A 57671-nucleotide genomic window follows, 5' to 3' on the forward strand; every position below is an offset into this window, starting at 1 on the left:
CCTCGCGCCACCGCCCGTACGCCCGGCACCCCAGCCCAGCCGATGACCGCCCCGACGGCGCGCCCCCGCTCACACTGACCAGCCCCACTCCAGGAGACCGATCTGTCCACCCGTGCGGTCATCGCCCGCCCCACCTCCACCGGCTACGCCGGCATGTACGTCCACTTCGACGGCTACCCCGACAGCAAACTCCCGCTGCTGCTGGCCGCCTTCCGATACCGGTTCGCCGGTGACCTGGAGGCGATGGCCCGGCACCTGATCGACAAGGTCCACATCGGCTGGGAGGAGCTGGGCACGGATCTCCTCGACGGCGCACCCGACGCGCTACGCCGCTCGCTGACCGGGGGCGATGAGTTCCCCAGCCGTCAGCTCACCAACGTGTACAACACCGACGGCATTCCGGCCGAGCGTGAACTGATCACCCAGGACGGCACCGGCGACCTGGAGTGGGCCTACGTCCTGCACGAGACCGGCATCGAAGTGATCGGCCTGCTGGCGTACGACCGCGGACCCGTCGTCGGGTGGGACACCGACCCGCGCAGCCGTATCCGCACCGCCCCCGGCGCATGGAACCCGGGTTCCCAGGCTCCGGTCGTGCCGCTGCGCGTCGCCCCGCGCCTGTCCGCCACCGCTCCCTCGTCAGCCCCTGCGTCCCGCAAGTCCGCCCGCCGGTAGCCCCCGGAAGACCGCACCGTCCCGATCCACGCCTGTCCGGAGAAGCCCTCTGTCCCCGCACTCCCACCCGAAGATCACCGTGGTCATAGCGACCCAACTCCGCCCAGAACGACTGGCGTTCCTCACTGCCATGCACGCCAGTCTGTGCCGCCAGAGCGTCCCGTGGGAGGCCATCGTCGCCCTTGATGGGGCCGACCCCACCCGGCTGCCCGCAGCCCTCGCCGCCGACCCGCGCGTCCGCATCCTCGCCCTGCCCCGCCCGGTCGGCGCCGCATGCGCCCGCAACCTGGCTCTGAACGACGTCCGGACCAAGTACGTGAACTGGGCGGATGACGACGATGAGTTCACCGACTGGGCCATGGCGCTGCGGCTGCGCACCTTGGAGGAGACCGGGGTGGGCTGGTGTGCCGGATACAGCGAGGACCTGCACGACGGTTCCACGACATTGTGGCGGTGTCCGACACCGCCCGGCCGGCATGAGGCCGGAGACGTATGGCGGTACTGGAAGGACCCGGCCGACACCATCCCGCTCGGCCCGACCACCCTCCTGGCCCGAACCGACCTGGTGCGCGCGGCACCCATGGGCGGCCTCGTGCAGGGAGAGGACTACTGCGCCCTCGCCGTCACCTGCCTCGCCCCGGGGATCCTGCTGCCCGTTCCGGTCTACCGGTACCGCAAGCACCCCGCGCAAATGACGGCGCAGGACTCCTACGCCGAGCTGGAAGAAAGGGCGCGAGTCTTCGCCCACGGTTTTGGTGCCAGCCTGCACGCCGCAGCGCACCCTCGCCGCGATGCCGCCTCCTTCCTCGCGTAGTTGAGGCCCCCGTTTCGCCACCCGCTCCCCGATCCCACCGGAAGAACCATGCCTAACGACCCCGACCAGGTCAGGCCCGGGGAGAAGATCCTCATCTCTCCCCGCTATCTGGCCGCCAGCCTCCCCACCGACCACCAGCAGCTCCTCGACATCTTTGCCGAGGAAACCGCGTGGAGCGCACACACCGACGCGTCGTCGTTGACCGTCACCAGCCCCTGCCGGCGCATCACGATCCGCCACGACGAAGCAGCCGTGGGCCGAGGCCCTCACATGGTGATCACGGCACGTACCGAAGAAGAAGCGGCTGAGCGCTGGCGTGCGGAGATCGGGGGTTTCGTGCCGATCGAATGTGTCGCCAGGCTCCTCGGCACCCTGGCCGGCGAACTGGCCACCGATCCGGATCACGTCGTCTACGGCATCGGCGCCGAGCCCGGCCTGCTGGAGCTCTACGTCGACGCCGACTCCTGGACCCACTTCGACGACTTCGGACTCTCCGGATTCATCTCGCACGACGGGCACGCTGCCGTGGTCAGCCGCCCCGTGGACTCATCGGCGCCGCCCATCCACGGAGACACATCCGTCACCTGGCACCTGGCCGCCTCCCCAGAAGGCGTCGGTCACCTGTGGGACATCTCGTTCACGGACAAGACGCCGGCCTTGCTCCTGCACGCCGTCGCCGCCGAAACGCTCGATCCCCGGCCCACTCTGCGCTCCACGTCCTTCCCGTTCCCCGCCGCCGTCGCCCCGCTGGTGACCATCGAACGCCTCTCATCGCCATCCCGGCGTCCCACGGCGCAGCCTCCCCACGGCGGGCCGCCACGCAGCACCGAGCCCAAGCGCGCCCCGAAGACCCGCTGAGCCCTGTCCCTCTGGACGAACACGCTCCTGCGGACTCGACCCACCAGGACCTTGATGCCCAACCCCACCGCCGAGATCACCCTCACCACCAGCCGCCACCTGGGCCTGGTCGCCATCACGCACGGCGGGAAGTACCAGCAGGCCAACCGGGCACTGGAAGAAGCCGGATTCGCGCGCCTGCCCAACGGTGCGTCCATCGCCCCGCTGACCGATCCGCAGGCCGCGCGACGCACCGCCAGCGCTCTGGTGCATCACGCCCACGCACATGGCGCCACCATCACCACCAGCACCCGGCCCTACCTCGGCGACTTCGGCGCCGAGATCGCCGCACAACTGCCCGGCACCTGGAGTGCCGAACTGGAGATCTACTCCCACCCGCTGTGGCAGGAAGACCTCTGGCCCATGCTGTGGGAGGCCGGCGAGATGTACCGGGCCCTCGAAAACCGCCGCATCCCGTTCGCGTCCGTCCTGAAGAACGGTTCGGGCACCGAGCTGCTGCTGATCGAGCGCCCCGGCCACCGCAGCGGCTACCTCCTGGGCGCGCTCACCGACCGGGAGCAGGAGGACCCGCACGATGACCCGACCACGCCGCACAGCATCGTGCTGCCCGCCGATCCAGGTCTCGCCGCCCGCGCCATCGCGGACACGTTCCTGCCCGCCCGCCGGCGCGCCCTGCACCATCAGGACCTGAACAACGTCCTGCGTGCCCTGGAGCGCATCCGGGAAGAACACCAGACCCTCCAGGTGATCAAGGAATCCGGCCGGTACAGCGATGGCATCCCGCTCCGCGACTCCCGCCTGATCGGGGGCATGGAAAGGGACTTCGCCGACCACGCCTGGCTGTCCTACCGCGCCGTGCTCGAACACGCGCCGCTCCTCCTCACCCGCTGCCGTCCAGCCGCCACCCCCTGGCCCGAAGACGCCGCGGCACTGACCCGTCTGCGCGAGGCTCTCGCCTTCAGCCAGGACGCCTGGGACGAATGGAACGACCTGCGTCAGGAGTTGTACTCGATTCCCCGCGCGCTGCCGGCCCATGAATGGAGTCAGGTCCGCGGGCAACTCGGCCTCGCCGTCCTGCCCGCGATCGAGACGTGGCTCGCCGACAGCGAAGCGTTCGAGCGCCAGGCCCGTGCCGCCGTACCGGGTGGGCCGGCCGCGCTGTCCGCGCCCACCCCGCGACTCCTTACCGCCCGCCCCGCGCCGCTGCCCGCCCCGCGATCCGCGCCGGCGCACCGCTGACCGCTCACAGAAAGGATTTCGCCCCTGCCTGACCACTTCCGCTTCGGCGCCCATCCCGACCACGGCTTCGTGGCCGCCGCGACCGCGAACATCCCCGCGCACCTCGCCGACTGGTTCCTGGTCCGTGAACAGTTCGAGCCCGTCCCCGACACCCCGGGCCTGTACCGGCTCACCCACCCCGAGCAGGACGGCATCCGCCGTACCCGCCAGGCCGTGCACGACCTTCGTCGGCACGGCTACGAGGTCCAGGCCGACTACTCCCTCGACCCGGGCCGCAGCGCCAGCCCACCGCAGCCCGCTGTACGCAACGGGCTGATGGAGCGCCGCAACCGCATCGCGAAGGCCGCAGCCACCCCGTCCCCGCAGCGGCTCACCGCCCCGACCACCACGGCCCCCGGGGCTGCGCCGCAACCCGCGACCGTCCCCATCAACGGCCACGCCCAGACGGCCGGGAAGGGGCGAGGCCGATGAACGGCGAACCGATCCGCATCATCCGCGGCCGGGGCGGCCAAGTCGAAGTCGAAGGTGCGGTCGACGCCTTGGCCGCGAGCGTCCTGGCCCGCGCCGGGTTCGACACCTACCCCACGCTGCGGGGCGTGTGGATCCGGTTGCCCTTCGACCTGGGCCGTACCTGGGAGAACGAGCACGCCAGCTGGGCGGCCGAGATGCTCACCGCCGCCCGCTACCACGTCGACCTCGACCAAGACCTGCGCGTCGCCCCGCCCTCGGCGAGCGCACCGTCGGCGCAGCGCCGCACGAAGGCCGCCATGACCGTGCAGACCGCACCCCCGGGCACCTCGCGGCGGCAGCGCCGCTGATCCGACGCCCCCGACACGAAAGCCCGCCGTCCTGACTTCCTCCGCCGCCATCACCCTCCACCTCGCCGCAGGCAACACCATCGTCGCTCCCCAGCGGCGAGCGGCACCGGTGGGCCACCACCGCCCTGGAACTGGCCGGGTTCACCCGGCACCAGGACGAGGCCCATCGGCTGCCCCTCGGCGACCATGCACAAGCACGTGCAGCGCTCACCCAGCTCCACGAGACGGCCCGGGACTGCCAGGCCAAGGTCATCACCAGTGAGCGTCCCTATCTCGGCGACATCGCGCACGTCGTCGCCGAGGGCCTGCCCGGCCCGTGGGAGGTGGACATCGAGCGCTACCCGGACGGATCCATCCCGGCGCACCTGCTGGACTGGGTGTGGGAGGCCAGCCCCGTGCTGTCCGCGCTGTCGAAGTACCGCACCTCCTGTGCGGCGATCCTGCGCGACGGCGGCGGCACCGAACTCCTCCTGACCGAACGTCCCTGGGACGAAAGCTACTTGGTCGGCACCCTGCTGCCCTCCCCGGACCACGTCCACGTAGTCGGAACCGGCGCGCCACGCACCATCATCGCCACCACCGCCCACGGTGCCGCTGCCGACGCGCGCTCACGCCTCCTGCCGGAATTCGAGCAACTGGTGCTCCTGGCACGGCTGCGCGAAGTACAGGAGGACCTGCACTGGGTGCGAGATGCCGAGCCGGGGACCTTGCCCACCGTGGACCTGGACGCCGCGCTGGACCGATTCCTCACCCACGCGCCCTACCTGATCGAGGCAGCTCGCCGGGGCGACGGCAAGCCCCTGGCCGTACCGGAGACGGGTGTCCTCGTCCGCTTCGAAATCCTCCTTGCCCGGGTTCAGGCCGACGCCGGCGCCCGAGACAACGGGGAGCCGGGCGGCATGGACGAAGCGATGGCCCTGTGGCTCGAGTCCGGCGAAGACCTGGTCGACGTGGTCTGGGCCACCACCGTCGGTCCGGCCGAGGAGCCCTCCCGCCCGGCCGTCGCCACCGCCACGCCGCCCAAGCCTCCGACAGCGGTCGCTGCTTCCGGACGGACCCGCTGACCTTCCACTGCCGCCGCCCAGCCCAGACCAATCACGGAAAGCACCCGCGTTGAATTCCTGTACCGGCCGCCCGCCGGCCCGCTCCGCCTCCCGGCCGCTGCTCGCCGAGCGCCACGTCGCCCGGCTACTGGTGGGCACCCTGGCCGGGCGGCTGCCCAACGGCATGGCCCCCGTCACAATCCTCCTTCTGATCGCCGAGCAGGGCGGATCCCTCGCGGCCGGCGGGCTGCTGTGCGCGCTGTACGGGCTGGCCAGCGCCATCGGACAGCCGGCCCTGGGACGGATGGTCGACCGTCGCGGGCAGACCCGGGTCACGGCCGCCGCCGTCCTGATCACCACGGTCTGTCTCCTGCTGCTGCCGTACATCGACGCCGTCCTCCAGCCGGCGCTCGCGGCCGGCCTCGTGGTCCTCGCGGGTCTGAGCACGCCCCCGCTGGAGGCGAACCTGCGCGCGCTGTGGGGCGCCGTGCTGCCGGATCCCGAGCGCCGGCGTGCCGCGCTCGCGCTCGACACCGGAGCCCAAGGGCTGATCTACGTCGCCGGGCCGCCGCTGGTCGCCCTGCTGTCCGCCGTGCACGGTCCCGGCGTGGCCATGACGGTCACCGCGGCGCTGGGACTGCTTGGCGCAACCACGGTGCTCAGTGCCGCGCCGTCCAGGGCGTGGCTTCCCGCCGTCGCACGTGCCGGGGGATTCCTCGGGCCCCTGCAGCACGGCGGGCTGCGGCTGCTGTTCCTCGCCGTCGGCGGTGTCGGCTTCGCCTTGGGTTCGATGAACGTGTGGGCGGTGGCGATGGCCGACCGGCACGGCATGACTCTGCTGTCCGGACTGATCCCCGCAGCACTGTCCATCGGCAGCCTCGTCGGCGGCATCCTGTACGGCCGACGCCGCTGGCCGGGCCGTCTGAGCAGTCAACTCGTCACCGCAGCGCTTCTGTTCGCCGCCGCCTGGGTGCCGCTCGCCTTGGGCCCCGGCCCGCTCGCCGCGACCGCGTTCACGGCGCTGCCGGGCCTCTTCCTCACCGCGCTGATCACCAGCGCGTTCCTGACCGTGGACGCGCTCGCCCCCGCCGGCACCCGCACCGAGGCGTACGCCTGGCTGATCGCCGCGGTCGGCACCGGGCAGGCCGCGGGCACGGCCCTCGCGGGCGTCCTGTCCACCGGCCCGTCCGCCGCCGCGCTCCCGGCCGCCGGAGCCGTCGCCTGCCTGGGAGTACTGCTCGGCACCCGCCGTCGCCTCGCCACCCCGGGCAAACCGCGTCCCCGTGGACGGCACCGCCGCGCCCCGGCCCACGCCGCGCATCGCTGACCCTCGCGGGAATGGAAGCTCCGGGCCCGCCTCGCCTTCGCCCAACACCCCACCGCTTTCCCGCCACCACCGATAGGAGATCCGCCTTGCCCGAAGCACCAACAGAGCCGTTCATGACGATCCGGCACACCACCACCGGCGAGATCACCACCACCGGCTACAACGCCGCCGCCCGGCGGATCCTGCTCCAGGACGGCTTCGAAGAGACGCCAGGCTGCGCCTGCCGAGCGACGGAACCCGGTACGGAGCGGACGCACGGGCCTGCTCGGCAGCCAGCGAGCTGCTCGTCGCCGGCCATCCCCTGCACCTGGACCGAGCCCTCGGCCGGCCGGTGAGCGCCGACGGTACGCCCCGGTTGGCCCGGTCGCCGATGTCGGCACAGTCCGTGATCCGCTCCGAGAGCGGCCAGCCTCTCCAGCGCATCGCCAACCCCGCCCGCACCCGCACCTGTTGAAGAGGCCCTCGTTTTGACCACACCCGGAACGCCTACCAGTCCAGCGCGCACCAAGGGCGGCGAACTACGGGCCAAGGTGGCCCGACTGCTGGCCGACCGGCCGGCGGACACGCTCACCATCGGGGACATGGCCAGGCAGCTGGGCCACTCCCACGGCGCCGTCCGCAACGCCGCCCTCACCCTGGTGCGACGCGGCGAGGCCGACCAAAGCGGAACCGGACAACCGGAGTTCCGCGCGAACGCGAAAACCACCGCAGCCGCGCAGACCGCTGTGATCAGCCCACCGGGCACCCACTCTCCCCTCACCCAGCCGGCCACGGCCCGCACGACCATTCCCGCAGCAGCCACGCCCAGGCAGACCGGCCCGATCCGCCGCGCGGGGGGCCAGCTCTACCACCCCCGGGAGCTGGCCGATCTGCCCGACGTCGAGGCGTTGAATCGCCTGCGCGACGCCGACGTGCCGGTGCTGCTCTACGGCCCTCCGGGCACCGGCAAGACGAGTCTGGTCGAGGCGGCGTTCCCGGACCTGCTCACCGTCGCCGGTGACGGCGACACCACGGTCGGCGACTTGATCGGCGAGTACACACAGGACGACGCGGGAGCCTACGTCTTCCAGTACGGTCCGCTGGTCACCGCGATGACCGAAGGCCGCGCCCTGCTGATCGACGATGCCACCTTGATCTCACCGAAGGTCCTGGCGGCGCTGTATCCCGCGATGGACGGGCGCAGGCAGATCCAGGTCAAGGCCCACAAGGGCGAGACCATCAAGGCCGAGCCGGGCTTCTACGTGGTGGCGGGCCACAATCCCGGCGTCCACGGAGCGGTTTTGACGGAGGCGCTCGCGAGCCGGTTCAGCGTGCAAATCCAGATCGGCACGGACTACGACCTCGCCCTCGCCTTGAGGATCGATGCCCGGGTGGTCCGGGTCGCCCGGAACCTCGCCCGCCAGGTCGAACTCGGCGAGTTGGGCTGGGCCCCCCAATTGCGAGAGCTGCTGAGCTACCAGAAAACCGAGGCCGTCCTCGGCACCAATGCCGCGCTGGCGAACCTGGTCGGCATCGCTCCTGTGGAGGATCGCGACATCGTCGCCGACGCCGTCATCAAGGCTGTCGGCGTCAAGAAGATCGCGCCCCTCACCCTCGGCAAGCAGCTCCCGGCTTCGGCTGCCCGGCAGCCCCCGGGCAGCACCGGCTTCGTGCACCGGGGCCGCTCGCGATGAGCGCCCACCACCACGTCCAGTCACCCGCCACCACCCGGGACGACGACGCCGACCTCGCGCGCTGGGACGACGACGGCGCCCCGCCCGCGCAACCCCGTTCCTCCCCGGCCGCGTGGCTGCGCGTGGGAGCCGAACTCGGCGACCGGCTGGTCGCCCTCTCCGGCCGCCAGGACCTCCTCGTCACCTGCCGCCCCGGCACGCGCAGCGGCGCACCGGCCGCGTTCTTCCCCACCCTGGGTGAGGTCGAGTTCGACGCCGGCCTGTTCGCCCCGCTCCAGCCCCACGAGATCAATCCGCGGATCGTGGGCGACGAGGAGCGGTATCCCGCCGCCTGGGGAGTGTTCGTCCACGAGGCCGCGCACGCGGCCCACTCCGTCTGGACGCAGCCTGCCGGAGCGGACCCCCGCGTCGTGGAGGCCGCGCTCCTGCTGGAGGAGAGCCGTGTCGAAGGGCAACACCTGATCACGCGGCCCACGGACCGCACGTACCTGCGCACCAGTGCCCGAACCCTGGTCATGCCCGACATCGCCCACCCCACCCTCCAGGGCATCGAGCACGCCGCCGCCGTGGCGGCCCTGATCCTCGGCCGCCGTGACGTCGGCATCCTGGACGCCGGCGAGACCCGGGCCGTCGCCGACCTGTGCGAAAAGGTGCTGGGCGCAGACCTGCTGGACAACCTCACCCGCATCTGGACCGCAGCCCACCAGTGCGCCGACCACGACGCCACGACCATGCTCACGCACGGTCAAGAATGGTGCGACGCTCTGGACGCCGCTGCCCCCGCCCTGCCCGTGCCGGAGAACCTCACCGATCTGCTGTCCGGCGCCGTGGGGGTCGTCATGGACAGCACGGCAGCCACCGACGCCGCCGACCTCGCGGCACAGGCCGCAGCGACCAACGCCATGGCCGCGCAGTCCAAGGCGCAGACCCAGGACCGCGCCCAGCGGACCGGCCAGCGACGCAAAGCCGCCGCCACCGCCAAGTCGGTCTTCAACACCCGTGGCACCACCGTCAACCCCGACGGCACACCGGCGCCCTACGGCAACCCGGTCACCGGCACCCGCAGGCCCACCGCCGCCGAACAGAGTGCCGCCGCGCGCCTGAGCCGCGCCCTGCGTGCCGCCGCCTACCGCGAGCGGACCGAGGAGCGGACCACCAGCCCCACCCCGCCCGGCCGCCTCAACATGCGCGCGGCCCTCGCCCGCGACGCCCAGCGCGCGGCCGGGTCGATCCCCACCGCGGAACCGTTCACCCACACCCGCCGCCGGAACTCCCCCACCCCACCGCTGCGTGTGGGTATCGCCGTCGACGTCTCCCGCTCCATGCGCGCCGCCTGCGCACCCGTCGCGTCCGCCGCCTGGATCGTGGCACGCGCAGCAGCCCTGACCGACCCCGACTCCCTCACCGCCACCATCGCCTACGACACGCACCTGACCGCATTGACCCGACCCACCCACCGAGCACCAGAGCGCGTGACGACGTTCGATGCCAACGGCGGCCACCACAACCTCGGCGACGCCATCGACGCACTCGACCACGGCCTCGAACTCAGCCGCCCAGGCGCCGGCCGCCTCCTCGTGATCGTCACCGACGCCCGGTACGGCAGCGACGAAACCGCTCAAGCCGTCACCCGCGTCAAGCAGCTCACGACCGCCGGCTGCGCCGTAATCCAGCTCACCCTCACCGCCAAGTCCCAGCACCTGCCGGGGACCACCTTGCTCCACCTGCCCCAGCCCTCCAACGCTCCCGTCGCCATCGCCAAGGCGGCCACAGACGCCATCCGCAGGACACGCTGAGACGACGCAGAAGACAGAAAGCAGAAACAACCACGTGGCAGTCCGTACGACCTGGAAGATCGTCCACAGCTGTGGACACGAAGTGACGCACAACCTGTCCGACCGGGCCGCTGACCGGCGCGCCGGATACGCCCGCTGGCTCGAAGGCCGCGACTGCACCGACTGCTGGAAGGCCGCCCGCGACTCCGACACGGAATCCAAGGAAGCCTGGCTCGCCGCCAAGCGCGCCGAGGAGCAGCAGGCTGCCCGCGAGTGGGCCGAGCAGTTCGACATGCCGCCGCTCGAAGGGCCCGAGCGGGCCCTCGACTGGGGCGAGCGCTCCCGTCACCAGCTCGTCACCGCCGCGTACAGCGCGCTGGTGAGCGAGGGCACCTGGGACGAGGCCGACTGGGCCGTCCTGGAAGACAAGATCCGCACCGTCGACCGCGCTGGATGGTGGATCGACCAGCGGGACGCTGAGGGCTCTGACCTGCCCGAACTCCTTGACGCTGCCACGTCCGACGACATCGGTACCGAGAACCCGTTCCGGTAGAACGTGGGGGCATATACCCGACGATCCCCGGTTACCGAAACCGGGGATCGTCCGGATCCTTGTTCCTCCCACCGCCTCCCCGCGCACCTCGTGGAAGGAACCTCCTGCTGTGCCCGTCTCCCGCCACCCGCATGCCCCAGGTGACATCGTCACCCCCGAACGCGACATCACCCACGCCCACTTCCGGCCCGGCGACCAGGTCGTGATCCTCAAGGGCGTCGCCGGAAGCGAACTGTGGGGCGATGCCTACAAGGTCGTCACCCCCTCGTGGCACACCCCGACCGACGAGGACGGCTGGCGCCTGTTCGACCCGTCCGGAGGCGAGCGCACCTACATCACCGCGCACCCGCGCTACCTCGTCCACCTCTCCAGCCGGTGCCCCGACTGCCTCATCTACCAGCAAGCCCTGCGCACGTACCTGGTACCGCGCCTGGCCGGCGCCGACGAGGACATCGACTGCGGCTGGTACTCGGTCACCCACCTCAACCAGGTGGTGCACGTCGCCGACGCCCGGGGCGGTAAGTGACACACGCACTCGACTCGGAGCGCACCGCAGCCCTGACTGGTGCGGCTTCAGTGGCCATCGAGGCGATCACCGGGAGCGAGTGGCCGACGCTGCTCGCCGAGGCTCTGCGCGAGATAGAGGCGACGTGGCAGGAGTCGGCCGAAGTGTGCGCCGACATCGCCTGGCAGGCCCGCGCAGCCCAAAACAGCGCGCTGGTCGTACTCAACCCCGAGCACGTCACCGCCGCCGGCCCGGACCCGGTGATTCGGCGGACGTACCGGCACCTCTACCTCAGCACTTTGCGCTACGACTTCCGCTGCCGCGACATCGAGGACCTCATGAACAAGGTGCCGGTGAGCGTGCTGAACGAAGACCCGTACAGCGAAGCCCTCTACGGCTTCTCACGGTTGGGGCAGTCACGCTCCGACGGCCTCGCCGTCATGCACCGGGTCCTCGTTGCCGCACCCGGCCACCCCAAGACCCTGCACGTTCTGCTGCACGGTGTGTGGCTGGGCACCTTCCTTCCCGGCCGAGCGCCCATGCTGCTGATGCTGGTGGGGCTACTCCCCAAGGGCGGACTCAACGATCCGATCGCACTGTTCCGCATGGCCTCGGCCCGGCGCGCCCTGGGCCACTATCCCGAGGCCCTCACCGCCATCGACCACGCCCTGGAGTTGCTGGCGCCCGGCGAATTGGCAGTTCACGCCGACCTGGTACGCGAACGCCTCCTCATCACCGCCGCACACGACCTGACCCGCCTCATCCACAACCGTCCGGACCCCACCCCGTGATCATCCGCGTCAACCCGCGCGACCTCAGCCCCAACGAGCCGCTCGCCGAAGCCCTCGGCCGCCCAGTCAGCGGCCAGGAGGGCCTGACCGACCACACGGTGGTCGCCCACTGGCCGGGGCTGGACTACTACACCCCCTTCGACGAACAGCAGATCTGGACGTCCGTCGAGTGGGCCGAGCACCTGGACGACCCCACCTGGGAGCACCCCTTCACCGCCAGCCCGCACGGTGACCGCCGCACCATCTGGCACGCGGACGTGCGCCTGGCCCCCGACGACCGCGACCTCACCGGACCTGAGTGGTCCGAGATCGCCCACCGGATCGCCCGTACCGCCGGCATCCAGCGCCCCGGCGACGATCAGGGCTGCCGTTGGATCGCCGTTCAGGCACAGCCCGGACGCCTCGATCTGCTCGCCAACCTCATACGGCCGGACGGCACATGGACAGCGCAGCCACATCGGCTTCTCGCGCTCCTGGCCGCCGAGAGCCGGCGCATCGAGACCGAGCTGGACCTCATCTCGCCCCGGACCGGAGGCCCTGACCCGGATTCGGCCGCCCGGTTCGCCCGGCGCGCCACCCCGCAGGCCAACGTGGCTGACGCCGCCACGCAACTCGCCGGGCTGCTGGGGCAACTCTCCGACGAGAACACCGGGCCGCTGTCCACCGTCCGCGGTCTCGTCGAGCACGCGGCTCATCGCCTCGGCCGCCTCCCGCACGCTCACGCCCAAGGCAGCGGGCACCAGCTGGAGTTGATCGCACGCCGCCTGCACGGCATCCAGCAGGATCTCGACGCCACCGTCGCCGCCCTGCCCACCGCCCCAGCGACCCCGGCGCGACCGACACCCCCGCCGTGCCGGGCAGCGGCAGCCCCCGTCCCGCCCGGCGCCCGCCTTGCCCGCTGACCCGTCAGAAAGGACCCCCACTTGGCCCTTGCCGATCGTTGCCTGACCCTGGGGCGCGACGAGCACTCCGGGGAAGTCCTCGCCCGCGGCGGCGATCCCGAAGCCCACAGCATTCTGCAACGCACCGGCTTCGTCCCCGTCGTCCGCCTCCACGAGACCTATCACCGCCTGCCCGTGGCCCTCGACGCAGCGGAGGAGAGACGTCTCGCCATCCGCGCCGTCGCCCGGCTCCGCGCCGTCAAATACCACGTTGAGGCCGACGAAGCCTTCGACACCGAAACGCGCGAGCCTCACTATCTGCCGCTCGGATCACAGGTCGCGCACCTCGTCGAGCAGATCCACGAAGCCACTACCAGCGACGAGGTCTCCGACGTACTGACCGAACTGACGGCCTCCCACGACGGCGTGCTCATCGCCCTCGGCGAGGTCCTCACCGCGGCTGCCGCGTTCTATTCCGACCTCGGCCAGGCCCCGGATCCGCACACCGCCAAGCGGCTCCAGTACCTCGTCGAGCACCGGCTCGGCGTCATCTGGTCCGACCTCACCCACATGCGCAACGACCTCGCCGACCGGCACCAGGACCATCCCCAGCGCCGCGCCTGCGCCGCCGAGGTCGGACCGGACGAACGCGAAGCATCCGCCGTCTGCGCCTGCCCGCCTCCTCCACCGCGCCTGGCCACCAGCCCTGTCGCACCGCCGACCGCACCTGCCCCCGCGGCACGCCCCCGGCACTGACCCCGCTCCCCTTCCTTGTCTGAGGAGACCATGCACGACCCCACCCCCGACACCGGCCTCGGCTCGTTCGCAGCCGTCCTGGCCGGCGAACTGCCCGGCGACTGGACCAGCACGTACCACCCGGACCGTGGCGGCCTCAGCGTCCACCACGTCCTCACCGACCGCGTGTGGGACATGAATGACGTCGCCGACGCCCTGGCCCAACGCAATGTGGACCACTGCGCCGTGCTGCACCGACATGACGGCACCCGCCTCTTCGTCGCCGAGCAGCCGGGCCGCGGCGAGGGATACCTCATCGCCGCCATGGCCCCCGCCGACGCACCGGAGGAGGCGTTCCGCGGCGTACGCGAGCCCGACGGTCTCGCGGTCGACGCCGATCCGTTCGGCGCCGCCGAGGACGTCACCGTCGACCTGCTGCCCCGGTACTACGTGGCGCTCGCCCAGGTGCGCGGCAACGCCGACCGGCTGGCGCTGCCGCCGGCCGACCCGCAGCGCGTCGTCATGACCTGGTCTGACGGCTCGCTCGTCGTCGACAAGCCCGACCGCGCCGACATCGCTCGGGCCCTGACGGACAACGGCTTCACCTTCGACCCGGACCGCGACGTCCTGGTCCTGTCCGGTGACGACACCGCCCACCAGGCCGCCTCCGCACGAGCCGCTGGGGCCCGCCTGGACGAACTGGGCATCGGCGTCGTCCTGCGTCACCCGCAGGCCCGGCCGGCACTGGGCACCGCCTCGGTCGCGCCGCCGGCCCCGACGGTCGCCGCCCCGCACCGAAGCCGATGACGCGCCGCGACGACGAACCGACCTTCTTCGCCCTGGACTACGTCACCATCACCCGCGACCCGCGTACCCAGCTGGCGTCGCGATCGGCGGCGACCCCCGTGCGGCGGGCATCCTGCAGACCGCCGGCGGCTTCCACTGAGCCCCGAGCGCCGGCCGCGACTACCACCGCCTCCCGCACCACATGCCGGTCGAGCACCAGCGCCATGGCGCCACAGCCGCAGCCCACGCCCTGCTTCTCGCCGGGTACAGCGTCCATGTCGCCCCCTCCCTGAACACCCTGGCCGCTCCCGACGGCGACCGGCAGGCCGCCCGCCGCTACCTCGACCGACTCACCGAGCGCGCCCGTGCCGCCGAGACCGACCAAGACATCGCCGCCGTCCTGGCCGAGATCGCCGCCCCGGAGGAGGGGCTGCTCCCGCAGTTCTTGCAGTCCCTGATCTCCACGTGGGCGACGTGGGGCGAGCGCCGCCGCAAAGACGGCCTCGACGACCATGCCCGGCGGATCACGCAGATCCGCAACCAGGCCGCCCGGCACACCCCGCCGGCCGCCGCTCCCGGAATGAGCGTCCCGCCTCCAGCCCCCTCGGCCGCGCCGTCTGCGCGACGGCGATAGGCCCGACCCGTAGGAGCCACCCTCACGTGGGAAACCGTGCCGACGACGAAGGCACCGACGTCACGATCTACCGCAAGGCCCTGACCGACACCGTCCACGCCGACACCCCAACCGGCGCGCCCGAACAGCTCCTGGCCCTGCTCGACCGCCTCGGTTTCGAGCGCCAGACTCTGGCCGCCGCCGGGCCGGTCTACATCTGGCACGAAGCGCCCGGCCACCTCGACGAGGCCGCGAAGAAGCAGCTCGCCACCCATGCGGTGCCCTGGCTGCACAAGGCCGGATACATGGTCCACATCACCGATGACGTCTGGGACTCCGCCGCCTACACCGACGCCGCCACGGCGATGCGCAACCAGAACGTCCCGGCACCGCCGCCGGCCGTGGCCGCAGTCCGGACCACCGAGCCTCCGCCAGGCACCCGCCGCCGGTGAGACGACCAGCAGCAGGAGCATGCCCCGGCCTCCGCACCGCGCTCTGCGCGTGCGCGCCGTACCCGCTGGCCACCCGACCACGCCGGCCCCGCACCACCGGGGCCGGCACCCACCCTCACCAGGAGCCCCCCGTCACCGACGAACCCGACCGCACACCACCGCCCATCAGCACCAGCCGCAGACCCCGCCTGGCCACCGCCCTGTTCCGCCGATACCTGCGCGCCGTGACCGTCGGCAGCGGTGAACGCACCATCCCGCTGGCCGGCGGACGCCCCGAGGCAGCACTCGACGAAGCCCGCCGCCGCGACGCCCTCCTCGTCGACAGCTACCGCCTCCGCCACCACGACTAACACCCCCGAACCGCCCTGTTCAGGAGGCCCATGACCGACTCGAACCTCCCTTCCGTACAACTGGCTGAAGCCATCGCCGGGCAGCTCGGCCAGCTCCGTCGCCTCCTCGCCCTGGCGCCGCCGCACGAGGCGGCCCAGATCCTGGCAGGCGTCCTCGACTACGACACCGGCATCCTCGGCGAGGTCACCCAACTCGTCGAAACCGGATCGCGTTTCGCGAAGGTCCACTCCGAGCACGGCGTCCTGCCCCCCGAGGTCTGGCTGGCCCTCGGCCGCGCCGCCAACGAACTCGACAGCGTGGGCGGCGACCTCGCCGAACACACCGGCACGATCAAGCAGGTGGCCAAGCCCACCGCCCCCTCCAGCAGGCCGACCTCTGCGCCGGTCGCGTCCGCGATGGTCATCAGGCGGCGCCGGTGAAGAAGAACCAGCAGTGGGCCGGCTGGGGCCCCACCAGTCAGCAGCCCCAGCAGCACTACCTCGTCGAGCCCCGCCACCTCGCCGGCGGCGGCGACGTGCGCTACGTCACCGAGTTCCTGCGCGCCTCCGGGTGGAAGGACAGGTCCAAGAACGGCGGACCGGCCGTCTTCGACAGCCCCGACAAGTCCGTGCGCATCGGATACGACCCGTTCACCCAGCCCGGCGGCTGGACCATCAGCGGGAAGCAGACCGCGACGCAGGAGGCATGGCACGCCACCCTCGGCCGCCAGGTACCCGTCGAGATCGTGGCCGGAGTAACCGACGCGCTCACCCGGCCCCGATCCGCGCACGCCCCCAACGTGTGGGAACCCCTCCAGCAACAGGGCTGGGAAACCGAGCGAGGACAGCACTTCACCGCGCGCAGCCCCGACGGAGACGCGTTCGTCCGCTTTCACCAATCCGCTCCCGGACAGGCGCACTGGTGGGCCGGCGCCCGCAATGAACACGGCCGGGTGTGGGAGGCCGTGTTCACGCCGACCACACCAATGCACCTCGTACAGGCGTTCAGCACCGCGCTCGCCGATCCGCAGCCGGTGATGCGGCCCCTCGGCCACGTGCCGCCCTCCCAGAAGATCCGCACCACCTCGGTGTCCGTGCTGCCCTCGCAACTCAGCGCCTGGCAACAGGCCCGGATCACCGCGGCCCGCGCCGCCACCTGGGCCAGCAACGCCTTCGCCACCAACAAGGCGCGCCCCCAAGGCCCCGGAGCACGCCCGTACGCCAAGGCCGGACGGACGCGGTGAGCCACGAACGCTTCTACTCCCGCGCCAACGGCCCCACCCTGCATCGCGTCAACACCGTCCGCTGGCTGGACGAGGTCTCGCCGCGGCACCTGGCCGGCGGGGGCGACCCCCGGCATGTGACCGAGCACCTGCTCGCGTCCGGCTGGAGCAACCACTCGGTGCCCGGCTTCCCGCACGTCCTGCTGGAGAGCCCCGACCACCGCCTGCACCTCACGCTGGAGCCCCAACCCGACGCACACAGCACCTGGTGGCGGATCCACCCGGCCGAGAACCGCACGTGGTCCGCCCAGTTCGGCGGCCATGCGCCCGTCGAGATGATCGCGGGGTTCACCGACGCCCTCGACAGCCCAGCCCCGCACCCGGACACGGACCTGTGGCACCTCCCTGCCAGCCGGGGCTGGTCCCGGCTGGCAGGCAGAGAGCAGGCCGCCCTGTCCCCGGACGAAACCGCCCTCCTGTCCCGGGTCTCCGCCATCTCGGAAACACCCCGCTGGCGCTGGACCGTCCAGGTCTCCGTCCCCCTCTCCGACGGGCAGCATCGGTGGATCTGGAACGCCTCCATCGACGAAACCGCTCCGGCCGCCGCACTCGCCGGATTCGTCACCGCGCTCACCGAGCCCGGCCCGCTGCTGCGCGACGAGGGCCAGACCACGGCCCTCACGTTCGGATACCTCGACTCCCACCGGAGCGTCGTCACCCCGGAACAGCACCGTCGCCAGCATCTGCAGCGTCTCGAAGCCGCTGCGCGTACCGGCCCGCCCCATCCATCACCGTCAGCACCGGCCCCGCCCCCTCCCCAGAGGCAGCCCCGCCACAAGAAGCACCGCTGACCAGGCGCGCCCGTACGCCCTCCTCTTTCCCCCTTCACGAAGGACGTTGATGCCCAACCCCTCTGTGCCCAGCACTGACCAGGTCGCGCAGGCGACCGCCACCCTGGCCCAGGCCAAGGACTACCTGCGTACCCATCCGCCGGTATCCGACGTACTGCCGCTTCTCGCCGGGCTCCTCGACGAGGACACCGGCGTGCCCATCCTGCTCGGCGATGTCCTGCGCAGCGCCGCGCGCCTCATCGCCCAGCAGACCAGCGCCGAGACCGACGAGATCCGCCTGATCATCACCGGACTCCGGGAGGCCGCCCAGGAGGCCACCGACTGGCATGTCCTGCACTGGGACGTGCAGCGCCTGCGCGGCTACACGTCCGAGACAGCCGGACCGCCGCCGACCACGTGACGCGCCCCTACATCGCCAGCAAGGCCGACGACCCCTGGTCCCGAATCTGGTTCGACACCACACCCCGCCACCTCGCCGGACCCGGCGACCCGCGCCATGTCACTCAGGCGCTACGAGCCGGCGGATGGAAGAACTTCGGCGACCCCGACTTCCCCCACGTCGTTCTCGCCAGCCCCGATTACCGACACACGCTGGTCCTGGAACCCACACCGGAGACGTACGGCTCCTGGTGGCGCATCTCCTCAACGCCGTGGGGCGGATGGCACGCATCCTTCGGCGGCAACACGCCCGCCGAGATCATCGCCGGATTCACCGACGCGCTCCTGCACCCCCCGCCCGAGACCGAGCCGGACATCTGGCCCGTGCTGCAGGCAGCTGGCTGGACCTACGAACGCGACGAACGAGGCAACGAGCACGCACGTCACCCGGACGGCATCACCACCATGGAGCGGTCGGCCACGCTGACCAGCGACCACTTCGCCTGGACTGCCGAAGTCGCTCTGCCCACCGGGCTCGGCGGCCACAACCGGCTGTGGCACGCGTACTTCGACGACCGCACCCCTCGCCACCTGCTCGCAGGCTTCGCCGCCGCCCTCACCGATCCGGCCCCCGTCTCCCGTGGCCACTACGACGTCCCCCACTCCCACCTGGTCACGCAGGTGGAACGCGGAGCCCAGGGTGATCAGCTCGCTGCCGCCCACGACGCGCGGCTGAAGGCCATCCGGACCGCCGCCCGCAAGACCCGCCGCACTTCAGCACCCACCACACGTCCGGCCTCGGCGCCCGGCGCCGAGGCGACCGCGCCTGCGGCCCGAAGCCGCTGAACGGTGCGGAGCGGCCCCAACCGCTGCGCACCCCGCCCCGACCACAACCGCACGCCCGAAGGCCCTTCTTGACGATCTCACTCGAACCCGGGAGCCAGGAGCACCGGCTCTACCTGAGCCAGCTCGCGCTCTACCTGCGGCACAGCCGGCAGATCCTCGCCGCCTGGGACCACTACTCCGCCCGGCACTCCGACCCCGAAACGTTCCAGCCCCACGACGAAGACGCCTACGGCCTGCGCCAGCAGCAACGCGACGCCCACACACTGGCCGCTTTCGGCCACGTCTACTACCACGCCGACGAACTGGTGTACGTCGCCGAACAGCAGCTCGCCCAGCTGTCGGTATCCGACCGTACGCGGCGCTTCGCCTGGCAGGTACGGGAATTGCATGAGGCCACGGAATGCCTGTACGCCGTCTACGACGACTGGCTTACCGTACGCGCCGCGCTGCCCGAGAGCGCCCGGCCCGGCACGGCGGCGTACGAGGAACCGCTCGCCGAGAGCTACGCGGAAGCATGGCACTACCTGGACCAGTGGGCGATCCACGGCCAGGCCCTCTTCGCCGTCAACGCGTTGGCCGAACGGCAGTCGAGGGCAGCCGCACCCACGGCGGTCGCCGCCCCTCCGGCACCCGCCGCTGCTGCCGCGGTACGGCGCTGAGCGCCGTGACCGAGTTCATCGAGCAGACCCTCATCTCGCCCCGCTATCTGGCCGGTAGCGGCGACCCGGCCTGGGTCACTGTTCCCCTCCGTCGCGCCTGCGGCTGGAGCACCGCCGGGGATCCGCTGGTGCCGCGGGTCATCCTCACCAGCCCCGACCAGCTCGCCCAGCTGCGGATCGCGCCGGACCCGGACCCGGCCGAGCCGTGGTGGACCCTGCGTCATGCGCATCACGGTGATCAACGCGCCTGGGAGATCACCTTCGACGCCCAGACTCCGGTCGAGATCATCGCCGCGGTCACCGACACGCTCACCGCGTCCGCCCCACCGCCGACGGCGTCGGTCGACCCGTACGATCCGCTGCGCGCGGCGAGCTGGCATGCTCCCCGCCACCACGACGGTCTCACCTCGCCCAAGGGGATGAGTTCCCCCGACGGCCTGGCACGGGTCGACCGGATCGTCGACGAGAGCGGGCGCAGCACCGGCTGGATCGTCGAAACGTCCGTCCATCACCTCCCCGCCATCTGGCGCGCGTATGCAGTCGTCAACACCCCGTCCCACGTGGTCTCCGCGTTCTTCGGTGCGCTGGCCGACACGACGCCCCTCATCCGGCATCCACACCGTGTTCCCTCTCTGGCCGTCACTCACGGCAGCGCCAGCACCCGGCAGGTCAGCGCAGAGTCCGTCGCCTTCGCGCTCAGGAACCGCACCACCGCCCTCGCCCAGCGGAACTCCGCATCGCCGCCGTCGGCGCCTCCCGCTCCGCCGCACGCCCCCACGGCGCGTCGCGCCCGCTGAACGGCGCCACCGCGCCCCACCTCCACGCTCCCTGGAACAGCCCCTTGCCCCAGCCCAACTCCACGTCCACCGATGGATACGACATAGCCTTCCGCGTCCTGGGCGTCGCCCTTGCCATCGCGGTCCCCCTGGCCAACCTGGCCTGGGTGGGCGGCACTATCACCGCCCGAGTCACCGACGCCGACACCGGTGCCCCGTACCAGCCCGTCGCAGCCCTGCTCCATCCCGAGCAGCTGTGGCCCCACCTCGGTGAAACGTCCCTGCTGATCGGGACGCGCATCGTCCCCGGCGCCCTGCTGCTGTCCCTCGCCGTCACCGCGGCCGTGCTCTACAAGCGGCACAAGGACGGCGGAAGCGGACGCAGGAAGCGCGTCGTGGGCATGGCCAAGCACAAGGACATCGAACCCCTGATGTCCAAGGCCATCACCGCCAAGGCCCGCTCTCTGCGACCGAGTTTGAAGGACGCCAAGCGCATCGACGCAGCCGATTCCGGCATCCTGCTCGGCAACCTTCAGGGCACCAAGTACGAGGTGCGGATGGGATACGAGGACGTGGCCGTCGCGATCATGGCGCCCCGCTCCGGAAAGACCACCAGCCTGGCGATCCCCTCCATTCTGGCGGCGCCCGGCCCGGTCCTGCTCACCTCCAACAAGGCCGCCGGGGATGCCTACACCACGACGATTGACGCGCGGGCAGCCGTCGGCCGGACCTGGTCGATGGACCCGCAGCAGATCGCCCACGCCGAGCGGGCCATGTGGTGGAATCCCCTGGCCGACGCCAAGACCCTCGACGGCGCCGGACGCCTTGCCGGTCACTTCCTCGCCGCCAGCGTCGACGCCAGTCAGCAAGGTGACTTCTGGTCCAAGGCCGGGTCGAACATCCTGAGCCAGCTGTTCTTGGCCGCCGCGCTCGCCAAACGGCCGATCACCGACGTGATGGCCTGGCTCGCCTTCCCCGCCGACCGGACCCCGCTCGACATCCTGCGTGACCACGGCTTCGCCGCGGTCGCCGCGCAGCTCAAGGGAACGGTGGAGGGACCGCCGGAAACGAGGGATGGGATCTATGAGACGGCCCGCCAGTACGCCGCAGCCCTCCTGAACACTGAGATCGCCACCTGGGTGACACCGCAGAAGAACGTGCCGGAGTTCACTCCGTCCGCGTTCGTCACCTCGAAGGACACGCTCTACCTGCTGTCGAAGGACGGCGGAGGCGGTGCCAGCGCGCTGATCGCCGCGTGCGCGGACAGCGTGATGCGGGCCGCGACCGCTCAGGCCGAACGTGCTGGTGGACGCCTCGATCCGCCGATGCTCGCGATCCTCGACGAGGCAGCGAACGTCTGCAAGATCAGCGACTTGCCCGATCTGTACTCCCACCTCGGCTCGCGGGGCATCATCCCGATGACGATCCTGCAGTCCTACCGTCAGGGCCAGAAAGTGTGGGGGGACGCGGGCATGGACGCGATGTGGTCCGCCTCCACCATCAAGGTCATCGGCTCCGGCATCGACGACCCGGACTTCGCGGACAAGCTGTCCCGCCTGATCGGCGACCACGATGTCGAGACGACCTCGACCTCGACCTCGGATTCGGGGAAGTCCACCTCCGTGTCGATGCGGCAGGAACGAATCCTGGCCGCCGACGCCATCCGTGCCCTGCCCAAGGGCACCGCGCTCGCGTTCGCCACCGGAATGCGCGCGGCCATGCTCGACCTGCGCCCTTGGTATCTCGAGCCCGGCGCCGGCGAACTCTCCGCCGCCTCCGCCCGCGCGTCTAAGGGCATCACCGAACGCGCCGTCGCCAAGGCGGCACCGAAGCAGAGCGACTTCGGCCCGGCCGCTTAACCCTCACCGCGCCGGCGGTCCCGCCCCACTCAACTGGAGAAGAGACTCATCGCCCCCTGCCCGCCCGTACGGCGGCGCTCATGACCGAGCCACCCGCCGAAGCCCTGCTGTTCGACGTCCCGCCGCCACCTACCCCCGTCGAGCGGCTGCTCCATCTGGCCGACCAGTACACCCAGCACAACGACGCACTCGATCTCCTCCTGCGCACCACCGCCCCGTCCGGGCCGGACACCCACGCCGAGTCGGCGTTGCGCCTGGCAGCCGACACCCAGTCCGCGATCAAGGCGGTCCAGGGCGAACGGCTCTACGAGAGCGTGGAGCTGGCCGAGACGGTCATGCGTCTGCAGCAGCTCGCCTTCCTCGCCACCGCCTCCGCCTCCGCCTCCGGGGACCTTCATGCCAGGACGGCTCGCGGGCTGACCGCCCTGGCCCCGGAAGCCGCCGTCAGCTGCGCGGTGACCTTGGCCGCCGAGACGCGCCGGCGCCGCTGGGCCTCCGCCCCGGTCGCCGATCAACGGCTGACTGCCGTTCAGTGCGACGCCCTGACCGAGATCGCCCGCGGGCACGTCGTGGCCGGCAGTTCTCTGGAGCGCGAGTTCACACGCTCCCGCGAGCCCAAGGTACTGATGAGCACCCTGCGTGCCCTGGAGGCGAAGGGCCTGGTCGAGAGAACCGCGAACTCGGCGCACGCCGCCTACGTCGGCGGCCCGCCCCAGGATCGCGTGCGCCTCACTGCGGCAGGCATCACCTCCCTCGCCTCGGTCATCGAACTGCCGCCGGCAAGGCCGAGCGCCGCGCCCGGGACGACGCCCCGCCCCCTCCCCGCTACCGCGCAGGCCACCGCCCGAAGCCGCTGAACCATCCCAGGAGCCACCCATTCCCACGCCCCCGACCGATCTCCACGAACAAGCCCGCCAACTCCGCCAATTGGCCCGTGACTTCGAAGCTCTCAAGGCGCGCGTGCACGACGTTTCGTACACGCCCGGCACGGACGCGCTGCGCCGCATCGGCCCCCTCCTCTTGCATGCCCAGGACCTCACCGCCACCGCCATGGTGCGCCTGACCGCGCTCGACAACAGCGCGTACACCCACGTCGCCGGCAGCCGTGCCAGCCTGGACCTGCTGTCCTCGGTCGTGTCCTCGTCGTCGCTCGCCGGCACGGACCTTGCCCACGTTCTGCTCGCCAACCCGTACGAAGGGGCGCAGTTCGCCGGGTACCCGGCCGACGACGAAGCGGTACGCGCCGCCCGGCACGCCGAGGCCATTCCGAAGATGAACGGGCACCTCAACGATGCCGTCCATCAGCTCGACCTGTGCGCGACCGGCTGCCACTACCTCGCCCACGGCATCGCCGAGGACCTCGCCTCCGCTCAAGATCACAAGCCGCCGGCTGTACAGCAGACGGCAGGGGCCACGCTCAGCCCCGCCCAGTACGACGCACTCACCGCGCTGGCCGTCGGCGGAAACCTGTATGAGAGTTCGACGCGCGGGCTGGGCATCACCCGGGTCACCACCCAGGACGGCACCCGCGTCTCCATCGCCACCTACCGCGCTCTGGCCAAGCGCAGCCTGGTCATCGCCGACACCGGCACCTCTCTGTTCCAGGGCCAAAAGATCACCGTGACCGAGGCGGGGCAACGCGCCCTGGCCGAGCCTCGACCTCGCGCCGCCCTGTCAACGGCGGCGGCCACCGCCCCGAAGGTCACAGCGGCGCAGGGTGTTCGACGCTGATCCAATACGCACCCTATGAGCGGGTCATGGTCTCCCCGCGATACATGGCCGGCGCCGGGCTGCGCGACGCCACGGACCGTACACGCGACCTCGCCGACGGCCTCGACGCCGTCCGTCCCGCCTTCACCGCCGAACCACCTGCACGCGCGGCGCCGCCCCAGCCAGTCCCGCATCCCGCCGCACAACACACCGCCGCAACTACGCCCACCCCGTCGGCCGGCCGTCGCCGCTGACCTGCGACGGCTCATTCACTGAGAAGGACACACCCTGGCAACCGCCGACCGCCTCCACACGCTCCTCACCCAACCCCAGTGCGCGCTCGGGGTGTTCATCCCAGCCGGCGTGCACCAGACGGACGTCCAGTGCCGCCAGCTCGACCACCTCGCCCAGTCCGGGGCCGACCTGTTCGAGATCGGCCTGCCCTGTGCCAACCCGGTCCTCGACGGCCGCCTCATCCGGTCCGCCTACCACCGCGCCCTGTTCAAGGGGGACGTCATCGACCGCACCGTCCGTGCCGTGGCACACGCCGCGTCGCTGCGGCCGACGGTGGTGATGACCTACTGGGAACCCGTCCGCTGCCACGGTCCCGAACACCTGGCTCGCCTGCTCGCCGACGCGGGAGCTGCGGGAATGATGGTGGTCGACCTGCCTCGGGACGAGACGCTCCGCTGGCACCACGCCGCCCACGCCGCCGGACTGTCCGCGCCGCGCCTCGTTCCGCGCGCCACTCGGGACAGCGACCTCCCTGCCGCGATCGACGGTGCGTCCGGCTGGCTCTACGCACCCGCAAGCACCGGCCCCACCGGCTACCAGGGCCCGCTCGACCTGACGGCCCTCGGCGCCTTCACCCAGCGGCTGCGCGCCGCGAGTCCGCTGCCCGTGGTCTCGGGCGTGGGTATCTCCAGCCCCGGCCTCGCCGCCCGCGTGGCGCCACTGGTCGACGCCGTCGTCATCGGCACGCCCATCGTCCGGGCCCTGCTGTCGGACCCTGCCCCGGCCGCCGCGGTGACGGCCTCGTTCGCCCAGGCCCTGCGCACCCGGATCGGCGCGGCCCTCGATGCCTGATGCGCCCAGCCCCCACGAGGTTCTTGATCAGATCGCGGCCGACGCACGCGACTTGCGGCGGTCCCTGCGCAACGCCCCCGTCGACTGCGCCCGGGTCCTGACCGCTCGCGTCGTTGAGGCGCAGGCGCTCGCAACTGCCGCGCTCCACCTTTTTCTTGCCCTGGAGCGGGAGGTACCGCGCGATCCGTCCACGCACCTGTTCCGCCTCGGCCGTGTGGCACGCACCGCCAAGGCTGCCCAGGACGCGAGCGCGGAACTTACCGCCGCCCTGACGCGCGCCGTCGAGAACCAACAGCGCCGAGCCGACGCCGCCACGCCGTCACCAGTGCTCCTGCGGCCCACGCCGCAGCAGTTCGTCGCCTCCGCCGCTGACCTGCTCGACGGCCTCCTCGCCCTCTGCGACGCGCTGCGCCGAGACCACCAGCCGTCTGCCGCGCCCGCGCCGGCGCGCTGAGGTACCCCTCCGCTTCCCACGCCCTCCAGGACCCACCATCACCGAACAGCCCCAGTTCCGCGCCCTGTCCCTGGGCGCCGGAGTCCAGTCCAGCACCCTGCTCGCCCTGTCCGCCGCAGGTGTCCTTCCCAAGGTCGATTACGCGATCTTCGCCGACACCGGATGGGAGCCCCGCGCCGTCTATGACCATCTCGACCGCCTGGAGCGTGAGATAGCCGCCCCGGCCGGCATCCCCGTCCTGCGTGTGTCCACCGGGAACATCCGCGACGACGCACTCGACCCGCACCACCGGTTCGCTTCCATGCCGCTCTACATCCTCAACCAGGACGGCAAGGCCGGGATGACCCGGCGGCAGTGCACCGGCGAGTACAAGATCAAACCGATAAAGAAGCAGGTCAGAGCCCTCCTCGGCTACCCGTACCCAGCCCGGATCCCTGTTGGGGTGTTCGTCGAGCAGTGGGTCGGCATCTCCACCGACGAGTTCCACCGCGCCAAGGACGCGGACGTGAAGTACATGCGCAACCGGCACCCGCTCATCGACATGGGCTGGTCGCGCAGCGACTGCGTCCGGTACCTGTCCTCCCTCGACCTCGCCGACACCCCGAAGTCGTCGTGCTTGGGGTGCCCGTTCCACGGCAACGCGCAGTGGCGCCATATCCGTGACACCTCGCCCGAGGAGTGGGCGGACGTGGTCGAATTCGATGCCGCCATCCGCCAGGGCAACGCCCGCGCCAACGCCAGCGGCAACCGCCTGCTCGGCCAAGCCTTCCTGCACCGCTCGCGAATTCCTCTGGCCCAGGCCCCCATCGATCACGTCACCGCCGCCGAGTGGGCCGCCCTGCAGCAGGAACTTGGCGACGACCACGACGCCACAGCGCTGGAAGAGGGCGTCACCGACGGTTGCTCGCCCTGGGCTTGCCGGGGCGACGCAGACGCCCTGGCCCGCGACGATTTCGGGCTGGCCACGTGATCGTGCTCGATCTGTTCGCCGGGCCCGGCGGCTGGAGCCACGCCCTGACCGTCCTCGGCGTACGCGACATCGGCCTGGAATGGGACGAGTGGGCCTGCAAGACCCGCGCCACAGCCGGGCAGTTGACCATCCGCACCGACGTCGCGATGTACCCGGTGGGGCCCTTCCTCGGAAAGACGGCCGGACTCATCGCCAGCCCGCCCTGCCAGGCATGGTCGATGGCCGGCAAACGCCTCGGACTCCTCGACCAGCCCCTCGTCCACCAGGCCGTCGCCGACCTCGCCACCGGCCACGACACCCGCGAACAGCTCCTCACCGCCTGCCAGGACGAGCGCTCCCTGCTGGCCGCCGAACCCATGCGCTACCTCCACGCCCTCAATCAGCACGGCCAGCCCGAATGGATCGCCATGGAGGAGGTCCCCGATGTGCTGCCGCTGTGGCGCCAGTACGCCGCGATCCTGCGCAGTTGGGGGTTCTCCGTGTGGACCGGCATCCTGAACGCGGCCGATTACGGAGTGCCGCAGACCAGGCGGCGGGCGATCCTGCTCGCCTCGCGCACCCGCACCGCCGAGCCGCCGCCGCCCACCCACGCCAGGGTCGCCGAGCCGGAGTCTTTGTTCGGGCCGGGCCGCGCCCGGTGGGTGTCCATGGCCGAAGCCCTGGGCTGGGGCGCCACCGACCGCCCGGTGCCGACCGTGTGCGCCGGCGGAGGCCCGGGAGGCGGCCCCGAGCCTTTCCCGTCGGGATCACGCAAGACCCTCAGCGACGCCCGCGACCGCGGAACCTGGAAGCCCCAGAGCACCCTCATCCTGCAGTCCCGCCGGGAAGGCGCGGGGTGGACGGCTCGGCACGGTGCCCGGGAGAACCGGCTGGCCGACGAGCCTGCCCCCACGTTCACGGGCGAAGCACACCGCTGGTCATGGTCACTGCGCAGCAACAACCAGTCCAACGCGACCGTACGCCGGTCCGACGAGCCGGCTGGCACCCTGTTCTTCGGCCATCGCGCGAACGAATGCGTCTGGATCGCCGTAGCCGCCCCCAGCACCGCTGGCGAGGAGCAGCCGGCGCCGGAGTCCATCCGGATCACCGCCCAGGAAGCCGGCCGCCTGCAGACCTTCCCCGCCGACTACCCCTGGGCCGGGAACAAGGGGCAGGTCTTCGGCCAGATCGGTAACGCGGTGCCGCCCCGGCTCGCCGCTCATCTGCTGGCCCCGTACCTCGGCCAGACCCTCCGCCCCGACGACTTCACCCTGGCCGCGTAGATGCCCCATTCCACCGACCCGTACGAAGACGACCTAGGCGACCTGCCCTCTCCGCGGCCCGTCCACTACGCAGAGCAGTCCCTGCTCGGTGCGCTCCTCCTGGATCCCCACCGGCTTCCCGACGTCCGCGGCCTGGGAGCGGAGCAGTTCAGCAATCACGCCCACGGCGCCCTCTTCCAGGCCATGCGCACGGTGCCGCTGCCCGATCCGGAGGCCCACCGCTCCGATCCCGCCTGGCTCAACTCCATACTCGACGCGGCCCGCCCCCAGGCCCCCGGGCTGACGGTCTCCTACCTCCACACCCTCGTCCAGGTCTGCCCGTGGCCCCAGCACGCGCCGACGTACGCCCGGATGATCCAGTCCGATCACGCCCGGCGCACGCTGCTCATGCACGCCCAGCGCCTCGCCCAGACCGCGGTCGACGCCACCCTGCCCCACCGGGCCGCCGCCACCCTGGCCCAGGCCGACGCCCTCGCACAGTTCCTGGACACGCTCGCCGGACAGTTCGCCCCGCACCCCGGCTCCCTGCCACGCACCGTCCTGCCGGAACAGCCCACGGCACGCAGCAGCGAGGAAGCCCTCGACGAGGAAAGACTCCTCCTCGCCACCGCCACCGCGCATCCGACAGCTCTGAAGGACATGCGCTGGCTCCAGCCCGACGATTTCACGCAGTCCCTGCACGCAACCCTGTGGCAGTGCCTGACCTCGCTGGTCCACCGCGCAGAGCCCGTGGACCCGGTCACCGTGCTCTGGGAAGCCCAGCACCGCGGACTCCTCGCGGCCGGTGACCTCGCCGCCGGTGACCTGATGGCCCTGGTCTCCACACCCGTCGGGTCAGCCGGGTACTGGGGTGAACGCATCCTTCAACGCGCCCTGCTGACCAGCGCGTGCGACGTCGCCACACGGATCGCCGCCTACGCCGAGGACCCGGCCAACACGACGCACCAACTGATCACTGGCAGCCGCCGTGCCCTGGCCGACCTCACCGCCCAACGCACCCGCTGGCAGCGCAGTACCGCCCCCACACCTCCGGCGACTCCTCGTGCCCCGCGCAGCCCGGCCGTCTCCCGCGCCGGTCCGCCGCCCCGAGCTACCACAGCACGAGCACTCCGATGACCCCTGATCCGGCCGGCCCGCTCCGGCCGGATCCGCGAAACGAGACCAGATTGCCGCACCCCGAAGCCGCCCCTCACATCCGCCTCGACCTGTACCAGGAGCGCTCCAGCGCCGTCACCGCCACCATCACGGGCGCCCCCACCCGCACGATCCACGCCCTTCTCGCCATCCACGGCTTCGAGCCGCTGGACGAACAGACCATGGTCATGGCACGCATCGACCGCGAAGAACCGCACTACGCCGAGCAAGCCACACGCGCCCTGCGAGCCGAGAACATCACCGTGGACATCACCCCCGAGCTGCGCGACGAGATCGACACCGAATGGACCTGGGCCAACTACCCCATGCCTTGGTGCTCGCGCGAGGAGATCCGCGAGGTTTCCAACGACGCCCAGAAGATCTACGACGACATCCGGCACGGGCGCCTGATCATCCACGCCCACGCCCACGACGGCTGGACCACCGTCGCCGTCGGCACCTACCGCGACGGCCCAAGCATCCACCTCCACGGGGAAAACCACCTGCGCACCGAATCGACCCGGTACGACAACCCCGTCGAAGCCATCACCGAGTTCGATCGCCTCTACGGCGACGCCGTACGCCCCGGTCCGGCACCGGCCACCAGCACCGAACACGAAGCTGAACGGGCTCGCACCTCGCTACCGGGTGCGGCCGACACTCAGCCGGCCCCGGCGACGACCGGGCTCGTAGACGCGCACGCTGCTGCGGCTGGCAGCCACGAGGCGCTCCTGGACGACTTTCTCGAGTCGCACGGAGAATGGAAGAAGTGGAGAACCTGGGACGACAGCAGCACCGTCGCCAACCACGAATCGCTTACCCTACGGGCGCTCTTCGACCACGAGGCCCAAGGGCGCGATAACAAATGGACGCTCGCAGCGTACGAGACGCCGGTCAGTGAGCGCCTCTGGTCCGCCACCGCTACGGCCTCCACCCCCGCCGAGATCGTGCTCGCCATGCTGAACTCCGCTGCCAGCGAGTCGGCATGGGGCCCGTCCGCCAGCCTCACGGAGACCACCATCATTGAGGCGACGCGTCCGCTCGCCGACGCGGGCTGGAAGCAGACCATCGAAGGCCGCTACATCCGATGGGACGCGCCCGGCAAAGAAGCCGCAGGCATCCAGTTCGATTCCTTCGCCGTCGGCCAGCGGCCCGACGGTCCCCTGCCGACCTGGACCGTATGGGGCGGCAACACCGTCCACCAGCCGACCTGGGCGCTGGAGCTCTCCGCGCACGTCCCAGCGCCCCTTCTGCAGGACATCGCCTTCGAACTTGCCGAAGGACGAAGCGTACGGTCACTCCAGCCAATACCTCCAAGAGGTCCGGCACTGCGCACCGCCCAGGCCGATACAACGGTGCCCCCACCGGCCCCCTTCCTTCCCGGACGGCGCCGGTGACGGGGATCGCCACCCGGCGGTGGGCGCTGATGCATGCCGGCGAGGAAGTGGAGGCAGCCGTCCTGCCCGCGGTGGCACCGGAAGGCTAGCCATGCTCGTTCTGGGACTCGCTTCGCCATCGCGGCCTGAGCCACCGCCCTCTAGCCTCGCATTCACGCGCAAGCGTCCGGGAGTCTTCCCAGGTCACAGGGCATATCGAGACCGAGCAGGAAGCGATGTCAGACATGCCTGATATACAGCAAACATGGCATATAACAAGGAAGAGGGGCATGATCCATACAATGTGGATCTAGATACCTATGAATCAGAGGCCCTGACGGCGGACGAGCGTGATCTCTTCGCCGAGCTCCGCCAGTCCGCTGTGGCCGCGCCCGAGTGGCAGGAACTGGTCCGGGCCCCCGGGTTCATGCGGCGGCGGGTGTCTCTTGCTCTTTCGGGGGTGCTGCACGACTTGGCGCGACGCCCGGGACCTCAGCCGTTCTCGCGACAGCGGTACGACCTGGTGAGTTTGGCATTGGCGGCGCTGGACGCTGTGGTCTCCCGGCAGGGGCTGGAGGATGAGGCCACCACTGAGGAGATCGTGCGCTTCTTGACTGGGATGGCGGAGCGGTCTGCGCCGGACCGTCCCCACGACGAGCACGTGGCCGTGGCCCGGTTCGTGTGGCGGGGCCTGCTCAACGACGACGCCGGTGGGGCCGATTTCACTGTTGATTGCAGTGACTTCCGTGACGGTCACCAGATGCAGCCAGTGCGGTTCCATCTGGTGCGCGAGGAACCGCACCGCTCCGGCAACCCCGTGGTCCGGGCCAGCAGCGAGGCAATCAACGTGCTGCTGAGCGGCCTGGACCTGGCGGTGGAAGATGCGCAGGCGGCGATGGACACGGTGCTGCGGCGCCAGATCGAGGGCGGCCAGTGGAGCCGGGCCGAACAGAGTGCGGCTCAGAGTCTGCGCCTTTCGGTCGCCTACGCCGAGCGAGTGCGCACCGTACTGGTGGCGACGGAACGCGATGTGGCGTCGGTGGACTGGAATCAGCGGGCACCGGAACTGCTGCACGAGGCACGCGAGCACCTCACGGAGCGCCTGGCAGCCGAAGGTGACCTCATCGACCGGCTGCGCCAGACCCACAGCGGCTTCGGAGATGACCAAGTGCGGCAAGCCTGCGGGCGGGTACTGGACCTGCTGCAGCGCGCTTACACGCGCCACTCGGAACTTCACGGGCAGGTCATGCGTGCGGAACCGACCTTCCTGGATGCTCAGGCGTCCCAACGGTTCCGGCCCCCCGCGCAACTGCACACGGTCGCGATGAAGGAAGACGTCTTCACACCGCTGCTGAACCTGGACTGGGCCGAGGCCCTGGATGTCGCGGAGGCATTCGCCGAGGCAGTGTGCGGTCCGGTCGTCGGCGCTCTGCCGGTCCTGGCGGATCTGTATCCGATGCTGCTCACTCCGCCGCGGGAGAACCTGGCCGCATTCCCCGACGAAGACGTAGAGATCATCGACGATGGACTGGATATGGCACCGGCCTACGACAGCACCGTCTGGGAACAGGCACTCGCCGTCCTCACCCGGGCTCGGGGTGGGCCGATGCGGTTGTCGCAGCTGCTGGCCGACGCCGCACCCTTGGGCCCCGTGGTCACTGACCTGGTGGCGCTGAGCGTACTGCGGGCCTTTGCGCCCAACCCCGAGGACGCCGAAGCAGATACCGCTGACCCGGATCCGGCCGTCCGGCTGAGAAGCCTGATGGCCTCTGAGCTCATCGTGCTGGACGACGGCATCTCCCTGACCTCGGCCACCCACCAGGGCAGCGACCTGCTCAGCCTTCCCGCGCCCGCCGTGCGCCACGTTGCAACAGAAGAGGCCGCTTGATGAGCACCACCACCGCCCCACGCACCCAGCAGATATCCGATGCGGCCCGGTTGGTGCGCTACGCGTGCCAGCCCCGCCGCAAACCGCTGGGGGATGCCGATTACCACGAGCTCGTGGAGCGCTACCGGTCCTCGCCCGCGTTCCGGGAGGTGGCCGATGCCATCGCTGAGGGCATGACGCTGAACGTAATCACGGCCCACTCTGAGGAGGGCCTGCGAGTGTCGGCCGTGACCGGAGGGCTGTTCGCCTTCAAGCTCGCCGACCTGCCGGCCAAGATGCGCGACCCCAAAGACCGGCTGGTCTACGGGCTGATCCACGTAGCGATCGCCGCGCACGCCTACCCCACCGCCGCCGATCTGGAAGAGGAGACGATCAAGCGGGTCTCGGTCAAGGAGATCGACGCGTTCGTCCGCCACCTGATCCACCGGCTCCGCGAGGAGGCCGAGGATGACGCCGGGCTACTGCCCGCAGCCGCCGCCGCCCAGGCCGCCTGGAACGCGTACGACGCGCTGTCCCCGCACCGGCTGACCAAGACCGGGCAACTGGCCGCATCCTCCAGCCTCGGCAGGATCAAGGCCGTCCTGGACTGGCTCGTCGGGCAGGGCTACGCCCAACAGGCCAGAGCCCTAGGACCGCTGGAGTACCGGCTACTGAACAGCTTCCGCCTGCAGGTAGCCGGCGCCGCCGCCTTGCCCGCCTTCCAAAAGATCACCGATGTACGCCGTCAGCAGATCGCGGACACCGACCCCCACCCTGCTGCCGCCGAGGAGAACTGAACATGCTGCGACTGCGCCGGATCCGACTGGAAAACATCGGCCACAAGGACGCCCGCTTCAACGGCACCGTGCTGGACCTCACCGACCCCAACGGGCAGATCAGCGACGCCATCATCTGGCTGCGCAACGGCGGCGGCAAGTCCAGCCTGCTCGCGCTGTTCTTCAACCTGCTCCTGCCCGGCAAGCCCGACTTCATCGGCTACACGAAGAAGAAGGGCCTGATCGACTACGTCCTGGAAGGCAAACCCGCCCACGTCATCGCGGAATGGGAGGACGACGCCTCTCCCTTCGGGATCCCCGCGCTGATCACCGGCGCCGTCTACCAGTGGCCCGACGGACACCGCCCGGCTAACGACGACGATGCCTGGGACAAACTCCAGCGCGCCTGGTACACCCTTCGGCCCTCCGGGACTGCCGGCCTCACCACCCTGCCCGTGCACACGTTGGGCGGCTGGCGCAGCAAGAAGGGCTACCTTGAGGCCCTCACCCAGCTGATGCAGGCGGATCACCACCTGGACCTGCACATCGTGAACGACGGCAGCCACACCACGTGGGAGAAGACGCTGTCCAACCGTGGGCTCGATCCGCGGCTGCTGCAGGTGCAGCGCCGGATGAACCTCGACGAGGGGGCGATCACCGAACTCTTCCAGTTCGACAGCGCCGAGGGTTTCCTGGAGCTCCTCATCGACCTGGTCGTCGACCCCACCCAGCCAACGACCGTGCGCGCCAACCTCAAGAACCAAGCAGAGCGACTGGCCAAGCGGCCCGCACGTGAACTCGAACTACGGTTCCTGACTGGCGCTATCACCCGTCTGCGGCCATTGCAGCAAGCTGTGGCCGACACGGCGGCCCTCAACGGGCAGATGGCCGCCGCCCACGCGGCCGGCGAGCTGGCCTGTACATGGATCGGTGCCCGCCGCGACGCCCTCACCGCGCAGAGGGCGTCGTTGGCCGTCGGTGCCAGCGAGGCGCAGCAGAAGGCCGAACAGGCGCGTTGCCGCGCCGAAGAGCGCCGGCAGCGGGCCGACGTTCTCGACCTCGCGGCTGCGGTGCTCACCACCAGGGCCCGCCGTGCCGACCAGGAGCGGGCCGAAGCCGCCAAGGAGAGAGCCGAGGCGCGGAGGAGAGCCTGGCAGTCGGTTCATACCCACCTGGAGCGCGAGGGCCTGGAACGCGAGCAAGCCGAGTTGAACACGCTGCTCACCCGTCGTGTTCATGACGCTGCCCCGCTGCGGGAGGCGATGGAAAGCGCCGGCGCGATGTTGCGCGCCAAGCTCACCCAGGTCATTGAGGAGCGCGAGGCCGAGTCCGCGGAACTCACGCAGCGCGTCAAGGACGCCGAACGCGAGGGGAAGACGGCGGACCATGCCGAGACACAGCACCTGGTCGCTGCGGAGCAGGCCCGTAGCAGCGTTGCCCGCCTGCAGCAGTCCCTCCAAAAGATCGACGCCCTGATATCTCGAGCCCGTACGGACGGCCTACTGGAGCAGAAGGAGACTCCGGAGGAGGCCCACGCCCGCTGGTCAGCCGACACTGCACAGCTGGACACCCAGTTGACGCGTGGTCAGGTGCGCCTCAAGGAGCTGGCTGAGCAGCTCGCGGAACTGACCGGTGACCGGGAGACGGCTGACAGGCACTGGCGGGAAGCATCCAACGAGTACGACCGAATCTGGGACCGTTGGAGCCAGCTCCGTGCACAGCAGGAGCTCCTGGCCCGCCACCCCCGGCTGACCGAACTAGCGCTGCTGGACGACGAAGTAGCCGCCGGGAATGGCCTGGACTTCGATGTCGCCGGCTATCCCCTGCTGAAGGTGCTGGACCAGGAGATCACGCGGGCCCGGGATGCGCTGATCGCCGAGCAGCTCGCCGTGGCTGCCGACCGGCGGGCCCTGGCCTGCCTGGAGACCGAGGGCTACCTCCCCGCGCCGCTGGAGACCGAACGCGCCCTGGCCGCGCTCAGGGCTGCTGACATCTCGGTGGAGGCGGTCAGCGGTCTTCAGTTCCTGCGAGACTCGCTGCCTCCCCGCCAGCACGCAGCCGCAATCGCCAAGGCTCCCGACGTCGTCGGCGGCATCGTTGTCCTTGGCGACGTCGATGACCAGGATCTGCGCCGTTATATCGCTGCTACCGGTGTGAGAACTCGCTCAGTGATCTCGGTCTGCGATAGCGCCACCGCCCGCGCCCGCCTCACCGACACGGGCCGCGCCGATGTCCATGCTGTCTTCCCCGTCCAGCGGGCAGCTCTGGAACCCCAGGCCGCCGACGAGGAGCAGGTGCGGCTCCGGACCCGTATCAGCGAAAGCGCGGAGCGCTGTCAGCACATCACCACTGCCCAGGATCGCGACCAGACGCTGGTCCGCGAACTGACTGCGCATCTGGAAGCCTTCGGGGCCGCTCCTCGCCAGCGGCTCAAGGAATCCCTGGACCGGGCCGAGTCCCGCAGAGACGGCTGGAAGGACAAGCTCGACGCTCAGCAGATGAGTCGTCGGCAGGTACTGTCCGAACGCGACCGGATCCAGCAGAAGGTCACCGAGGCCACCGGTCGTCTCCGACAGGTGGCGGCCAGCGAGGAACGAACCCGGCAGGTCGCTGAGCAGGCACAGCGCACCAGCGACCTGCGAGAGCAACTTGACTCTGCGCAGCAGCACCAAGCCGACCGGCAGGAACAGGCGCGTCTGGCCACCAGCGCCAAAAAGGAAGCCCGCAAAGCCGAGCAGCGTTACCGGCGTGACGAAACGCTCTGCAGGCAGGATCTGAAACGACACCGCAGCGCGCTGCGCAAGCTCGCCGCCTTGGTGCCCGAGGACCCGGACGTGAGCCTGAACCTGCGGACCTTGGAGCGCTCGTCCCTGGACGCCTTGCAGGAACGATTCACCAACGCCCGGACCGCCTATGAGTCCGATACGGCAGATACCCAGCTGCGCACCGACCTTGCCATTACCGCTGGCCGGTTGGAGACGGCGGACAAAGCCCTGGCCGTGTTGGACGACGCCACTCGCGCACTCACCGCCGAGCTCGCCGCACGTCCCGAGGCCCAAGCCCCGGACCGCCGCGAGCGCGCTGTGGAGCAGGCTGAGCACGATGCCAGTGAGGCTGGCGAGCACGCAACGCGCAGTGCCATGCTGGCCGAGCAGGCCATGGAGGCCGAAGCGTCCGCCAGCCAGAAGCTCGGCGACGCGGGAGCCGCAACGGACTTTCAGGCCGACCTCTCTGAGCCCGAAGCGGCTGAGACCACGGCGCGAGAAACCCGGCAGGAGGCCGAGCAGGCCGATCGCGACCACACCGCCTACACCGAGCAGCACCACGCCCTCAAGGACAAGGCCAACGCAGCCGCGCTGAGCGCGAGTTCCCTGGACGGCGACCACCAAGTACTCCAAGCCAGTCTCAATGCGCTGGCCACTCAATGGTCACCCAGCCCCAAAGAACCACTGGCGGAAGCCGATGCCTGGCTCACTGAGCACTGCGGCATTACAGCCCAGGGCGTGCCCGCCCTGACCGAGGAACAGGCTCACCATCTGCGGGACCTGCTGACCGAAACCATCACCGCCGCACAGGCGACCCTGACAAAAGCCACCCGCAAGCTCGCCGGCGCCACCCGCCACGTACAACAACTGGCGGCCGACCGGCAGTACACCGATGCCGTCGACGCACAGATCGTCGCCCGACTCAGTGAAGACCCCGCGCAGCTGCACGCATCCTTGCCCGAACTGATCCCAGAGATCGAGCTCCGCGAGAAGCGCATCACCAAGCTGCTCGAGCAACTCACTGAGGACCAGCTCCTCTTGGTACAGCAGTGCGCGGCCCTTACCAAGACCATCGTGGCGATGCTGCACCAGGTCGCCCGGCACTCCAAGCTCCCTGCCGGACTGGGCGCCTGGTCGGGCAAGCCTTTCCTTACGCTCAAACTCGCCGGCTGGGGCAGCGAGGAGACCCTCACCCACCGCATAGCCACCTGTGTTGACATCCTAGTCGCCGACGTCGCTGCCAAGCACTCCAGCAGCGCCAATGTCCTACCTCCCGCGCTCGACTTGGCTAAACGTCTGGTCCTCGCCGCCCTGGGCGGCAGCGGAAGCATCACCGCCAGGGTCCTCAAGCCCCACCCAGTGCCGGTCATGGACCCCGTCGACGTCACGAAGATCAAGAAGTTCTCCGGCGGTGAACTCCTGACCGTATCGGTGCTGTTGTACTGCTGTCTGGCGCAGGTACGTGCTGCCAACCGCAACAGCGGGCTTCCCGGTGGCGTCGGCACCCTGCTGCTGGACAACCCAATGGGCAAGTCCAACTACGTGCCGTTCATCGATCTCCAGCGCACGGTCGCCGCCACTCACGGTGTCCAGCTCATCTACACCACGGGTGTGGAAGACCTCGACGCTGTCGGCCGCTTCCCTCTCATCCTGCGCCTGCGCAACAACGCACACGATGCTCGCAGCGGCCACCGCCTCGTCCAGCTGTCCGAACGCTACGGGGATGCGGTCAGCGCCGGCGTCACCGATGCCCGCTCCGACGGGATCCGTGCCGCACGGCTGTACCGATTCCCGCTCGCCGAGTCCGACAACGACCAGCCGGACGATTCCTCGGAAGCTGATGACCGGGATGGGGAAGACGGGGCATGACCACACCACGCACGCTCGACGAGATTCTGCTGGACCGGCTGAACGCGCACCCGCGGAAACGGATCCCCTTCGACGACCTGGCCGACGCCGCGTACACCTCGAACCCGGCACTCCTCACCGCGCCCGAACGGCGTCAGCTCCTTGCCGACGCTCTCACGGTTCTCCGGGACGCCGGCGCCCTCAAGCTGCCCGTCGCCCGGAAGTTTTGGGACCATACGGCGCTTCCGCCCCTGCCCCAATGGGCCGAGCGCATTGACCCGCCCCGTCCAGCCGTCAGCCGTCTCCCAACCCGATCTTGGGTAGCAGAGTTGTCTTTTCTCGACGGCCGCCGACTCTCTACGCACGACCATCACTTGTTCACCCGCCTCAACGGCTTCCTCCTCGCCGACGGAGCCAGCAGCGAACTGGTTCCGCTACGCGATCGCGCCTTCGAGCTGTTCGGCGACGAGAAGCACCTCGACGGCATTCACGACTCGAAATGGGTGCTCGGCGGCTTCCTGAGCATCAACGACCACCTACGGGCCTACCTCACCCCTGCGCCCCTGAACATCATCGAGCTCGGGTCGGCGCCCTCGCTTCTGATCGTCGAGAACACAGCCGCCTTCGACAACCTCCGCCGCATTCTGCGAAATTGGCCCCACCCCCACGAGGTCGGCTGGCTCGCTTTCGGCGACGGCGACCGTATCGCCTCCAGCATCACCACGCTCCCGGAGCGCCTCGCCGAAACAGGCCAGACGCTCACAGAGATCCTGTACTACGGAGACCTCGATTACGACGGTCTCCACTGTGTGATCCTCGCCAGCCAACGATCACTGTCGGTCGGCCTCCCCCCGCTCACCCCAGCAGGTGGGCTCTACGCAGCACTCCTCAAATGCGCACGCCGAAAGGCCGCTGTAGTCACTCCCGAGGCCGCCCACCAGGTCAGTTCCTGGCTGCCCTCACCACTCGCCAGCGATGTAATCGGCGCACTTACCAACGGAACCGTTGTCCGCCAGGAAGCCCTACTACTCACCGCACTGCGCAAAGTTCTCACACCAGCCAATGGCGCCTTGCGGCAACAACTCGCCGCTATCCCCGCCGACGCAGGCACGCCATTCAGCTAGGCCGTGGTTTAGCACTGGAGTTCGTGTCTCCCATCTTGCCGTGATGCTCCCGTGTGGGGGAGGGGATCTGCCAGATGACCGGTGGGCCGTGCTGGAACCGAGTGCGTCTTCCGGAGCGGGAGCAGAGGGGCGGAACATAGCGGCGGATCCCCGGTTACCGAAACCGGGGATCCGCCGAATACTTGGGGGACCCACCGCCACTCCCTGCCAGCCATACCGAAAGGCAAGCACTACGACGACTGACCACTCACACATCAACCGTCCTTGGCAGCGCAAGCCACCGCTCGTTTCATGCTGCGGCGTAGCTGAGGCGGAACAGGTCCTTCGCGCGCTCCAGATCCCGCTCGGTACGCAACTGCACCTCAAGATCGCCCGTGCCGTGGTGACCAAGCCCCGTCACATCCCGGGTGAACCCGGGCACGAGGTCCGTGCCCTTGGGGTCCGCCTTCAGGTAGACCAGCACCTTGGTCTGCTGGGGCGGTATGACGCAGGCGAAGTTACGCAGCCGCTGGTAGGCCGCGTACTGCTTGCGCTGGACGCGTGTGACGCCGTCCCCGAGGCCGCAAAGCACCTCGTCGGTAGCATCGGCCAGCTCAGCCATGGCCCCGGTCCGCTTACGGGGCGCTTCCAACACGGCCGCGCGCCGACGCACCCGCATGCCCGCGTGCGATTTTCCGGCGACAGAGGCCACGGTCTCAAGGCCGATGTGCTCGTTGCCGAAGTACCGGTAGCGGACCAGGTCGATGCTGCGCTGGTGCTCGCGCACGGCGTGCGCGTCGTAGCGGGTGAAGTCGCCGGCAACACAGATCAGGCGGGGGGCGCTCCACAGGACCTGGGCCGCAGCTAGAGCCCCGAGCCTGTCTCGGACCAGGGCATCGAAGGCGCTCCGGTGCGCGGTCAGCCAGGCCATGTAGTACAGGCCCTGGTTGATCACGCCGGCATCCGTGCCGCGCTTGTACTCAACGATGACCGGCGCACCGTTCTCGTCAATCCCGAGCGAGTCGATCCGCCCGCCGTCGACGCAGTCGATCACGTACTCGCTCGCCAGGAACCGCACCCCCAGCATCGTCTCCATGTGCGCCTCGATAAGGCTCTGCACATCCGCCTCGACGTCGGCAAGACGCGGCGTGACCTCAGTCACGCCGCCTTTCGTTGTGTGGAACAACTTCACGCCCGACTTCCCCCCTCGGCTAGGAGATCGACAACGTCGGGCGGGTGCAGATTTGTTTCCGCACGGGGCCATGAGGCCGTGAAGAAAGCGTGTGGATGGATCCTCTCCCTGCTCACCCGTCGCACCGGGCAGCACACTGTCCGAAACCCAGCACGGGCGTTCCCATCCCATCCCAGCACGATCCCAGCACGGTAGGGATGAGCAGGGGTGATGACAGGTGACGAGGGGTCAGCTATCCCAGCACCATCCCAGCACGGGAAAAAACCAAGGGCCCGACTCCGAAGAGTCGGGCCCTCTCTGACCTGGGCGTTTGCCAGATCAGCGACGTGGTGATATGTCAGCGGCTACACGTTGAAGCGGAACTCCACCACGTCCCCGTCCTGCATCACATAGTCCTTGCCCTCCATGCGGGCCTTGCCCTTGGCGCGGGCCTCGGCGACCGAGCCCATTTCGACCAGGTCCTCGAAGGAGACGATCTCCGCCTTGATGAAGCCCTTCTGGAAGTCGGTGTGGATCACACCGGCCGCCTCGGGGGCCGTGGCGCCCTTCTTGATCGTCCAGGCTCGGGCTTCCTTCGGTCCTGCCGTGAGGTAGGTCTGCAGGCCCAGGGTGTCGAAGCCGACGCGGCCGAGAGTGGCCAGGCCGGGCTCTTCCTGGCCCATGGACTGGAGGAGTTCGAGGGCCTCGTCGTCGTCGAGCTCGATCAGTTCGGACTCGATCTTGGCGTTGAGGAAGATCGCCTCGGCGGGGGCGACCAGGGCGCGCTGCTCGTTCTTGAAGTCCTCGTCGACCAGCTCGTCCTCGTCGACGTTGAAGACGTAGAGGAAGGGCTTGGTGGTGAGGAGGTGCAGCTCGTGGAGGAGCCTGCCCTTCTCCGTGCCGGCGGTGATGCCCGCGTGGAAGAGGGTGTCGCCCGCCTCCAGGATCTTCTGGGCCTCCTCGACCGCGGCGAGGACCGCGACCTTCTCCTTCTGGAGGCGGGACTCCTTCGTGAGGCGCGGGACGGCCTTCTCGACGGACTGGAGGTCGGCGAGGATCAGCTCGGTGTTGATCGTCTCGATGTCGTCCTTGGGCGAGACCTTGCCGTCGACGTGGACGACGTTCTCGTCCTTGAAGGCGCGGATGACCTGGCAGATCGCGTCGGACTCGCGGATGTTCGCGAGGAACTTGTTGCCCAGGCCCTCACCCTCCGAAGCGCCTCGGACGATGCCGGCGATGTCGACGAAGTCGACCGTCGCGGGGAGCAGCCGCTGGGAGCCGAAGATCTCCGCCAGCTTGTTCAGACGCGCGTCGGGGACGCCGACGACGCCCACGTTCGGCTCGATCGTGGCGAACGGGTAGTTGGCCGCCAGCACGTCGTTCTTGGTCAGGGCGTTGAACAGGGTCGACTTGCCGACATTCGGCAGGCCGACGATTCCGATCGTGAGCGACACGTTGGCGACTTCCTGAGGAGTTAGGAGGGGGAGGAGTGAGGAGGTGGTGGGACGGGTGGAAATGCGTGGGGCCCGGGTGGGCCGATTCTCCAGTTTACGGGCGGGGGCGACCGGGTAGCCACGGGTCCGGTCGGGCGTCGATTCGGTTCCCGTTCGGCCGTGTGGCATCGAACTCACCCCCAAGGTCACCCAAAGCGCGTGTCCCGCACCTGTTTCCTCCCGCCCGGCGACCTACGTTGTCCCGGTGGAGCAGCACAGGACACGTCCCCCGCAGCGCAGGCAGTCTCAGCAGGCCCCGCTGTCCCCGCAGGGCACCATCGACGAAGCCGCCACCGTCTATCGGGTGATGGACGCGCAGCCGGAGGGCCGGTCCCGGCCGGTGCCACCAGCCGTTCTCGCGCTGCGCAGGCTGCCGAATCCCCGGCTGACCGGCATCGGTGCGGGGCTCTTCGCCGCCGCCTCCATGTTCGTACTGGCGTGCCTCGACTGGCTGGTCCTCGACGGTTCGTCGACCGTGTTCGGGGTGCTGTTCCTGCCGGTCAGTGCGCTGACCGCGCTGTGGGTACGGCCCGCGGACCTGGTGACCGCGCCGATCATCGTGCCGATCGCGTTCGCCGTCGGCGTCATCCCGATCTCCGGCGGCACGGGCGGCTTCGGCGGCCAGACCATGGCGCTCGTCACCGCGCTCGCCGTACATGCCGGGTGGCTGTACGGCGGGACGCTCATCGCCGGGCTCATCGCGACCGTACGGAAGGTACGGCTGATGCGGCAGCGGCAACGTCAGCGTCGGATGCTGCTCGCCGCGCAGACGGCCCGGAGCGCTCAGGGACCGCGCCGCCCGCAACGCTGACCCGGGCGGCGGGGAAGGGCAACCGAAAAGGCCGTCGGGCGGGCCCTACGCCGTGTTCGCCGCCATCGCCGCTCCCACGATGCCCGCGTTGTTCTGCAGCTCCGCCGGCACCATCTCGGCCCGTACATGCTCGATCAGCGGCAGGAACTTGTCGGCCTTGCGGCTGACCCCGCCGCCGATGATGAAGAGCTCGGGCGAGAACAGCATCTCCACATGGGTCAGGTACTTCTCCACCCGGTGCGCCCAGTGGTGCCAGCTCAGCTCCTCGTCCTCCTTGGCCTTGGTGGAGGCGTGCTTCTCCGCGTCGTGGCCGTTCAGCTCCAGATGGCCCAGCTCGGTGTTGGGGACGAGCTTGCCGTCGATGAAGAGGGCGCTGCCGATCCCCGTACCGAGCGTCAGTACGATCACCGTCCCCTTGCGGTCGCGCCCCGCGCCGAATGCCATCTCCGCGATGCCGGCCGCGTCGGCGTCGTTCAGGACGGTGACGGGGAGGCCGAGTCTGTCGCCGAGCAGTCCGCGGGCGTCCGTGTCGATCCAGCCCTTGTCGACATTGGCCGCGGTGCGTGTGCAGCCGCTCGTGACGACGCCCGGGAAGGTGATGCCCACCGGGCCCGACCAGTCGAAATGACCGACCACCTCGGCCACGCAATCGGCCACGTCCTTGGGCGTGGCCGGGTGCGGTGTCAGTACTTTGTGGCGCTCCTGCGCCAGGTCTCCGCGGTCCAGGTCCACGGGAGCACCCTTGATCCCGGATCCGCCGATGTCCACGCCGAAGATCTGCATGCAATCCACGGTACGGGCAGGTGGCCCGGCTCACTTCCCGGAACGGGAAGCCGTCGGCTCGAAGCCGTCACTTCTCCACGAGCGCCGCGGCCTCGGCGCGCAGGTCTCGGCGGAGTTCCTTGGGCAGCGAGAACGTGATGGACTCCTCGGCCGCCTTCACGATCTCCACGTCCTCGAAACCGCGCTCCGAGAGCCACGCCAGGACGCCGTCGACCAGGACCTCGGGGACGGATGCGCCCGAGGTGACGCCGACCGTGGAGACACCCTCAAGCCAGGCCTCGTCGATCTCGTCGGCGAAGTCGACCAGATGGGCGTCGTTCGCACCGGCGCCGAGGGCGACCTCGACCAGGCGGACCGAGTTGGAGGAGTTCTTGGAGCCGACGACGATCACGAGGTCGGCGTCCGCGCCCATCTGCTTCACGGCGATCTGGCGGTTCTGCGTGGCGTAGCAGATGTCGTCGCTGGGCGGCGAGATCAGGAGCGGGAACTTCTCCTTGAGCGCGCCGACGGTCTCCATCGTCTCGTCGACGGAGAGCGTGGTCTGGGAGAGCCAGACGACCTTCGACGGGTCGCGCACCTCGACATCGGCGACGTCCTCGGGGCCGTCGACCAGCGTGATGTGCTCGGGGGCCTCGCCGGAGGTGCCGATGACCTCCTCGTGGCCCTCGTGGCCGATCAGGAGGATGTCGAAGTCGTCCTGCGCGAAGCGGACGGCTTCCTTGTGGACCTTGGTGACCAGGGGGCAGGTCGCGTCGATCGTGGCGAGCTTCCGCTCGGCCGCCTCCTCGTGCACGGTCGGCGCGACGCCGTGCGCGGAGAACATCACGATCGAGCCCTCGGGGACCTCCGCCGTCTCCTCGACGAAGATCGCGCCCTTCTTCTCCAGGGTCTGTACGACGTACTTGTTGTGGACGATCTCGTGGCGCACGTACACCGGGGAGCCGTACTGCTCCAGGGCTTTCTCCACGGCGATCACGGCACGGTCCACGCCCGCGCAGTAGCCACGGGGAGCGGCGAGCAGGACGCGGCGGGGTGTCGTAGCAGTCATGCGCCCCATCGTAAGGCCGAGCCGAACGCGCGGAAGATCGGCGGGGTCGCGAGACTGATGCGTACGCGATCGACGGAGGGCTCATGTCGGGGACCGGCAGCGGCAGCGGCGGCGGGGTTACGGAGGCGGAGGGGGCGCACCAGGAGGAAGGCAGGCTGCGGCGGACGCTCGGCTTCCGGGATCTGGTGGTCTACGGGCTCCTCTTCATCGCTCCGATGGCGCCCGTCGGCGTATTCGGCACACTCGACGCGAAATCGGGCGGTGCGGTCGCGCTGGTCTATGTCGCGGCGACCGTCGTGATGGCGTTCACGGCCTTCAGTTACGCCCAGATGGTGCGGGTCGCCCCGCTGGCCGGCTCGGTCTTCGCGTACGCCCGCAAGGGGCTCGGGGAAGGGCCGGGGTTCATCGCCGGGTGGATGGCGATGCTCGACTATCTACTGATCCCCGCGGTCGCCTATCTCTTCTCCGGGATCGCGATGAATTCGCTCGTGCCGTCGGTGTCGCGGTGGGTGTGGACGGCGCTCGCGGTGGTCATCACCACGCTGCTCAATCTCTGGGGTGTACGGGCCGCCGCCCGGGTCGGCTTCGCGGTGCTGGCGATGGAGATCGTGGTGCTGCTGGTGTTCCTGGTGTCGGCGGTGGTGGTTCTTGTACAGGACGGGGCGCAGCGCGGCTGGCTGACCCCGCTCACCGGGGATTCCGGCTTCTCCGCGTCGGCGGTGCTGGGTGCGGTGTCGGTGGCCGTGCTGTCGTATCTGGGCTTCGACGCCATCGCCTCGTTCGCGGAGGAGGTGACGGGGGGCTCGTCGAAGGTGGCGCGGGCGGTGTTGTTCTGTCTGGTGCTCGCGGGTGTGCTGTTCGTGGCGCAGGGGTATCTGGCGGCGCTGCTGGAGCCGATGACGTCGGCGGAGCTGGCCGCCGATCCGGCCGCGCAGGGATCGGCGTTCTACGACACGGTGGACTCCGCGGTCGGGACCTGGCTGCACGATCTGGTGGCGGTCAGCAAGGCGATCGGGGCGGCCTTCGCGGCGCTGGCCGGGCAGGCCGCCGCGGGGCGGCTGCTGTTCGCGATGGCCAGGGAGCGGCGGCTGCCCTCGCGGCTGGCCGAGGTCGACCCGCGGTCCGGGGTGCCGCGGGTCGCGATCCTGCTCGCCGCGACAGTGACGCTGATCGCGGCGGTGTGGGCGGCCCGGCGCGCCGACGGCCTCGACCATCTGGTGTCCGTCGTCGACATCGGCGCGCTGACGGCGTTCGTGCTGCTGCACGCGTCGGTGGTCGGCTGGTTCGCCGTACGCCGGATGGAAGGGCCGCCCAGCTGGTGGCGGCATGTGCTGGTGCCGGTGGTGGGTGCGGGGGTGCTGATCGCGGTGATCGTGGCGGCGACGGCGAGCGCTCAGGTGGTGGGGGTGTGCTGGCTGGGGGTGGGGCTGGTGGTGCTCGCGTTGCAGTGGGGGCGGCGCACAGCCTGAGCCGGGGGCGCGTCGGAGCGGCTGTTGTCGTGGGCGGCTGATTGTCGGTGGGGGCGGATACGCTCGCTCGCATGGCTCTCCAAACGTCCGCGGAAGCTCCGCTGCCCGTCGGTGATGTGTCGCGGCTCATCGGCGGGTGGATCGACCGGCTCGGCGCCGTCTGGGTCGAGGGGCAGATCACCCAGCTGTCGCGGCGGCCGGGCGCCGGCGTGGTGTTTCTGACGCTGCGCGACCCGTCGCAGGACATCTCGGTGAGCGTGACGTGCTTCCGCCAGGTCTTCGACCGGATCGCGGATGTCGTGACGGAGGGGGCACGGGTCGTCGTCCTCGCCAAGCCCGAGTGGTACGCGCCGCGCGGCCAGCTGTCCCTGCGGGCCACGGAGATACGGCCGGTCGGCATCGGTGAGCTGCTGGTCCGCCTTGAGCAGCTGAAGAAGTCGCTGGCCTCGGAGGGGCTCTTCGCGCTCGACCGGAAGAAGCCGCTGCCGTTCCTGCCGCAGCTGATCGGACTGGTCTGCGGCCGGGCCTCGGCGGCCGAGCGCGACGTCCTGGAGAACGCTCGGCGGCGCTGGCCCGCGGTGCGGTTCGAGGTGCGCAACACGGCGGTGCAGGGGGTGCACGCGGTGAATCAGGTCGTCCAGGCCGTGAAGGAGCTGGACGACCTCCCGGACGTCGACGTGATCGTGGTGGCGCGGGGCGGCGGCAGCGTGGAGGATCTGCTGCCGTTCTCGGACGAGCAGCTGATCCGTACGGTCGCCGCGTGCCGTACGCCGGTGGTGTCGGCGATCGGTCACGAGCCGGACTCCCCGCTGCTCGACCTGGTCGCGGATCTGCGCGCCTCCACGCCGACGGACGCGGCGAAGAAGATCGTGCCCGATGTGGGCGAGGAGCTGGACCGGGTGCAGCAGCTGCGGGACCGTGCGCTGCGGACGGTACGGGGGCTGCTGGACCGGGAGGAGCGGGGGCTGGCTCATGCGCTGGGCCGGCCCGCGATGGAGCATCCCCAGCGGATGGTGGACGAGCGGGCGTCGGAGATCGATGCGCTGATCGGCCGGGGCCGGAGGGTGCTGGGGCATCTGCTGGACCGGGCGGACTCGGAGCTCGCCCATACCCGGGCGCGGGTCGTCGCGTTGTCGCCCGCGGCGACGCTGGAGCGCGGATATGCGGTGCTGCAGCGGTCGGACGGCCATGTGGTGCGGGCTCCCGCGGACGCGGGGGCGCCGGGCGATGTGCTTCGGGCGCGGGTTTCGGGGGGCGAGTTCGCGGTGCGGGTGAGCGAGTGAGCAAGCGGGTGAGTGAGCAAGCGAGCGAAGGTTCGGTGCGAGGTCGGAGGCTCCTGATGGGCCGGAACGTAGGGTGGAGCGCATGACGGACGACGGGACTACGACGGCTGGCGCCGCGGGCACGCTCGGATACGAGCAGGCCCGTGACGAGCTGATCGAGGTGGTGCGGCGCCTGGAGGCGGGCGGTACGACACTGGAGGAGTCCCTCGCGCTGTGGGAGCGGGGCGAGGAGCTGGCGAAGGTGTGCCGGCACTGGCTGGAAGGCGCGCGCGCACGGCTGGACGCGGCCCTGGCGGGCCCGGCCGACCCCCAGGAGAACGGCGGCGGCGCAACAGCCGCCGACAACGGCTGAGACTTCCCCGGCTTCCCCGGCCCCTGCCGGCGACTGGCGCAAGAGGCCCACGCTGTGGAACAGATCACTCCGTTCCGGTTTTAGTTGAAAGTTAACCTTTCTCTCCCGTACCGTGGTCGGCGTTGCTTGATCCCCGTGTACGTCCGGAAGGTAAAACGCAAGATGTCCCTCGTTCTTGACCCCGCCGCCCAGGACCTCCTCTTCCGTGAGGCCCGTACCGCCAACACCTTCACCGACGAGCCGGTGACCGAGGAGCAGGTCCAGGCGATCTACGACCTGGTCAAGTACGGCCCCACCGCGTTCAACCAGTCGCCGCTGCGCGTCGTCCTGGTCCGCTCCGACGACGCCCGTGCGCGCCTCGTCAAGCACATGGCCGAGGGCAACCAGCCGAAGACCTCGACCGCCCCGCTGGTCGCCATCCTGGTCGCCGACAACGAGTTCCACGAGGAGCTCCCGGCCCTGATGCCGCACTTCCCGCAGGCCAAGGACGCGTTCTTCTCCGAGCGCCCGGTCCGCGAGTCGTCCGCCTCGCTCAACGGTGCGCTGCAGGCCGCGTACTTCATCATCGGCGTCCGCGCCGCCGGCCTGGCCGCGGGCCCGATGACCGGCTACGACGCCGCGGGCATCGAGAAGGAGTTCCTGGACGGCGACCACAAGGTGCTGATGGTCGTCAACATCGGCAAGCCGGGCGAGGACGCCTGGTTCCCGCGTCTGCCGCGTCTCGCCTACGACGAGGTCGTCAAGACCGTCTGATCGTCGCCACGCGTACGGCCACACGTACGGAGAAGGCCCTGGAGCACCATGTGCTGCTCCAGGGCCTTCTGCGCATGTCGCGTACGACGATCAGGACGACTTGAGCGCGGCGGCCATCTCCGCCAGCCGCTCCGGCGAGGCGGAACCCGTGACCACCGTGGTCGCACCCTTGTCCTGGCGCACGAGGGCGTCGTACTTCTCGCCCTTCCAGTGCTGCCACGTCTCGCCCGCGACCTGCTGCGTACGCCCGGTGTCCCTGGCGTCCCGGCTGACCTCGGTCACGTACTTCTTCGACGGGGACGTGGACTGCTCCACCGCGACGTACTTGCCCTCCGGGTCGAGGAAGCCCAGGTGCCAGCTGTCGCCCGCCTTGCGGTCGTAGCTGACCGAGGTCGGCTTCCACTCCTTGGCCAGTCCGTCCGGGGCGGCCACCGGGTACGGTGCCGCGCGCCGCGCCGTCAGGAGCTCCACCCGGTAGTCGACCGTCTTGACCGGGTTGGCGTTCTCGTCGTGCGGAACGAAGATGTAAACGACCCCTGCCGCAGCGGAGATCACCGCCATCGACAGGAACATGTCCCGCACTGTCTGCTTGCCTCGCTTGCTAGCCACGGGTCCATGGTCGCATTAGGCCCGACGGGCCCGACCCGGGGGCAGCCCGCTCATACGTGACCCGGTCTGCTCATTTTATCGACCTGACGATAGAGTCAGAGCACCCTCTTCCGGTCGTCGCCGTACAGAAAGGTGCGCTCCGATGTCCGAGCATCATCTGCCGTCTCAGCTAGAGGTCTCCCCGGAGGCCCCCGACCGTAACCTCGCCCTGGAGTTGGTCCGGGTCACCGAGGCCGCCGCCATGGCAGCAGGGCGCTGGGTCGGCCGCGGCGACAAGATCGGCGCCGACGGCGCCGCCGTGAAGGCCATGCGGACCCTCGTCTCCACCGTCTCGATGAACGGCGTCGTCGTCATCGGCGAGGGCGAGAAGGACGAAGCCCCCATGCTGTTCAACGGCGAGCGCGTCGGTGACGGCACCGGCCCCGAGGTCGACATCGCCGTCGACCCGATCGACGGTACGACCCTGAACGCCAAGGGCATGCCGAACGCGATCGCCGTGCTGGCCGCCGCCGACCGCGGCACCATGTTCGACCCGTCCGCGGTCTTCTACATGGACAAGCTGGTCACCGGCCCCGAGGCCGCCGATTTCGTCGACATCAATGCGCCCGTCTCGGTGAACATCCGCCGTGTCGCGAAGGCGAAGAACTCCGCCCCCGAGGACGTCACCGTCGTCATCCTCGACCGCCCCCGCCACGACGGCATCGTCAAGGAGATCCGGGAGACCGGCGCCCGGATCAAGTTCATCTCCGACGGCGACGTCGCGGGCTCGATCATGGCCGCCCGCGAAGGGACCGGCGTCGACCTGCTGATGGGCATCGGCGGCACCCCCGAGGGCATCATCTCGGCCTGCGCCATAAAGTGCCTCGGCGGTGTCATCCAGGGCAAGCTCTGGCCGAAGGACGAGGCCGAGCGGCAGCGCGCGCTGGACGCCGGGCACGACCTGGACCGGGTGCTGTCCACCGACGACCTGGTCAGCGGCGACAACGTGTTCTTCGTCGCGACCGGCATCACGGACGGTGAGCTGATGCGCGGCGTGCGGTACCGCGCGGAGACGGCGACCACCGAGTCGATCGTCATGCGGTCCAAGTCCGGCACCATCCGGAAGATCGACTCGACCCACCGGCTGTCGAAGCTGCGCGCCTACAGCGCGATCGACTTCGACCGCGCGAAGTAGGTTCTCTCCCCGGGGTTCGGGGAGCAGAACGCGAAGAGGCGCCCCCCGTGTGCGGTGGGGGCGCCTTTTCGCGTGTACGGATGCAACGGCGCCGGTTCAGGTTCGCGTGTACGGACGCGGGGCACCGGCTCAGGTCCCCGGCCGCGCCGTCGACGGGTCAGCCCGCCGCGGCTATGCGGCCCGTAGCGGCGGAGGATGCGGAGGATGCCTTGAGCTCCATCTCGCGCCGTCTGCGACGGGCGAGCACCACGCGGCGCTCGGCGGCGGTGAGGCCGCCCCACACCCCGTACGGCTCCGGCTGTATGAGGGCGTGTTCCTGGCATTCGACCATCACCGGGCAGCGCGCGCAGACCCGCTTCGCGGACTCCTCGCGCGCGAGTCTGGCAGCAGTCGGCTCCTTCGACGGGGCGAAGAACAGCCCGGCTTCGTCCCGGCGGCACACCGCCTCCGAGTGCCAGGGGCCGGCCTGGTCCTCCCGCGCAGGGGTGCGCTGGGGAGGGACGGCGGCGACCTGCAGGGGCTGATGCGGCAGTTGCAGCACGGTCTACTCCTGACGACGGCTTCGCGAGCGAGAGACGATGCAGCACTCCCTACCCGCTGTGCGCGCGCCTATGCACTGAGTGGCGCGTGGTTCCGGGCTGCGGAATTGCGGCCGGTCAGGAATATGGCTTGTTCTCGAAGGAGTTCGGAGAAGCTCGGAGGAGTTCGGAGGAGTTCGGAGGCGGGCGGATCGCGCCGTCCCTAGCCGAGGTATTTGCGCAGCCGGTCCTGGAGATCCGCAATGAACTTCCCGCGCTTGGGCCTCGCCTCGACGCTGCCGAACACCGAATAACCGTTGATGACGACCACTGGCGCTTCGGGGTCCGCGGATTCCAGTGTGGCGACTTCGAAACTGCCGAAGACGCCCGTGCCGCTGCCGCGCAGCGAGATGTTCTCGGGGACCTTGATCTCGACACTTCCGAAGATGGAGGTTGCATTGATCACCGTGAGTCTCTGACCGAAAAGCGCCTCGGTCAGATCGATATCCACGCTGCCGAAGAGCGCAAAGGCGTTCGTACGGCCGCCGACCCGCCAACGCCCCTTGCGGGTGGAGCTGCTGAAGATCGCCACCAGGTTCTCGGCGGGGCCCGTGGGGCTCTCGTGGCCGTAGGGGCCCGGCTCCGCGGCCGAGCCGGAGGCGCCCTGGGGGGCGGGCAGATCCCGTACCAGCGGCTCCAGTTCGCCGACGGTCTTGGCGCGGTAGACCGCATCGACCCGCTCGGCATGTTCCTCGGCGGTGAGCCGACCCTCGGCCATGGCCTCGCGCAGGATGTCCGCGATCCGGTCGCGGTCCGCGTCGGAGGCACGGATACCGGCCGGCTCCGCCGGGGCTACGGGCTGCTGGGGGTGCTTTTCGAGGTCCACCGGCCCAGCGTACCCAAACGCGATAGATCGCGACTAGCCCCCACCGCGCCTCCGCCGTGTCGCCCCGTGTCACCTCATGCCGCCCCGCATGGATGCCGAACTGAGCCTTACCTCACAGCTTCGGCGTCCGCGCGGCGTTCTACCCTGGTGGGTGCGCTGCCCAAGGGAGGTCAGCCGCTGTCTGCCGAGTGAGGAATGGCCGTAATGCCAGAGTTTGCGTACTCCGATCTGCTCCCCCTGGGAGAGGACACCACGCCGTATCGTCTGGTGACCTCCGAGGGTGTCTCCACCTTCGAGGCCGACGGTCGTACGTTCCTCAAGGTCACCCCGGAGGCGCTGCGCACCCTGGCCGCCGAGGCCATGCACGACATCTCGCACTACCTGCGCCCCGCCCACCTGGCGCAGCTGCGGCGGATCGTGGACGACCCCGAGGCGTCGTCCAACGACAAGTTCGTCGCACTCGACCTGCTGAAGAACGCGAATATCGCCGCCGCGGGCGTCCTGCCGATGTGCCAGGACACCGGCACCGCGATCGTCATGGGCAAGCGCGGGCAGAACGTACTCACCGAAGGCGGTGACGAAGAGGCCCTGTCGTACGGCATCTTCGACGCGTACACCAAGCTCAACCTGCGCTATTCGCAGATGGCTCCGCTCACCATGTGGGAGGAGAAGAACACCGGCTCGAATCTGCCCGCGCAGATCGAGCTGTACGCCACCGACGGCGGCGCGTACAAATTCCTCTTCATGGCAAAGGGCGGCGGCTCGGCCAACAAGTCGTTCCTCTTCCAGGAGACGAAGGCCGTGCTGAACGAGGCCTCCATGATGAAGTTCCTGGAGGAGAAGATCCGTTCGCTGGGTACGGCCGCCTGCCCGCCGTACCACCTGGCGATCGTCGTCGGCGGTACGTCGGCCGAGTTCGCGCTGAAGACCGCGAAGTACGCCTCCGCGCACTACCTGGACGAGCTGCCCGCCGAGGGCTCCCCCACCGGTCACGGCTTCCGTGACAAGGAGCTGGAGGAGAAGGTCTTCGAACTGACGCAGAAGATCGGCATCGGCGCCCAGTTCGGCGGCAAGTACTTCTGCCACGACGTGCGTGTCGTCCGCCTCCCCCGCCACGGCGCCTCGCTGCCCGTCGCGATCGCCGTGTCCTGCTCGGCGGACCGCCAGGCCACCGCGAAGATCACCGCCGAGGGCGTCTTCCTGGAGCAGCTGGAGAAGGACCCGGCCCGCTTCCTGCCGGACACCACCGACGAGCACCTGGACGAGGCCGGGGACGTCGTCGAGATCGACCTCAACCGGCCGATGGACCAGATCCTCGCCGAGCTGACCAAGTACCCGGTCAAGACCCGGCTCTCGCTGACCGGCCCGCTGGTCGTGGCCCGCGACATCGCGCACGCCAAGATCAAGGAGCGGCTGGACGCGGGCGAGGAGATGCCGCAGTACCTGAAGGACCACCCGGTCTACTACGCGGGCCCGGCGAAGACGCCCGAGGGGTACGCCTCCGGCTCCTTCGGCCCGACGACGGCCGGCCGCATGGACAGTTACGTCGCGCAGTTCCAGGCAGCGGGCGGCTCCAAGGTGATGCTCGCCAAGGGCAACCGGTCCCAGCAGGTCACCGACGCGTGCGACGCGCACGGCGGTTTCTACCTCGGCTCGATCGGCGGACCGGCGGCGCGCCTCGCGCAGGACTGCATCAAGAAGGTCGAGGTCGTCGAGTACGAGGAGCTCGGCATGGAAGCGGTCTGGAAGATCGAGGTCGAGGACTTCCCCGCGTTCATCGTCGTCGACGACAAGGGCAACGACTTCTTCACCGAGCCCGCCCCGGCGCCGACGTTCACCAGCATTCCGGTGCGGGGTCCGGGTCTCGCCTGATGAGCTGAGGCGTACCGCAGACACGGTCCCGCGGGGGCGTTCCGGCCGTATTCCATCGGCCGGAACGCCCCCGCGGGCCGTTCTCACTCCCCCGTTCTCAGCCCTCCAGCAGCCCCGACGTCGCGACCAGATAGCCGAGTTGGGCGCGGCTGTTGCTGCCCAGTTGCTCGGAGACCCTCCGCACGTGCTCGGCGACACTGCGGCGGCTCATCCCGAGCCGGCGGGCGATCGACTCGTCCGTCTCGCCGCCCACAACCGCCTGCAGGATGGTCCGTTGCAGGTCGGAGGTGACGACCGGGGTGCGCAGCGGTACGCGTTCCGGGCGGACCGGGACCGAGCGGGCCCAGGCTTCGTCGAAGTGACGGACCAGGAAGCGAACCAGGGACGGGTGCTGGATGCGCAGGGCGCTGTGCTTCTCGTCGGAGTACGGGACGAACGCGAAGTTCCGGTCGAAGATGATGATCCGGTCGACGACCTCGGCCAGCGTTCCGACCTCGGCGCCCTCGGTGGTCACCCGCTCGATGTAGGCGAGCGTCGTACGGTCCGAGCGGACGGTGTGCTGGTAGATCGTCCGCTGCCGGAGGCCCCGCCGCAGATTGCGCAGGTCCCGGGGCAGCGACTCCTCAAGCGTGTGCGCGGGACGGCCGCCGCCGGGGTGGGCGGTGCGGACCTCCTCGCGGCAGCCGGCGACGCCCGCGTCGAGCGCCTTGCCGATCACGGCCGCGCCGGAGAGCCGGGTGAGGGCGGGCTGTTCGAGCCGGTGCACATCGGCGTACAGGCCCTCGAACACGGCAAGCGTGGCACGGGCCGAGCGCAGCGTGCGGCGCTCGCGGGCGATCGCCTCCTCGATGGGCCCGAGTGCGTCGAACGAGGCGGTCTCGGGCGGTACGGGGATCAGGCGTCCCGGTGAGTCACGGTCCTGCACCATCAGATGCAGGGTGCTCAGGCAGCCGGGCACCTCGCCCACCGGAAGGCTTCCTTCCGTGAGCGCGCGCCGATAGGCCGCGAGGGCCGTGTCGCAGGCGCGGTCCGGTGACGATTCGCGGCAATCACACGCCCGTGGGCCGGAATGATCGTCCTTCACAACCATGCAGATTACATTCGTGCAATCCGGAGGCCATGGGCGAGCACGGCCGCTCGGTGAGTATGGGCCGGTGACGTCGCACGACATCGAAGAGGCGGACGACCGGTCAAACCCCGCACCGGACATCGATCCGGCCGGCCCGGCGCGCGGCGAGCGCCGTTATCGATTCCTCGTCGCCGGATATTCCCTCTCTTCGTACGGCACCTTCCTGAATATGGTGGCGCTCAGTCTGTTCGTCTACGAGACGACGGGCAGAGCGCTTGCGATGGGCCTGTTCATGGCCGTGCGTCTGGGGTCCGGATTTCTCGCCGGACTGGCTTCCGGTGGTCTCCTCGCCCGATTCACGGCCAAGAGCCTCATGCTGTGGACGAATGTGGCGCAGGCGGCGGTGATGCTGCTGCTGGTCTTCGCGCCTGAGGGGATGCGGACAGCCGCGCTGATGGCCGTTTCCGCGGTGGTCGGCGCCTGCGGAACGCTTTTCGTGGTGTCGCTGCGCAGTTCCATTCCCGAAATGGTCGGCGACGAACGGCGGTCCTGGGCCAACTCTCTTTCCATCACGGGGCGTTCACTGGCGATGGTGGCCGGATTCGCCTCGGCGGGTGTGGTGGTCTCGCTGGTCGGCTACACCGCCGCGTTCGTGGTGGACATGGCCACCTTTGTGGTCTGTGCGGTGACGGTGGCTCTGCTGCCGATCGCGGGCGGGGGCAGGGGGAAGGGTGCCCGGCCGGAATCGGAGGGGGATTCCGGCGGGCGTACGCAGGAGGGGAAGAGGGGGACCGGGACGGGACGGCGGCGGATGCCGGGGGCGTTCCTCGCGTCGGCCGCCGCGCCCGGTCTCGGTCTGATGGTGGTGCTGAGGGGTGCGGACGCCTTCGGTTCGTCCTCCCACAACGCCGCGCTGCCGGTCTACTCCGCCGGGCTCGACGCCTCGCACCCCGCCGTGTTCGTCAGCGCGTTCTGGTGTCTGTGGGCGCTGGGGAACGTCGTCGCACAGCGGGTGATCCAGCGGTACATCAAGCGCACCGGGCGGTCGGTGGGCGCACCGGGGTTCGGGTACGGCACGTGTCTGATGTCCGGGGCGTTCATTCTGGCGTTCGCCGGGTTCCCGTGGGCGGCGACCGCCGTGATCGCACTGGTCGCGGGAGCGGCCGACGGGCTCACCGAGGTCTCGTACACCTCGCATCTGCAGACGCTCCCCGCCGGTCTGCGCGGTCATGCGTTCGGGCTCTCCGCGACCGTGGAGAATCTCGGGTTCGGCGTCGGCATGATCCTGGTCGCGGCGGCACTCGACAGCCACAGTCCGCCGGCCGTCGTCGCCTGGTCGCACGGGGTGGCCATGGTGATCGCCGTGGTGTTCCTGATCATGGTGGCGGGGTCGCGGCGGCGGGATCGGATCCCCGCGCCCCGTTCCGGTACGGATCGCGGTGGGCAGGTGCGGTGAGGGCTCGCGTACGACGGAATTCAGCCAATTTTGCGGCGCACCCGTACGGGGCCGGCGGGCGCGGGCGGTGTCCGGAAACGGGGTGCCGCGCGTCCAGGCCCTCCGCAGCGCCTTCCCGGACGCCCCCGGCACGGGCCCCGTACGCCCCCGGCCGCCTGGAACCCGGGCGCCGGTCCGGCCAGTCCTTCCCGTCCGGCACCGCCGCTTTCACGCAGCGGGCCGGGCCGCGGACTTGCGCCGTGCCGGGCCGCTGCGGTGGGTTGTCGGACGTCCCTGAAGTGCTCCGCCGACCCGGGGCATCGGGAAGCAGTCCTGGGGAACCAGGAAACAGTCCCGGAGACCCCGGAAACAGTCCTGGGAAACCGGCAGACCGCCCTCGGGAACCAGAGAACAGCCGCCACCCCCACGCCCCGGACACCGCACCGCGCCGCGCCCAGCGGCTCGGCGCGGGTTCACCCCCTCACCCTCACCGACGAACACCGGAAAGGCGGACGCCGTATGACGCCGCTTCCCCACCGCAGCCACGCCGACGACCTGCTGTCCTTCATCAGGGCCAGCCCTTCCCCGTACCACGCGGTGGCGAGCGCCGCCCAGCGCCTGGAGAAGGCCGGCTTCCGTGAACTGCGCGGCACGGACGACTGGACGGGCACGACCGGCGGCAGCTTCGTCGTCCGCGGCGGCGCCCTGATCGCCTGGTACGTCCCCGAGGGCGCCCCCGCGCACACCCCTTTCCGGATCGTCGGCACACATACGGACTCCCCGAATCTGCGGGTCAAACCCACCCCCGACACCGGGTCCGCGGGCTGGCGGCAGATCGCCGTGGAGATCTACGGCGGCGTTCCGCTGAACACCTGGCTCGACCGCGATCTGGGCATCTCGGGGCGGCTCGCGCTGCGCGGCCCCGGCGGCGGGGTCGAGTCCCGGCTCGTCCAGATCGACGAACCGCTGCTGCGGGTGCCCCAGTTGGCCATCCATCTGGACCGTACGGTCAATGAGGGGCTCGCCCTCGACCGGCAGCGCCATCTCGCCCCGCTGTGGGCGCTGGGGGCGCCCGAGGAGGGCGCGCTGCTACGCCGGGTCGCGGCGGCCGCAGAAGTGGACCGGGATGACGTCCTCGGCTGGGATCTGATGCTCCATGACATCCAGCCGCCCGGATATCTCGGCGCGGACCGGGAGTTCGTGGTGTCCGCGCGGCTGGACAACCTGGTGTCGGTGCATGCGGGCGTCACGGCCCTGACGGGTGCGGCCACCGCGGACGACGAGCCCTCGTGCATCCCCGTCCTGGCGGCCTTCGACCACGAGGAGGTCGGCAGCGGTTCGGAGACGGGCGCGCAGAGCCCCCTGCTGGAACGGGTCCTCGGCCGTTCGGTCACCGCGCGCGGCGGCAGCTCCGAGGACTTCGCCCGCGCCCTGTCCGGCACCTTCTGCATCTCCGCCGACATGGCGCACGCGGTGCACCCCAACTACGCGGAACGGCACGATCCGGGCCACCACCCGCTGCCCAACGGCGGCCCCGCGGTCAAGGTCAACGTCAATCAGCGGTACGCCACCGACAGCACCGGCATGGCGGTGTTCGCGGCGGCGTGCGAGCGGGCGGGTGCGCCGTGGCAGCCGTTCGTCTCCAACAACGAGATGCCGTGCGGCACGTCGATCGGTCCGCTCACCGCGGCCCGGCTGGGTGTCCCGACGGTCGACGTGGGGGTGCCGGGGCTGTCGATGCACTCGGCGCGCGAGCTGTGCGGGGCCGACGACCCCGGTCATCTGGCGGCCGTCCTGGGCTCGTTCGTGACGGCCGGCTGACACATCGGCCGGGGCGGAGGGGCGGGACGGCCGAGGCCGTCCCGCCCCTCCCTTCAACGCGGGACGGAGTTACGCGAACCGCTGCTTCGCGCTGCCGTCGCAGCTCTGCAGCTTCAGCGGGTCCTCGGCCGCCGCGAGCGTCAGGCACAGCCCGGTCGAGGCCGCCGGGCGCAGGGTGCCCGACTGCTTGACGAACTGCTGGTTGGCCGCGCCCGAGCAGTTCCACACGATGAGCGCGGCGCCCGCCTTGTAGTCGGCGCCCGGCACGTCGAGGCACCGGTCGTGGCTCAGTTCCGTACGGATGCTCTTCGTGC

Annotated in this window: 60 protein-coding genes (2 of these 60 running past the window's edge); 51 read left to right on the plus strand and 9 right to left on the minus strand. The window is 70.1% G+C overall.

The genetic code is table 11. From position 1 onward, the window contains the following. The 42 genes from ACGFU7_RS26325 to ACGFU7_RS26530 all read left to right on the plus strand — a co-directional run. Nucleotides 1–78, plus strand: partial view of a hypothetical protein gene (locus ACGFU7_RS26325; RefSeq protein WP_393698761.1) — the 3' portion only. The gene continues 123 nt to the left of window position 1, outside the view; only the last 78 of its 201 coding nucleotides appear in the window; the start codon falls outside the window, past its left edge; the stop codon is at nt 76–78. A 75-nt stretch (nt 79–153) separates the two neighbouring features. Then, a complete protein-coding gene (locus tag ACGFU7_RS26330) occupies nt 154–675 on the plus strand; it encodes a hypothetical protein (RefSeq protein ID WP_393698763.1) in 522 nt (173 codons plus the stop codon). A gap of 79 nt (nt 676–754) precedes the next feature. Next, nucleotides 755–1489 carry a glycosyltransferase family 2 protein gene (locus ACGFU7_RS26335; RefSeq protein WP_393698765.1) on the plus strand — a complete coding sequence of 245 codons (735 nt, stop codon included), beginning with the start codon at nt 755–757 and terminating at the stop codon, nt 1487–1489. A 48-nt stretch (nt 1490–1537) separates the two neighbouring features. Next, nucleotides 1538–2347, plus strand: a complete 810-nt coding sequence (locus tag ACGFU7_RS26340) for a DUF317 domain-containing protein (RefSeq protein WP_393698766.1) — start codon at nt 1538–1540, stop codon at nt 2345–2347. 54 nt (nt 2348–2401) lie between these two features. Then, complete coding sequence (locus ACGFU7_RS26345; protein WP_393698768.1) at nt 2402–3586, plus strand: hypothetical protein; 1185 nt, start codon at nt 2402–2404, stop codon at nt 3584–3586. A 69-nt stretch (nt 3587–3655) separates the two neighbouring features. Then, nucleotides 3656–4057 (plus strand): hypothetical protein, encoded by a 402-nt coding sequence (locus ACGFU7_RS26350; RefSeq protein WP_393698769.1) that lies wholly within the window; start codon nt 3656–3658, stop codon nt 4055–4057. Beyond that, complete coding sequence (locus tag ACGFU7_RS26355) at nt 4054–4404, plus strand: hypothetical protein (protein ID WP_393698771.1); 351 nt, start codon at nt 4054–4056, stop codon at nt 4402–4404. Before ACGFU7_RS26350 ends, ACGFU7_RS26355 begins: the two co-directional genes overlap by 4 nt. Before the next feature lie 323 nt (nt 4405–4727). Beyond that, the gene (locus ACGFU7_RS26360; RefSeq protein ID WP_393698772.1) at nt 4728–5468 is read left to right on the plus strand and encodes a hypothetical protein; all 741 of its coding nucleotides are present in this window, start codon (nt 4728–4730) and stop codon (nt 5466–5468) included. Nucleotides 5469–5517: 49 nt separating this feature from the next. Next, nucleotides 5518–6774 (plus strand): MFS transporter, encoded by a 1257-nt coding sequence (locus ACGFU7_RS26365; RefSeq protein WP_393698774.1) that lies wholly within the window; start codon nt 5518–5520, stop codon nt 6772–6774. 113 nt (nt 6775–6887) lie between these two features. Then, nucleotides 6888–7109, plus strand: coding sequence for a hypothetical protein (locus tag ACGFU7_RS26370; protein ID WP_393698922.1), 222 nt, complete (start codon nt 6888–6890; stop codon nt 7107–7109). Nucleotides 7110–7304: 195 nt separating this feature from the next. After that, the gene (locus tag ACGFU7_RS26375) at nt 7305–8447 is read left to right on the plus strand and encodes an AAA family ATPase (RefSeq protein WP_393698924.1); all 1143 of its coding nucleotides are present in this window, start codon (nt 7305–7307) and stop codon (nt 8445–8447) included. Next, a complete protein-coding gene (locus tag ACGFU7_RS26380) occupies nt 8444–10243 on the plus strand; it encodes a hypothetical protein (RefSeq protein ID WP_393698776.1) in 1800 nt (599 codons plus the stop codon). The genes ACGFU7_RS26375 and ACGFU7_RS26380 overlap by 4 nt, the downstream gene beginning before the upstream one ends. 82 nt (nt 10244–10325) lie before the next feature. Next, a complete protein-coding gene (locus tag ACGFU7_RS26385) occupies nt 10326–10775 on the plus strand; it encodes a hypothetical protein (RefSeq protein ID WP_393698926.1) in 450 nt (149 codons plus the stop codon). A gap of 109 nt (nt 10776–10884) precedes the next feature. Continuing rightward, nucleotides 10885–11301, plus strand: coding sequence for a hypothetical protein (locus ACGFU7_RS26390; protein ID WP_097242977.1), 417 nt, complete (start codon nt 10885–10887; stop codon nt 11299–11301). Continuing rightward, nucleotides 11298–12071 carry a hypothetical protein gene (locus ACGFU7_RS26395; RefSeq protein ID WP_393698778.1) on the plus strand — a complete coding sequence of 258 codons (774 nt, stop codon included), beginning with the start codon at nt 11298–11300 and terminating at the stop codon, nt 12069–12071. Before ACGFU7_RS26390 ends, ACGFU7_RS26395 begins: the two co-directional genes overlap by 4 nt. Then, nucleotides 12068–12973, plus strand: coding sequence for a hypothetical protein (locus ACGFU7_RS26400; protein ID WP_393698780.1), 906 nt, complete (start codon nt 12068–12070; stop codon nt 12971–12973). Before ACGFU7_RS26395 ends, ACGFU7_RS26400 begins: the two co-directional genes overlap by 4 nt. 21 nt (nt 12974–12994) lie before the next feature. Next, on the plus strand, nt 12995–13708 hold the full coding sequence (locus ACGFU7_RS26405) for a hypothetical protein (RefSeq protein ID WP_393698782.1): 714 nt from the start codon (nt 12995–12997) through the stop codon (nt 13706–13708). Between the two features lie 30 nt (nt 13709–13738). Continuing rightward, entirely contained in the window at nt 13739–14494 is a 756-nt protein-coding gene (locus ACGFU7_RS26410) for a hypothetical protein (protein ID WP_393698784.1), read from the plus strand. Nucleotides 14495–14675: 181 nt separating this feature from the next. Further along, complete coding sequence (locus tag ACGFU7_RS26415) at nt 14676–15107, plus strand: hypothetical protein (protein ID WP_393698785.1); 432 nt, start codon at nt 14676–14678, stop codon at nt 15105–15107. A 26-nt stretch (nt 15108–15133) separates the two neighbouring features. Beyond that, the gene (locus ACGFU7_RS26420; protein WP_107501899.1) at nt 15134–15538 is read left to right on the plus strand and encodes a hypothetical protein; all 405 of its coding nucleotides are present in this window, start codon (nt 15134–15136) and stop codon (nt 15536–15538) included. After that, nucleotides 15535–15888, plus strand: coding sequence for a hypothetical protein (locus ACGFU7_RS26425; RefSeq protein WP_143669095.1), 354 nt, complete (start codon nt 15535–15537; stop codon nt 15886–15888). The genes ACGFU7_RS26420 and ACGFU7_RS26425 overlap by 4 nt, the downstream gene beginning before the upstream one ends. A 30-nt stretch (nt 15889–15918) precedes the next feature. Next, nucleotides 15919–16308, plus strand: a complete 390-nt coding sequence (locus ACGFU7_RS26430) for a hypothetical protein (protein ID WP_366505192.1) — start codon at nt 15919–15921, stop codon at nt 16306–16308. Beyond that, entirely contained in the window at nt 16305–17111 is an 807-nt protein-coding gene (locus tag ACGFU7_RS26435) for a DUF317 domain-containing protein (protein ID WP_124264737.1), read from the plus strand. The genes ACGFU7_RS26430 and ACGFU7_RS26435 overlap by 4 nt, the downstream gene beginning before the upstream one ends. Beyond that, nucleotides 17108–17941 carry a DUF317 domain-containing protein gene (locus ACGFU7_RS26440; protein WP_393698788.1) on the plus strand — a complete coding sequence of 278 codons (834 nt, stop codon included), beginning with the start codon at nt 17108–17110 and terminating at the stop codon, nt 17939–17941. Before ACGFU7_RS26435 ends, ACGFU7_RS26440 begins: the two co-directional genes overlap by 4 nt. Nucleotides 17942–17990: 49 nt before the next feature. Then, nucleotides 17991–18341: a hypothetical protein gene (locus ACGFU7_RS26445; protein WP_393698789.1), complete on the plus strand. Its 351-nt coding sequence runs from the start codon at nt 17991–17993 to the stop codon at nt 18339–18341. Next, nucleotides 18338–19165: a DUF317 domain-containing protein gene (locus ACGFU7_RS26450; RefSeq protein ID WP_393698791.1), complete on the plus strand. Its 828-nt coding sequence runs from the start codon at nt 18338–18340 to the stop codon at nt 19163–19165. Before ACGFU7_RS26445 ends, ACGFU7_RS26450 begins: the two co-directional genes overlap by 4 nt. A gap of 68 nt (nt 19166–19233) precedes the next feature. After that, nucleotides 19234–19824 carry a hypothetical protein gene (locus ACGFU7_RS26455; RefSeq protein ID WP_393698793.1) on the plus strand — a complete coding sequence of 197 codons (591 nt, stop codon included), beginning with the start codon at nt 19234–19236 and terminating at the stop codon, nt 19822–19824. A gap of 5 nt (nt 19825–19829) precedes the next feature. After that, nucleotides 19830–20621: a DUF317 domain-containing protein gene (locus ACGFU7_RS26460; RefSeq protein ID WP_393698794.1), complete on the plus strand. Its 792-nt coding sequence runs from the start codon at nt 19830–19832 to the stop codon at nt 20619–20621. Nucleotides 20622–20665: 44 nt separating this feature from the next. Then, entirely contained in the window at nt 20666–22459 is a 1794-nt protein-coding gene (locus ACGFU7_RS26465; RefSeq protein ID WP_393698796.1) for a type IV secretory system conjugative DNA transfer family protein, read from the plus strand. 80 nt (nt 22460–22539) lie between these two features. Beyond that, on the plus strand, nt 22540–23316 hold the full coding sequence (locus ACGFU7_RS26470) for a hypothetical protein (RefSeq protein ID WP_393698797.1): 777 nt from the start codon (nt 22540–22542) through the stop codon (nt 23314–23316). Between the two features lie 103 nt (nt 23317–23419). Next, nucleotides 23420–24190 (plus strand): hypothetical protein, encoded by a 771-nt coding sequence (locus tag ACGFU7_RS26475; protein WP_393698799.1) that lies wholly within the window; start codon nt 23420–23422, stop codon nt 24188–24190. A gap of 26 nt (nt 24191–24216) precedes the next feature. Then, nucleotides 24217–24423: a hypothetical protein gene (locus ACGFU7_RS26480; protein ID WP_393698800.1), complete on the plus strand. Its 207-nt coding sequence runs from the start codon at nt 24217–24219 to the stop codon at nt 24421–24423. Nucleotides 24424–24457: 34 nt separating this feature from the next. Next, the gene (trpA, locus tag ACGFU7_RS26485; protein ID WP_393698927.1) at nt 24458–25255 is read left to right on the plus strand and encodes a tryptophan synthase subunit alpha; all 798 of its coding nucleotides are present in this window, start codon (nt 24458–24460) and stop codon (nt 25253–25255) included. Continuing rightward, a complete protein-coding gene (locus tag ACGFU7_RS26490) occupies nt 25248–25709 on the plus strand; it encodes a hypothetical protein (RefSeq protein ID WP_393698802.1) in 462 nt (153 codons plus the stop codon). The genes trpA and ACGFU7_RS26490 overlap by 8 nt, the downstream gene beginning before the upstream one ends. A 97-nt stretch (nt 25710–25806) precedes the next feature. Next, the gene (locus tag ACGFU7_RS26495; RefSeq protein WP_393698929.1) at nt 25807–26679 is read left to right on the plus strand and encodes a hypothetical protein; all 873 of its coding nucleotides are present in this window, start codon (nt 25807–25809) and stop codon (nt 26677–26679) included. Then, nucleotides 26676–27941 (plus strand): DNA cytosine methyltransferase, encoded by a 1266-nt coding sequence (locus ACGFU7_RS26500; protein ID WP_393698804.1) that lies wholly within the window; start codon nt 26676–26678, stop codon nt 27939–27941. Before ACGFU7_RS26495 ends, ACGFU7_RS26500 begins: the two co-directional genes overlap by 4 nt. Then, nucleotides 27942–29057, plus strand: coding sequence for a DnaB-like helicase N-terminal domain-containing protein (locus tag ACGFU7_RS26505; RefSeq protein WP_393698806.1), 1116 nt, complete (start codon nt 27942–27944; stop codon nt 29055–29057). It begins immediately after the preceding gene. Nucleotides 29058–29107: 50 nt separating this feature from the next. Then, nucleotides 29108–30472: a DUF317 domain-containing protein gene (locus ACGFU7_RS26510; RefSeq protein ID WP_393698807.1), complete on the plus strand. Its 1365-nt coding sequence runs from the start codon at nt 29108–29110 to the stop codon at nt 30470–30472. Between the two features lie 244 nt (nt 30473–30716). Beyond that, nucleotides 30717–32339 carry a hypothetical protein gene (locus ACGFU7_RS26515; RefSeq protein ID WP_143669099.1) on the plus strand — a complete coding sequence of 541 codons (1623 nt, stop codon included), beginning with the start codon at nt 30717–30719 and terminating at the stop codon, nt 32337–32339. After that, entirely contained in the window at nt 32339–33115 is a 777-nt protein-coding gene (locus ACGFU7_RS26520; protein ID WP_097243091.1) for a hypothetical protein, read from the plus strand. The genes ACGFU7_RS26515 and ACGFU7_RS26520 overlap by 1 nt, the downstream gene beginning before the upstream one ends. A gap of 2 nt (nt 33116–33117) precedes the next feature. Next, nucleotides 33118–37728 carry a hypothetical protein gene (locus ACGFU7_RS26525; protein WP_393698809.1) on the plus strand — a complete coding sequence of 1537 codons (4611 nt, stop codon included), beginning with the start codon at nt 33118–33120 and terminating at the stop codon, nt 37726–37728. Further along, nucleotides 37725–38831: a hypothetical protein gene (locus tag ACGFU7_RS26530; protein ID WP_393698810.1), complete on the plus strand. Its 1107-nt coding sequence runs from the start codon at nt 37725–37727 to the stop codon at nt 38829–38831. The genes ACGFU7_RS26525 and ACGFU7_RS26530 overlap by 4 nt, the downstream gene beginning before the upstream one ends. A 289-nt stretch (nt 38832–39120) precedes the next feature. Here the strand turns inward: ACGFU7_RS26530 and ACGFU7_RS26535 are convergent, their stop codons facing one another. Together ACGFU7_RS26535 and ychF are read right to left on the minus strand one after the other, a co-directional pair. Further along, on the minus strand, nt 39121–39972 hold the full coding sequence (locus tag ACGFU7_RS26535; protein ID WP_097243113.1) for a DUF5655 domain-containing protein: 852 nt from the start codon (nt 39970–39972) through the stop codon (nt 39121–39123). Between the two features lie 374 nt (nt 39973–40346). Then, nucleotides 40347–41435: a redox-regulated ATPase YchF gene (gene ychF, locus ACGFU7_RS26540; protein WP_393698812.1), complete on the minus strand. Its 1089-nt coding sequence runs from the start codon at nt 41433–41435 to the stop codon at nt 40347–40349. 244 nt (nt 41436–41679) lie between these two features. On the opposite strand from ychF, the gene ACGFU7_RS26545 reads away from it, so the two are divergent. Further along, complete coding sequence (locus ACGFU7_RS26545; RefSeq protein ID WP_393698814.1) at nt 41680–42285, plus strand: DUF6542 domain-containing protein; 606 nt, start codon at nt 41680–41682, stop codon at nt 42283–42285. Between the two features lie 45 nt (nt 42286–42330). Here ACGFU7_RS26545 and ppgK read toward each other — a convergent pair whose 3' ends face one another. Beyond that, complete coding sequence (gene ppgK, locus ACGFU7_RS26550; protein WP_393698816.1) at nt 42331–43068, minus strand: polyphosphate--glucose phosphotransferase; 738 nt, start codon at nt 43066–43068, stop codon at nt 42331–42333. 67 nt (nt 43069–43135) lie between these two features. Then, a complete protein-coding gene (locus ACGFU7_RS26555; RefSeq protein WP_176740219.1) occupies nt 43136–44125 on the minus strand; it encodes a 4-hydroxy-3-methylbut-2-enyl diphosphate reductase in 990 nt (329 codons plus the stop codon). A gap of 74 nt (nt 44126–44199) precedes the next feature. Here ACGFU7_RS26555 and ACGFU7_RS26560 point away from each other — a divergent pair, with 74 nt between their 5' ends. The 4 genes from ACGFU7_RS26560 (at nt 44200) to ACGFU7_RS26575 (ending at nt 47973) form a co-directional block, all read left to right on the plus strand. Next, on the plus strand, nt 44200–45585 hold the full coding sequence (locus tag ACGFU7_RS26560) for an APC family permease (RefSeq protein WP_393698818.1): 1386 nt from the start codon (nt 44200–44202) through the stop codon (nt 45583–45585). Between the two features lie 71 nt (nt 45586–45656). After that, a complete protein-coding gene (gene xseA, locus ACGFU7_RS26565) occupies nt 45657–46868 on the plus strand; it encodes an exodeoxyribonuclease VII large subunit (RefSeq protein ID WP_393698820.1) in 1212 nt (403 codons plus the stop codon). Between the two features lie 82 nt (nt 46869–46950). Continuing rightward, on the plus strand, nt 46951–47220 hold the full coding sequence (locus ACGFU7_RS26570; protein WP_393698822.1) for an exodeoxyribonuclease VII small subunit: 270 nt from the start codon (nt 46951–46953) through the stop codon (nt 47218–47220). A gap of 162 nt (nt 47221–47382) precedes the next feature. Next, nucleotides 47383–47973, plus strand: coding sequence for a malonic semialdehyde reductase (locus ACGFU7_RS26575; protein ID WP_393698824.1), 591 nt, complete (start codon nt 47383–47385; stop codon nt 47971–47973). Nucleotides 47974–48063: 90 nt separating this feature from the next. Here ACGFU7_RS26575 and ACGFU7_RS26580 read toward each other — a convergent pair whose 3' ends face one another. Next, nucleotides 48064–48582 carry a DUF4245 domain-containing protein gene (locus tag ACGFU7_RS26580; protein ID WP_393698826.1) on the minus strand — a complete coding sequence of 173 codons (519 nt, stop codon included), beginning with the start codon at nt 48580–48582 and terminating at the stop codon, nt 48064–48066. A gap of 142 nt (nt 48583–48724) precedes the next feature. On the opposite strand from ACGFU7_RS26580, the gene glpX reads away from it, so the two are divergent. Continuing rightward, nucleotides 48725–49756: a class II fructose-bisphosphatase gene (gene glpX, locus ACGFU7_RS26585; RefSeq protein ID WP_393698828.1), complete on the plus strand. Its 1032-nt coding sequence runs from the start codon at nt 48725–48727 to the stop codon at nt 49754–49756. 157 nt (nt 49757–49913) lie between these two features. Here the strand turns inward: glpX and ACGFU7_RS26590 are convergent, their stop codons facing one another. Together ACGFU7_RS26590 and ACGFU7_RS26595 are read right to left on the minus strand one after the other, a co-directional pair. Beyond that, entirely contained in the window at nt 49914–50297 is a 384-nt protein-coding gene (locus ACGFU7_RS26590) for a WhiB family transcriptional regulator (protein ID WP_383974803.1), read from the minus strand. 200 nt (nt 50298–50497) lie between these two features. Then, on the minus strand, nt 50498–51160 hold the full coding sequence (locus ACGFU7_RS26595; RefSeq protein ID WP_393698830.1) for a DUF1707 domain-containing protein: 663 nt from the start codon (nt 51158–51160) through the stop codon (nt 50498–50500). A gap of 195 nt (nt 51161–51355) precedes the next feature. On the opposite strand from ACGFU7_RS26595, the gene ACGFU7_RS26600 reads away from it, so the two are divergent. Continuing rightward, nucleotides 51356–53032: a fumarate hydratase gene (locus ACGFU7_RS26600; RefSeq protein ID WP_393698831.1), complete on the plus strand. Its 1677-nt coding sequence runs from the start codon at nt 51356–51358 to the stop codon at nt 53030–53032. 97 nt (nt 53033–53129) lie between these two features. Here the strand turns inward: ACGFU7_RS26600 and ACGFU7_RS26605 are convergent, their stop codons facing one another. Continuing rightward, nucleotides 53130–54116, minus strand: a complete 987-nt coding sequence (locus ACGFU7_RS26605) for a LuxR C-terminal-related transcriptional regulator (RefSeq protein WP_393698833.1) — start codon at nt 54114–54116, stop codon at nt 53130–53132. Between the two features lie 124 nt (nt 54117–54240). Here ACGFU7_RS26605 and ACGFU7_RS26610 point away from each other — a divergent pair, with 124 nt between their 5' ends. Together ACGFU7_RS26610 and ACGFU7_RS26615 are read left to right on the plus strand one after the other, a co-directional pair. Continuing rightward, nucleotides 54241–55557, plus strand: a complete 1317-nt coding sequence (locus ACGFU7_RS26610; protein WP_393698931.1) for an MFS transporter — start codon at nt 54241–54243, stop codon at nt 55555–55557. A gap of 498 nt (nt 55558–56055) precedes the next feature. After that, nucleotides 56056–57357: a M18 family aminopeptidase gene (locus ACGFU7_RS26615; protein WP_393698835.1), complete on the plus strand. Its 1302-nt coding sequence runs from the start codon at nt 56056–56058 to the stop codon at nt 57355–57357. Between the two features lie 69 nt (nt 57358–57426). On the opposite strand, the gene ACGFU7_RS26620 is transcribed toward ACGFU7_RS26615, so the two are convergent. Continuing rightward, a protein-coding gene (locus ACGFU7_RS26620) for a ricin-type beta-trefoil lectin domain protein (protein WP_393698837.1) crosses the window boundary here: on the minus strand, nt 57427–57671 show its 3' end. 1285 nt of this gene lie beyond the right edge of the window; 245 of the gene's 1530 nt are visible here — the last part of the coding sequence; its start codon lies beyond the right edge, outside the window; the stop codon is at nt 57427–57429.

Source organism: Streptomyces sp. NPDC048473 (assembly GCF_043200155.1).
Classification (GTDB): Bacteria; Actinomycetota; Actinomycetes; order Streptomycetales; family Streptomycetaceae; genus Streptomyces.

Bases quoted from the DNA above. Each gene is read 5' to 3' on its own strand.
- ACGFU7_RS26330 (WP_393698763.1), top strand. From the start codon at position 154: ATGTACGTCCACTTCGACGGCTACCCCGACAGCAAACTCCCGCTGCTG.
- ACGFU7_RS26340 (WP_393698766.1), top strand. From the start codon at position 1,538: ATGCCTAACGACCCCGACCAGGTCAGGCCCGGGGAGAAGATCCTCATC.
- ACGFU7_RS26345 (WP_393698768.1), top strand. From the start codon at position 2,402: ATGCCCAACCCCACCGCCGAGATCACCCTCACCACCAGCCGCCACCTG.
- ACGFU7_RS26355 (WP_393698771.1), top strand. From the start codon at position 4,054: ATGAACGGCGAACCGATCCGCATCATCCGCGGCCGGGGCGGCCAAGTC.
- ACGFU7_RS26370 (WP_393698922.1), top strand. From the start codon at position 6,888: ATGACGATCCGGCACACCACCACCGGCGAGATCACCACCACCGGCTAC.
- ACGFU7_RS26380 (WP_393698776.1), top strand. From the start codon at position 8,444: ATGAGCGCCCACCACCACGTCCAGTCACCCGCCACCACCCGGGACGAC.
- ACGFU7_RS26410 (WP_393698784.1), top strand. From the start codon at position 13,739: ATGCACGACCCCACCCCCGACACCGGCCTCGGCTCGTTCGCAGCCGTC.
- ACGFU7_RS26415 (WP_393698785.1), top strand. From the start codon at position 14,676: ATGCCGGTCGAGCACCAGCGCCATGGCGCCACAGCCGCAGCCCACGCC.
- ACGFU7_RS26430 (WP_366505192.1), top strand. From the start codon at position 15,919: ATGACCGACTCGAACCTCCCTTCCGTACAACTGGCTGAAGCCATCGCC.
- ACGFU7_RS26445 (WP_393698789.1), top strand. From the start codon at position 17,991: ATGCCCAACCCCTCTGTGCCCAGCACTGACCAGGTCGCGCAGGCGACC.
- ACGFU7_RS26470 (WP_393698797.1), top strand. From the start codon at position 22,540: ATGACCGAGCCACCCGCCGAAGCCCTGCTGTTCGACGTCCCGCCGCCA.
- ACGFU7_RS26480 (WP_393698800.1), top strand. From the start codon at position 24,217: ATGGTCTCCCCGCGATACATGGCCGGCGCCGGGCTGCGCGACGCCACG.
- ACGFU7_RS26490 (WP_393698802.1), top strand. From the start codon at position 25,248: ATGCCTGATGCGCCCAGCCCCCACGAGGTTCTTGATCAGATCGCGGCC.
- ACGFU7_RS26505 (WP_393698806.1), top strand. From the start codon at position 27,942: ATGCCCCATTCCACCGACCCGTACGAAGACGACCTAGGCGACCTGCCC.
- ACGFU7_RS26515 (WP_143669099.1), top strand. From the start codon at position 30,717: ATGGCATATAACAAGGAAGAGGGGCATGATCCATACAATGTGGATCTA.
- ACGFU7_RS26520 (WP_097243091.1), top strand. From the start codon at position 32,339: ATGAGCACCACCACCGCCCCACGCACCCAGCAGATATCCGATGCGGCC.
- ACGFU7_RS26525 (WP_393698809.1), top strand. From the start codon at position 33,118: ATGCTGCGACTGCGCCGGATCCGACTGGAAAACATCGGCCACAAGGAC.
- ACGFU7_RS26530 (WP_393698810.1), top strand. From the start codon at position 37,725: ATGACCACACCACGCACGCTCGACGAGATTCTGCTGGACCGGCTGAAC.
- ppgK (WP_393698816.1), bottom strand. From the start codon at position 43,068: ATGCAGATCTTCGGCGTGGACATCGGCGGATCCGGGATCAAGGGTGCT.
- ACGFU7_RS26555 (WP_176740219.1), bottom strand. From the start codon at position 44,125: ATGGGGCGCATGACTGCTACGACACCCCGCCGCGTCCTGCTCGCCGCT.
- ACGFU7_RS26560 (WP_393698818.1), top strand. From the start codon at position 44,200: ATGTCGGGGACCGGCAGCGGCAGCGGCGGCGGGGTTACGGAGGCGGAG.
- xseA (WP_393698820.1), top strand. From the start codon at position 45,657: ATGGCTCTCCAAACGTCCGCGGAAGCTCCGCTGCCCGTCGGTGATGTG.
- ACGFU7_RS26570 (WP_393698822.1), top strand. From the start codon at position 46,951: ATGACGGACGACGGGACTACGACGGCTGGCGCCGCGGGCACGCTCGGA.
- ACGFU7_RS26575 (WP_393698824.1), top strand. From the start codon at position 47,383: ATGTCCCTCGTTCTTGACCCCGCCGCCCAGGACCTCCTCTTCCGTGAG.
- glpX (WP_393698828.1), top strand. From the start codon at position 48,725: ATGTCCGAGCATCATCTGCCGTCTCAGCTAGAGGTCTCCCCGGAGGCC.
- ACGFU7_RS26600 (WP_393698831.1), top strand. From the start codon at position 51,356: ATGGCCGTAATGCCAGAGTTTGCGTACTCCGATCTGCTCCCCCTGGGA.
- ACGFU7_RS26615 (WP_393698835.1), top strand. From the start codon at position 56,056: ATGACGCCGCTTCCCCACCGCAGCCACGCCGACGACCTGCTGTCCTTC.